A 54,173-nucleotide genomic window follows, 5' to 3' on the forward strand; every position below is an offset into this window, starting at 1 on the left:
GTGATACCTCCTTTAAATATATTATTTTATAATCCTAAATGGACAATTATTTTACTTAATTTTTCATCAAGTGTAGCTTGATACTCCATAATTGTTAAAGCATCATTTGCAGTTAATGAAGTTGTTGCTTTAATGGGTGATGTATCCTTTTTGATATCTTGTAATGTTAATTCTGCCTGCTGATCTAGTATAGATAAATGTTCATCAGTCCACTGTTTTGATTCTCTGTCATACTTTCTACCAATATACAAATTGTCATACTGTTCAATAAGAATCATATTTTCTTGTACAACTTCATTCGTTAATGAAGATATACCGATACAATAACCTTGTTCATTAATTTGTGCATAATTAAACATTTAACCTACTCCTTTCTAATAAAATTCTATAACTTGCCATGCCACTTGATAATTTGTACCACCAGCAAATGTTAGCGTTGTACTATTCGTTAAAACACATGTGTTTGTATAATTGGATGATGTACCATGCATTGCAGTCTCACTAATTACAAGAGACTTTGACATGTTAACTGCACCAATTGTTACAGTTCTCCTGCTACTTTCGGGTGTAAAAACTCCTCTTTGAATACTCTTGATAATCTTAGGATTTGCCATAGAATTAGACATATGACTTTTAATATCATCTCTAGCAACATTAATTACTGTAGATATAGTGTTTCTCGTCTGCCCTGACTCTTCAGCTATTCTACTATTCAAAAACACATTACTATTATTACTATTCGCAGTTACATGATTCTTAGTTGCTGTATGTTGGTTTGTTACATGTGTTGTCAAAGTGCTTATTGCATTTAAAATAGCTGTTTTAGCTGAAGTAATCCATTCATTAATCAGAGTACTAAGTGGTTTAGAAGTATCTGCATTAACTCTTTCGTTGACAACCCGTCTAACATCACCCGAAACATCTATACCCGTTATTGTCTGATCTATACTTTTAATTTTTTCTTCTGCACTTGTTCCATCCTCCATAAATACAACGTCTGCAGATGTATGAGGATGTAGCACATCTCCATTATCGGCCTGAAGTTCTCCTTTTAATTTAGCCATGTCATGCCTCCTATTCTATTACTTTAAAAAATAGTTTTCTTGGTACTGCATTGGATGTAGTTGTCCCAACTTTAATGCCATCACCTGGATCACCTTTAGGCCCCTGTGGTCCTGTGGCCCCCTTTGCACCTGCTGGCCCTTGCGGCCCCGTTGCTCCTGTTTCTCCCCTTGGACCTTGTGGCCCTGTGGCACCTGTTGCTCCTACTGGTCCCTGTGCTCCAGTTGTTCCTCTAAAGTTTCCTCTTTTAGTCCAAGTTGTAGATGCTGTTTTTTCAAATACATCTCCATTAGATGTGTTTAATGCCCAATCTCCTACTACACCTAATGATGTAGCTGGTGTCCCAGTAACATTGTGCATTTTAGATCCTGCAACTCCAGCTGGACCCTGTGGGCCTGTGACTCCTATAGGACCTTGTGGACCAACTGCTCCCGTTGCACCTTTGGGCCCTGTTAATTTACCTCTATCTAGCTTTTGTTGAAAGGTTTCTCCATCTGAAAATGTAACAGCATCTGCAGATGTTAATACATCCACTTCTTCGATAACTGCACTTGTATTTTCATCTAATAATTGTACTCTTACCTTTTTTAATGCTGACATATTGTTCACTCCTTATTCTTTTATTTCAATCCCCATATTAGGGCTTACTTTTATAATGCCATTACTACTTCCACCATTCTGCCTACTTGTAACTTTAAAATACATCTTCCCCTTTACTCTATCTTGAATAGGAATATCTGAACCTTCTGGTATAACATATGGACTAGATAAATTCTTGATTTGATTGATTAACTCAGGGTGTGCGACTGGATTAATATTATGATCCTCAATGTCTTCAATAGTTGCATATACTAAACTTTGATTAATTGTGGCACTCACATTTATGGCATTCCCTATAATCGCAATAATATCTATCTTCTTCTCAATCAGTTCACTTCCTTGTGCTGGTATGTAATCTGCTAATGCTCCAGCATTACCATACACATAAAGAATCTCTTTCGCACTATCATCAGGATCACGTGCAAAGAGACCAAGTTCTCTGTAATAAAATCCTGTCTCAAGATTACTATTATTAAAGGAACCACCTATTTTAGCCGTACCATCTTCACCAGTTACAAGTTTTGTTATATCTATTGATAACTTTTCACTTATAAGTACATTAAGTGTTTGTGGTGCCTGCCCTTGCAATTCTCCATCACCTATGGCTATGCGTGTGAAGTGCAATGGTGTACCAGTTTGAGCTTTAGCTTGTAAGATGCGTCCTTTATTTGTGAAAAATACACCTGAAATACTCATGCTTTTTATTCCTCCTGTCTTATAGTTATTGTGTCCCCTGTATGTAATGCAAAACCTACATAAATACTTAGCTCACTAGCTAGTAATACGATAACTTCATCAAGCCAACTACTTTTTCTTTTGACGTGTTCAGCTGCTTCTTTAAATCTATTAATGAAACTTTCATCAACACTTATGTTTGTTGTCGTGATTCTAAAGTGATGAGGCTCTCCACCATATTCATACCATTCTTCTACCGTACTTTCTCCGAAGATTGTGCTTACTACCTCTTCTACTGCAGCTACAGTCCCTTTTTTCTTATGCCAATTAATTGCATTTTTAACTAATCTTCTCTTAGTTCCTAATGGTAATGTTGCATCATAATAAGGTGCATCAAATTGCTGTGCCATTAAATCAACCATATCATCTTCTAAAGTATCAATACTTGGCAATATATAAAGCCTTTGTATAGCACTCTGAAGTTTCTTCATTTCTAAATCAATAGCCTCACATGATGCTAGTATTTGCTTATCATAGGAAATACTAGATGGTAATAACGCTTTAATGGATAAGTCTTTCATGTTATGCATCTTCTACTCCTCCAAAAATAACCGATTCACTGGTTAAGTAAGCTATACTTGTACTATCTAATACTGTATAACTTGGACTTATAACATTTACACGTTTAGCACCAGCTTGCATCACACGATAAATTAACTCAGATGGATTAATATCTCTTCCCAGCTTACCTTGCTGCCATAGTTTATACTCTGCTATTGCTTTTTCAACTTGCTTTTGAATAACTGTAGTCATTGCTGCATCTTTTTTATCTATCCAAAACTGAAGATCTAAGGCATAATTTTGCTTTGTTGGCTGTATAACACTAACAAGATCTGTTAATGGCTTTACATCTTTAGCGCTGCATCTATCTAGAATCTTATTTCTTAACTCTTCTGATAGTAGCTCTCCATTTACTCCAATAGGAATAATATTAATTTTACCAGGTGTGGGTGTAATAACTGCTACATCTCCAATTTCAGGAGATACAGTTTTTGCCCAAAAAGCATAAGCCCCATCACTTCCTGCACACGAGTAAGAGTTGGGCGCTTCATAGGCTCTTTGCCTTAATGCCTCATCATTTTCCTTATCGGTACCACCAGTAGTCGTTGTGAGACTTGTAACTTGATTAAAGTATGGGAATACATCTACAAGTTGATTAATCTGTCCCGCTACAAAACCATTTCCTACAACACCTGGTGTCATACACTCTACCACCACGTCAATAGTTAATTTTCCTGGTAAAATAATTGCATCCTCTATTGTTGCAAAATAAAGTTCGCCTGCTTTTACCCTTGTGCCTTTAGGTATGGTTATAACACTTGTTTGTGCATTTGATAATGAAAAACGAATTGTACATCTTGCTGAGGAAGCTTCTAATCTTTTTACACCTACTAATGCTACAACTTGATCTAGGTAGTCACCTTGTGCGTATGCTAATAAGTTTTGTTTTCCACTAAAATCAATAATGACACGCTGTTGGGTAATAATAGAGGCAATAGCTTCTAAAAACAATCTCACAGGATCACCTGGATAAAGTTTTTTATTTGCTATTGCCTCGTATGTATTAATAATATCTTTTTCTACATTTGATGTTGATGTATCACAAAACTCAATTTGTTTTAAATTTTTAAGGCTCATTTATTACCACCATCACTTTCGGTTTTAAACTACCTGTTAAATGGTCTTTTTCATAGGTTACTTTAGTTACTTTTACTCTAGGCTCATAATCTTGTATAGCTTCAATAATTTTAGCTGTACAAATATTTTGCGCCATTTCAATAGGTAAATCTAAAGCACTCATATCTATTCCAAAATTTCTATCCAGTGGAACTGACCCTTTTGCAGTTGTTAATATCATAGCTATATTTTGAAGGATTTCTTCTTCTCCTATCGCAAGCATATTAAGAGGTTTAAGTTCTGTTGTTACCTCGTACATACATTTCCCTCCTACTTAATATATTCCTTAAGTTTAACATCAGCTTTACCTTGTAAGACATTCCCATGATTATCTACCTTTGTATATTCTTGATCTACACTTTCTACAACCCAACGGTAGTAACCCATAGCATCTCCTCCAATAACAAGGAGTAATGACTCACCCGTTCTACTATATTGCATAAGCTTCTCCATATCATAGCGTGGGTTTCTCCCTAGTAGAACATCAAAATGCATTGTAAAACTAATTGAATCCAAGTCTGGCCCTAAGAACTCACCTTTTGGTTTTTGCATATGTACTTCATGGGTGGCCCATCTTCCTGAACTACTTCTTGAAAAATCTTGAAAAGTATTTACATTCTTTATAGATACTTTAAATAGAATATCTCCTAAAGCGCCTATCATATTTAATTCACCTTCCAACTTCCAAGTATAAAGCCATCTGAAGAGTCCTCTAGAAACAAACAAAGTACAGGTTGATTGATTTTAGGGAGCTCTTCAATGGTTAATGAAGTTCCATTTCTAGTAATAATAATTAAGTCTTTAGAGACCATATTATCCAACTGCTCAAAAAGTACTTTAGCAGTACATTTTTCTTGATTTACACTAGATATTTTTCCTGTTCTAACTTCCATCAATATCCCTCCAAACATTTCGTAAGTTCTAAGTCTGTTGTATAACCACCTGTTACTTTATGAGTAGCTTTTTGAATAATATATTTACCATCAAATTTGTGCCAACCTTTTAACTCTATTGTTACACCTGATGCAAGATTAACGTTACCTAAAACGCTTAAATTTGCTTGATATTCCTTCATGTTTTTTTCTCTAAGACGTTGACTTGATACACGTTTTGCTTCATCTACAGACTTAACTTGCTCATTGATTTCTAGTTGTGGACCCTCGCCTACTGTCGTCGTATATTCAATCACTTTATTTGTTGTTGGATTAGTGTAGCGTACTCTGCAGCTACCATATGATGTATCATTAGATGAGGTATTAAAACCATAACTTAATATATTTGACTTACCTTTTATATAAGTTTCAACGACTTCACTTTGTTCGTAGAGCTTCTGCTCGAAAAGAACCATTTGATTATCAGTTACTTTTAAGGATATGCCTTCTCGAGTACATAACTTTTGTAAAAAACTCATATCACTTTGTTTAACCTGATCTACACTCTCATACTTAGGGTCCTCACTACACTCAAACATTAATTTAAGTCCACATACTTTTGCGATATCTTTTGCAATCTGTGATAGATTTACATTCTTCCAAGACTTTGTTTTTTTAGTGTACTTTATAGAAGATACAATAGGTACAGATTGGCCCTTTAAAGAAACTATATCCGGTGGCCCATCCAAGTTTATTTCATCAATAGTAAATGTTCCACAAAGTAAAGCCTGCTCTCCCTCTTCCCAGTTCTTTACATTAAAAGAGGCATGGATAAGATCACCCTTTTCAGGCAACCAATCACCATGCCATAGACCTTCACTATCTTCAAGCATGATATCTAAGTCATCAGCCTCATTTGTTGCATTGTCTGTATATGAAAAGCTTAAAAGATATTTTGCAATATCTTTACTTATATCTACGCCTTGATACTTTACCTTAAGCTCTACTCTTCTACTCATTGTACACCTCTCTTCCAAGGTGGCAATTTACTTTCATTTATTAAGTTTGCTTCTGGAATATTAAGTTTAACATTAGCTGAAAATATAATTACTTCTTTATAATGTAGGTTAGCTTGAATAAGCTTATCTACATACTTCTCATTACCATATACTTTATAGCTAATCATATCCCAAGTATCGCCTTGTGACGTTATGTATCTATTATCCATAAGCTAACCTATCCCTTCCTTTCAACATTGCTTTTACTTCTGCCATAAACTTTCTTCTTTCAGCTTCAAGAATCTGTGCAAGCTTTGATTCAGATATACCATCACCCTTAACCATAACATTTGGGCTATAAACAAATTTTGGACTTTCATTATTACCTTTTGATAAAATCCCTTTAGTTTGTGCATTAGTAAAGACTCTTCTTCCTGGTGCACCCGAAATAAGTTCTGGACCTTTTTCACCTGCTATAAAAGAGCCTTTAGGTGTACTCATCGTTCCTTTAGCGAACATAGGAATTGTTGGAATATTAGGGATGTTAATTCCAAAACTCTGTCCAACGCCTATCAACTTATTAAGTGACTCTGGTATCTTATTTAAACCACCAATAATAAAGTTAACAAACCCTTTAAAAGTTGACTTCACACCTTCCCAAAGACCAGAAAACCATTGTCCTACACCACCAAATGCTGATTGAATACCTTCCCATAATTCAAATGCTTTTACTTTTATAGTATCCCAATTCTTCCATAGAAGAACACCTACACCAATTAATGCGCCTATCCCAAGTACTACCCATCCAATAGGTGATGCAATAAAGGCTGCATTAAGTGCCCACTGTGCAGCTGTAAGTGCCATTGTTACACCTTGTGAAGCTAATTGAATACCTTTTAAAGCAACCAATCCTACTTTTTGTGCAACTAATTGAGCGGTATTAATGGTCCATGCAAGTGTATTGCCTGCAATGGCTTTCCCTTGCATTAATAAAGACTTTAAGAAATCTCCTGCATAAAGTGCTTTTATATAAATTGTTTCAGCCTTATCTGCTACTTTGGCCAATGTTAACTTCTTCTGTGCAATAGTCGCTACTGTAATCGCTTTTGCTGTTTTATAAAACTCTACTACTAGAGAACCTATTTTCCATCCTACAAAAGCTGTACCTAATCCTACAACAATAGGTTTCAATGTACTCCAATTTGTACTGATAAAATCATATAATGCTATGGCTTGATCTAGTACAAATAATATGCCATCGGCTACTTTAGGCAGTGCTGTATCTTTTAACCAATCTAAAGTAGATGTACCGCCTTTTAAATCCTTAAACTTGACTTTTATATTATCTACAAACTGGGCGATTCTCTCTAATAAAGGGCCATGTTCAAGGACTTTTGCTTTCATTGCATTAAAGGTATCTAACGACCAATTTTTTAGGTACTTAAAGCTATTAATAGCTTTTGAAATACCACTATCAATTTGATCACCTATTTTTTCAAATGTCCCATCTTGCTGCCACTTAACAAATGCCTCTCCTAGCGTTTTAGCTTTATCCTTTAATAGCTCCATTAAGCTACCTTGTTTGATAGTTCCATCAGAAGTCACACCAACCATTGTTGCCATACCCGATTTCATAACTCCTGATATTGTAGACATGATCCCTTTTAATGTACTTGCTTGTTTTTCCATTCCGCCTTTGAACTTATCGTCCATAAGAGCAAGCATGGCTTCGTTAAATTTTGCTTGGTTGGTGATCTGACCCTTGTTGTTGACAACTTGTGTCTTATTCATCTTTTCATAAGCGTATGCTACGATGTCATCTTTCTTAATCCCAAACTCTTTAAGCCTCTCTAATTCTCCTGTTTGGGCATCAATAATAGCTTCAGTAGCTTGTATAAGGTCTTTATTGGTTGCACCTGCCATATCACCTATCATAGGTAAATACTTTTGTGCGGATAAACCCATGGCTTCAAGTCTAGCACTTGCTTCTACAACTGAACCTGTCTCAAATGGTGTTCGGTTCGCTAAGTCAATAGACCACTTCATGATTTCTCCAGCTTTTTGGGCTGACTTAGTCGCTGTTTCAAGTTGCATCTTAAAGCCTTCTAGATTCATCGCTTCAGTTAGTGCTACGCCTACGGTATTTTTTGCACCGATTGCACCTATAGTTGTGGCCATAGCTGCCTTTGCTGTTTTAGCTAAACTTTGTATACTTTTTGTAGCACTATTAAAGCTTTTATTAAAGCCAGAGGCTAGTTTACTATTTAAGGCAAAAGCAATTTGATATTGCTTGCTTGATGCCATACTTTCACCCCTTTTCCTCTTGCATAGCCTCTATCCATGCTTCAAGTTCATCTAAAGATTGATCTAACCAGTAGGTTATTGGAGTAAAGGATGCTTGGGCCATTTCAAATACTATTCTTCTAAAGTCTGTTCTTGAGGTAATTCCTCTCCTAATAAAAAATTTTGCACTTGTACCGTTACCGCACTAAAATCCTTAATACCTAGAAGTGGAATTAAATCTGTCGGTCTACCACATGCCTTTGCAGCAATAACCCCTAAATATTCCTTGTTAAACTCCTGAACAGGCACATCCATAGATTGAATTTCCTTTTGTGCATCAATCATGTCTTTACCTGTTAAGTTATCTAAATCCATCTCTAATACTTTAATTTCTTCACCTTCAAAGTTAATTGGTTTCTTTAATGTAATTTTCATATACTTCCTCCTTATTTATAAAAAGACCTAAGCTTTATAAGCCTAAGTCTCTTCTTACTTCTTTTAAATAATCTACTCCATTCACTATATAGATATAGTTAAATGGATCTATTTCTATAGCAACTTTCCCATCGAGCACCATTTTGTAGTAAAGTACACTGAATTCATTTACACTTTCTGTACTTGCTCCACCTTCCATTTTGCCTGGAGAAAACTTTTTAGGAATCACACGAACAATGTGTTTGACTGCAACTGTTTTAAGTTTTCCCTCTACATTATCAAATCTCTGTATTGAACCTCTAAAATCTAATGCATGTGTCACTGGTGCTGCTAGTTCAATTAAATCCCCACATACACTTCGCCAGTTAACGGTCATACTCATTGCCCCTATATGCCCAAGTGTCGGCAAATCTACCTCCCCTGAAATACCAGCTCCTTTAATCGTATCTGACATGGCTTCAATATCAGGTAGTTCTACATCTGCAATACCTAACATATCTTTCCCATCTTTAAAAGCCCTTAAGGCTATGAGCTTATCTGGAATTTTACTCATAAATTTCTACCCCTCTTTCTATGCAAATAGTGCTTTCAGATATTCAACATCATATTCAAGCACGAAGTCCATTTCTCTTGCTGGTGATGGTGGTGTTACATACAAGTGGAACTTAACCTTTCCATCCATAATAGCTGTTGAAGGATTCTCTTCTTCAAGAAACTCCACACGTCCACCTAATATATATCCACTAGCTGTTAAACCATTTAGCCAAATATTAACGCTATCGATTACCGTATCAACTAAACGTCTTGTAATAGGTCCATCTACTTTTTGCCAAAATGTTTGTATAATGGTCGTTCCTATCCAATAGAACATTCGCTTTACAGAAATAAATGCATCTTTAGGATCTGTGACGGATGGATAACATGATGTACGATTGCCCCAAGCTTTCCAACCACCACTAAAGTTAATGGCTGTTACTATCCCTTGTCCATTAAGATAATTTGCTTGGTCTATACCTAGGATAACCTCTTTACCTGATTTGCCTACTAAACCATTAATCTGTAAGTTGTGATTTGATGGTGACACATAAGGCACTCCATCATGTGAAGCATCTACTTTACACATCAGACCAGCTAATTGTGTACTCATATGATAGACTGCATCTCCTAGCCTCACTTTTGGCCAACATACAATTTGATTTTCATAGACATAGTTATTAGATGTTTTCCACTGTGCAACCTCTGAATAGTTACCTACTTGCTCTACTGGAATGTCTGTAAGTGCCATACACTTAAAATAACCATTAATATTACTTGCTTTACTTACCATAACTGCTGCTACAGTTGGTTCTGTACTAAATTTAGGGGATAATAATTGCCCTGGTACCAGCCCAAATCTAGGAAGTACCTCATTAACAAGTTCAAGCCCTGTTAATTTACCCTCACCACTAATGCCACCAATAATATCATCACTTATTACAGTGTTTGGTGTTAATTTTTTATAGGCAACTTTCACTTCTTGTAGACTACCTCTAATAATAGAAATGATAAGTTCTCCAGTTCCATTAAAAGCGATCTCATAGTCCTCTCCTAATGTAAGTGCTGTATCACCTTCTCCTTTTACAATAAGTGTAGATGTAATGACAGGATCACTGAGAATGACTTCTCCATCTATTACTTGTTTTGGTGCTTCTGGAACATCTTCTTTATGCTGTGTTGCATCAAGTACATTGATCAATACCACCGGTGCGACACTAAAGAGTGTAAAATGTGATTTCATAAACTCACATAATGTATAACTTTCAAAGTCATCACTGTATCCAAAAGCTTCAACTGCTTCTTTGTATGTATAACATAATACAGGTTCATTCACCTTTGGACTTTTGGCAAGATGAATAGGTGCTGTTCCCACTACAACGGGTAGTCCTGCTAATGCTTCTACAGGTGGTATTAAACTTGTTGGCACTTCCGATACATAAACACCATGTCTATATCCGCTCATCTTATCTACCTCCTAAATAGTTCATAATTTCCATATATTTTTGTTGCTCAAAGCTTCCTTTTACTGCAAGTTTTAAACGTGTATGATTAAGCTTATTAATGGGCACTATTAATTTGCTAATAGCTGGACATGACTCAATATGCATTTTTATAATATTGTTCTGTCCGTTTATAACTGCAAATTGATTAAGTCCCGGCAAGTTCGGCCCACAATAAATCCTTTTATCAGGTGTCTTGTCACTCGTTTCTTTCTTACTCTTTACACTGGCCATGGGGCTTCATCTCCTTCCATCTCTATTCGAGGTACCGTTAATTCTAATTCCATCATTCCAACATAGTATGGAAATGGTTGTTCTTCTGGAATCGTACACTTAATAGGGAACTCTACTGTATAGAAATCAAAACTCTGCTTCTTCAGTATCTCTCGCTTAATAACCTCCATACAATGAAGGATATCCATCCATCCTTCACTATCCTCACTATAAGCTCCAAACAGTATTTTAATATTTACTGTTGCCGATTCTTCGTTCACTTGATCCTTCAAGTAGCGTATTACAATGTATGGAAAATCTTCTTTTTCTTCTCCATACTCATTTTCTTCTAAGTATCCTAGCTTAACTTGTGGCATTTTACTTTGATTTGTTTTTGTAAGAAGTCGCTCATTACGAGCAACCTCTTCAATAAATGATTTAAAGTTATTCAGTGTATTATAAATGGTCATCTATACCCTCTTTTACTATGAATAATTCTTACCTAATGTTATTTTGTATGCATTCATTAATGATTCGCATTCCATGACGTAGTGAAGTTCATTATTCATTTTAATTTTCTGACCTTCTTGAGGTCTTGTTTTGAAGTATTGTTTTTGAGCTAGGAAGATAATTTCTCCTACATAGGTTCCTTCAGCTTCTTTAATCTTGCGCTCTTTTAGCTCATCTTTGCAGTTAATAATAGGTATGCTTTGTTCTCCAATAAGCACTTGCTCAGCAAATTCATTGCAATTAAAAAAAGCAGCCTCATCTTTTTGAAGTTGCTCTCTAAAATTTAATGCCATGTTATTCACCTAGACTTTCTTTCTCACCTATGTAATCAAGTATTGAATCTACTATTTCTGGGTTTTTCATTTCCTTTGATACTTCGATTCCTATTTTAAGGCCATACTGAATAAGCTCCTCTTTGTTCATCTTCTTCAGGGTCTTCTCATCAAGGTAATCAACTTCTTGTACCTTGTCATCATCTTCGAGCCTATCTACTATTTCTATAACTGCTTCTTTAACAAGACGTTCAGCTTCTTTTTCATCCAGTACAATGCTACTTCCCTTCTCATAAACTTTACGTATGCCTTCTTCTCTTGTCGTAATAGAGGCTAACACTTTACATTTCACCATCAATCATCCCTCCTAGTTTCCTGCTGTAACAGTTGCTACATACCAACTATCTACATCATTTGGTTTTGGAAGTGGTCTTGATGTTAAACGTACTGTCTTAATATTATTTCTTGGATCAGCAAGTACTTGTGGTACAATTTCAGCTTCATAGGTCATAAAGTCCTCTCCTTCAAGTTGTGTAACAGAACCATATTCAAATGAACCCACTTCCTCTGGAAGTAACATAAGCTTACCAGCTGGCAACATTGGTTGCTCTACACCATTATCATCTACGAACCATTCATCATAGCTATAAATATCTAAATCAAGTTCTACTAGTCGTCCAAGGAATGTAAGAGATGGATCTATAATACGTGGTTCAATCTTAATATTTGAAGCATTAATAAGTTGTCTTTCTTGATTTACTTTTGGATGTACCTTAAATGTTTGATAGACATCATTTGCCATAATACATACTGTAGGTGCTTTTCCAGTAGCTTTAATAATAGCTCTTCTCCATGTTGCTAAATCTTCAATAGGATTTGATGTAGCTGCAGTCCAAAGTGCTTCACCAGAAAGTGTTGTCTTATTAGTGAAATTGAAATCAATTTCTACGTCAACTCCATCTTCTTCATCTTGAACGTTAATAGCTCCTGTTAAAAGAATTTCACGTGCCATCCATTCTTTTCTACGTTGAATAGCTTCTTCAAGCTCCGTCATATCTCTTCCAAGTAACTCTACTGCACGTTCTTCTGGTGATTTATTTGAATAAATACTTTCACCAAAACCTTTTTTACTGATATCATCAATTGTCATTGGACGTTCTGGTGCAAGCTTAGGTGTTTGAAGAAGTTTAGTCGTTGAACCACTTCGTTTCATGACCTTTCCACCTACACGTGGGGCAACAAATGGTGCCATCGTACGCTTACCTTTTTTGATTTCTAATTGTAAAATTTCAGCTACATGTGTATTGCTTACTGGGAAAAAGCTTGTGAAGAAACTTCCAATAGGTTTTCTTAAATCTAATGCTTGAAGCATTTCAATCGTAGTAAATTTTTGTGACATATTAATTTCCTCCCTTAACAGTATCTAAGTACATACCTAATTTTTTCATTTCATATTCGTAATCCTTATATGATGTGCCTGAAATACAACTTAGAGCCTCTTGATTAAAATGTCCTGTGATATACACCGTTGCAATCGTATCAGCTTCAGCATTCACATCATCCGTCAAGATACCTACTAGCTTATGGTCTGTTTTTGTCTTGTCTGCTACTTCACCTTTCCCAGTACTTGCATCTGCAATAATAATTGCACCTCTTTTAGCATTGGTACCAGCTACTAAAGTAATCCCTTGTGTAAGCGCTGTGACACTACCACTTATAAATAAATGATCTGGTGTAAATGTATCTCCATCTTGAACTAACTTGGCCATCTTATTTCACTCTCCTTTTATCTTTGTTAAGTGCATTACTTAGTGCACTCACTTTTTCTTTAATTTGTTCTTCAGGGTCTAGCTCCTTACATTCTGCAGTAACATTATCTCCACCTGAATTTTTCGCATCTTCATTAAGATTTGTTAAGAACTGGGATGCATTTTGCTGTTGATTTTGTAGTGCTTGGAAGGCTAGTTCTTTTGCATCCATAGGCTCTTCAAACTTAGCTTTTGCCACAAGTTCCTTGCCAATAGTTGCCGAGATATTTTCAATCGCTTTGATACGTTCTCTTTCCTCTTGCTTTGCCTCATTTTTAATTTGTTCTACTAGCTGTGGGTGATTTGCTTTAATTTCTTCTAATGTCATTGTACTACTCCCTTCATTTTGATTTTCCTTAGTTAGATTTGCTGGTGCATTGCCAATTTGATTGTCTTGTGGTTCTTGTTTTATATTTACAGGTTCAAAAACTGGCATATTTTTAAACCCACTAAGGTCATGTGCTACATTGTTAACGAGTACCATGCGATTATTAAGAATGTTATTCGTTACCTTTGTATCCTCTAATAGCTCATCACAAAAGCCTTTCTCAACTGCTTCTCGACCTGTTAACCATGTTTCAGCATCCATCATATCGGCTAACTCTAATTTACTTAATGTGGTCTTAGTACAATAAGTCTCTATGATACAATTTTTCACACTATCAAGCATCTCTTTCAGTTGTTCAAGGTCTTTTGCTTCAAAGCTATCCCATACTGTAATACTGGGATTATGTATCATAAATGCTGAACCAGGGCTAATCTTAACAGTATCTCCAGCACATGTAATAATGGTCGCTGCACTTGCTGCAATACCTTCTATAATAATTTCTACTTTCGCTTTAAGTGTTTTTAAATGTGTAAAAATAGCTTGGGCTGCAAATACATCCCCACCTCTACTATTGATACGGACTGTCACCTTATTTTTGTTTCTTAAGGTTTTCATATCTTTTAAAAACTCTTCTGGTGTAATCATCTGCCCTTCAGACCACCAAGGTTTATTACTTCTGATTTCACCATATAAAATAAGTTCGCCCTCATCATTTGTAACGTTGTTGACATTCCAAAACTTCACTTTATGCACCTTCCTTTCCTTTGTTGAGTTGATTCATTTTTTCCTGCTCTAGAGTAAGTTGTTCTATGTTTCTATCAAAGTCACTTCCATTAATTTCAATAGCTTCCCTTTCTCTTGTTGAAACACCTATTTCTATTCTTTTTGCAGATGCAACCACCTCCTTTACAGGGTCTAATTGTCCTGGTGCTGGTCCATTCCATTCTGCTCCGGCATAAGCTTTTCTTATGAGTGGGTTTTCAAAATATCCTGGTGCATTTATGCGCCCTCTTGCAATGGCTTCACTGAGCCATACTTCATAAATAGGCTGACAAAAATCACTTGCAAACCAATTTCTTCGCATTCTAAAAGCCTTCCACGCTTCAAGTAATGCCGCACGACTTGCTGAATAACTTGCTGTGAAAGACTTTATTAAAAGCTCATAAGGTATTTCTAAGGCAGCACCAATATATTTACACATTGAAGAAACAAAGCCATCAAAGTTAACATTCGGTCTCTTTGGATCAGCTATCTCTATACTTTCACCTGCACCTAAAAGGTTAATCATCCCTGGTCCCAACTTGTAGTCTGGCATATCATTCATAGTTCCACCTTCTTGAGGTAAACCTGTAAAATCATCATCTACATCCTCTGGGGAATCTGATTTAATAAATACGGTGAAAAAGCCGTTTATAACTGCTGCCATAAGCTCTGCTTCTGTATAGCGTGTTAATTGTTTAATACTTTCAATAACTGGTGCTAAATATGGAACACCTCTATATTGCTCTGGTCTTTCTGCTTCCATCACATGAAGAATATTAGGTAGTCCTGTTTTATCTCCTATAAACTTAATACGCTGCCATTCTTTTTTACCATTTGTTTGAGGATGTCTATTACAAATATGATAGGCTTCAACCATGCCATACTTATTAACCTCTACACCATTCAGTAATTGATTGTCTTTATACTTAGCAGTTTGACTGACATTACCATTAGATGATGGATTACATACTCTATCTCCTTCAATAATATGTAGTTTTAAACCATATGGCATATACGGGGTAGGCTGTAGGTGGCGTATGATTGTAAAGCTATCTCCGTTCATTAACCAAGACATTAATGCAATTTGTTGTAACTCGTAAAAACTATTTAGTCCTAATGCATCACAAAACTTTGATTCTGCCCATAGATTAAACTCTTGCTCCACTTGCTTCTCCCATTGGTCTGCTTCTTCTTGTGTGATACCTAGAAGGTTGAAATCTATACGACTCTTTAATCTTAAGCCTGCTCCAATAACATTAGTTCTTGTTGTTTTAATGGCTGATATTGCTATCGGTGATGTCATACATAAACTTCTTGAACGCTGTGTTAACAGTTGGCGATTCATTTCAATATCTTCAAATGTACCTTTACTGTCTGCCCTCCAACCCATCATAGATTTTTTTGTACGTGATGCACCTGAACCATCATATCCACTATTTAAGGGATTGATTTGTCTTGCCATACTAAGTTTTAGCCTGGCAGCCTCTCTATCTAAGGCTTTCTGTGGATTTACAGCTTCATAGAACTTATCAATCACATTCATCATCTTCAACCTCCTAATCTAATGGAATCACTCGTCTTACACGCCTGCCTTTACCATCAGCTCTTCGTATGTCATTTTCTAACTGTTTAATCTGTTTTTGAACATGAGATAAATTGGCACGGTTAAGTGTCATCCCATCAACTGTATAAGACTGATTAAGTAGTATAGCCTGTTCTGCTTCATAGTACATTTCAAGTCTTTTTTTCTTCATTTCTAATAAGTTACTCATTAGATTTCAATGCCTCCCCCCACTCTTCCACGTGGTCTTATTGTTGTTTTCTTTTTTGTTTGTTTCATGTAGTTAATCCCATTATCTATTTTTTCTTGTAATGACTCCCAGTTGGGATTTAAAATCTGAACTGCTGCTGTTGCATAATTTCTAATATCTAATGGCTCATTCCTAACACCTGACTTTTTAATCCATTCAAGCTTCGACTCTCCTTTTTTGTTAACAGATATCACACGTTTTTCACTGGTTAAACCTTTCATATACTGCTCATCATAATTACGTTCTGGATTACTAGGAAAGTGACAATAACCTGGTCCCATTTCTTCTGTGTTCAATCTGGCCATAATGAGTTCTTTTCCTTGATCTACGCCTAAAATAAAAATACCAACACCATTTTTTGTGTTGGTACTCTTTTTATAGATAAGTGGATAGCCCGAACCACCAAGCCCTTTAATCCCATAAATGCGCTTGTGCTTCTTCTCCATTTTCTTTAGGAACTTATAACAGTTATCTGTAAAGTGTCCACCTGTATCAATACAAGTAGCTGCGATTAATAGACTATTGCCGTCACTAAAATAAAACTCTCTTTCTAGCCAATTTTCAAGTTCTGTCCATGACTCTTCTTTTTCTGGATCACAATAAATGGTATGATATTGGATTCCCCAACTCTCATAGCCATTTCTCCACCCAACAACTTCTATCTCAAAGCGATTATCTTGAACGTCTACTCCTGCAGTTAAAACAAGCACACCATTTGGTATATCTGCATCATACTTTTCTCTTCTATCAAGAATCGTATCATCTTCTACACCTTGCCCTTTTAGTTCCCATGGCAAACCACGAGAAGTATTTTGGAATACCTTAAGCTGCTCTACACTTCTTGTTTTCTTATAGTGTTCGTTTGCATCCTTGAAATCCTTTATAATTTCATCCCAGTGTTTCCATGGGGAAGCCATTTCATTAAGATGGAATCCTCTTTTTTTGATAGCTTCACCTTTAGCAATCCACTTTCCTGGCTGTGCTTTCCATTCCTGCTCACTAAATCTTTCTCTACAACCTACACACTCCATTGTTAAATCTTCAAAGTGTAACCTTTCCCATTCATAAGGCTGATAAGTGCCACATGCTGGACATTCTATAGACCATTCCTCCATAGAGCTATCATTATACTCTTGCTCTATACGAGACATTCCTTTGATAGTCGGTGTTGAAACATAGATTTTCTTTCTATTCCAAAAGGTATTGGTACGTTTTTCTGCAAGTTTAATAGGATCTCCTTCAGTTCCTGCACTGAGTGGATATCGGTCTACCTCATCACATAAGAGAATACGAATAGGTCTAGATGCAAGGCCTGCTGCTGATTGTGCACCTACAATGGTGATATGCCCTCCTGGAAATTTCTTATGCAAAATAGTATTTTCACTATCACGACTTTTAGCATCGGATATCTTTCCTTTCAATACAGGTGTATCACGAATCATAGGTGCTAACCTATCCTTACTAAATGCTTGTGCCATACCATCTGTTGGTTGCATAACTAAAATAGGAGAAGGATCATGGTCTACACAATACCCTATCATATTTAATACAAGCTCTGTCTTACCTACTTGCGAAGAGCTCATTACAACTACAGTATCAATAGATAAATCACTTATAGCATCCATGATTTCTCTTTGATAAGGTGCTCTATCTGTATTCCAACGACCTGGTTCTGCTGAAGCTTCTGCTGATAATCTTCTATTCTCATCCGCCCACTGGCTTACGGTTAACTTAGGAGGAGGAGACATGACTTTTGCGATTCTACTAAAAAGACATAAGGTCTTATAGTTGATTTTCTTCTTCGTTAAGGCCATATCCATCAATTTCTCCTTCATCATAATCTATGTATTCTTTTGAATAGAAGTCCTCAGCATTATAGTCTTTTAACTCATGCAGAACCTCAATAAGTTCATCATTAATAATTTCTTGAATAACTGCTTTATTATTCTTCTCTGCAAGAATAGGAGCCAATTTAGGTGGTATGTTCAGAAGTCTTGTCCTAAATGAAGTTAGCATATCAATCATTACTTGTTCAACATCTTCAGCTTTATGAATCTCACCTCTCATCAATGCTAATTTAATTTCAGCTTGATGTCTTTCAACTCTTACCTTAATCGCTCTTTCTTGCTCTAAATCTAATTCACCATTTGTATGGGAATTGATAATGTCTTTTTCCATCTTCAGCATATTCAAGTAGGTTTTAATACTATCTGGCAAGTTATAACGTCCTTTGGATACACGTGTAAAAATACCCTCACTTGCTAACTGTCTTACCCGTCTATCAGTTACACCTAATAAATCTGCTAACACTGCTGATGATACAGTTAATGAATCAATACTTTCTACCTTAGACATACCCTTTCTCCTTTCTTTTACTTTTTACTTAGCAAATAGTTCACTTCATGATCAAAACGTTCATTAAACTTCTGGTACATTGCTTTGGTAACTTTCCCTCTAATAGGTTTTGAACTTGCCATACCCGGAATAGATGGGCCTGTCAATTCTCTTATTCCTAATCGCTCCTTACCTTTTCTAATAAAGATGCCTTTATGTTGCCTACGTTGCTTACCATTATTTTTAGGCATTTTTGCAACGAAAACTTGTTCAGGTAATGCTTTTTTGCCTCTTCTTTTGATAGACACTGTATATTCTTTAGCAATACTTGTATCATTTTTAAAACCTGAAGCTCTAAGAACTGGTCCACTTGCAACCACTTTACCTGATAACTTGGATATTGTTGCATTTTCTTTCTCTAGTCCATGTTTCATTTCACTTACCTTTACGGTATAGGTATCTTTTAATTCAGTATGAACCATTTTGTTAGTAGCTGAAATGGTTCGATTAATTGCATTCTTTGTGGCTTTATTAATACCTTTTGGCATATGAGCCAGCTTACGGGTTGCCATCTTATAAGCTACCTTGTCAATCTCAATATTAACCATCAAATAACCTCCTTAACGGAAACGGTACTTTCGATTTTAAACCATTAGGAACTAGGGAACATTCGGGCGACATGGAACCGCAATCCATTTTTGACTTCTGGAAGTACCTACTAAATACTACCTATTTGTCACCCTTTTATTCCCAATTCTTTACAATATTATGCGTTATATCTATTATGTCTCTCGCATTCTTTTAATTTTATATTTCCTGTTGTCTTTCAAAGCTTTTAAACAATTTATTGTTTTACTAATAATAGACATAGTTCACAATGTCGCAAGTATTTCCCAAGCTTTTTTAACTTCCGATTAATCCCTTTAAAGGGTCTTTCATTTCAAGAGTGATTTTATCGTTAGTTTCTTGGTCTAAATCTAGATAAATGCTCGTTGTTAATGAAGATGTATGCCCTGCATAATGCTGAGCTTTTTCTATACTATTGCCATTATCTTCATATACAGCTAGAAAACACATCTTTCTAAAAGAATGAAAACCAAAATCTTTTAGATTAAATTCTTTTGTGACTTTGTCTAACCTTCTATCAAACTGAGAATAGGATAAAGGTCTATTTCTACCTCTTGGACTTGGGAATAATACAGACCACATCTCCATATCTTTCGTATATTCATCAAGTATTTTCTTTAATGTAGGATGGATTAAAATTTTCCTTGCCTTCTTCGGTGGCTTTGGAGTCGTCCCCTCTTTTTCAGCCTTATCTATATACTTCTGTTCCAGATACTTCGTCTTGTTCTCGACAATTTCTAAGTATTTTCCACTGATATCTCTTTTTCTTAGGCACCTTAAGTCATTTACTCTATAACCTGTATAACGAATTAGTAAGAGCATAATATAGAGCATCATATCGTACTTTTTACAATATTGATAAATTGATATCTCTAGCTCTTTATCTTTGATAGCTTTTGTTTTAATACCCATACGCCTCTCCTCAATAATTTGTAATAATTAGCTCTCCATATTCTTTTCTAGCCTTTTGTTCTTTGGCTATTGAATAGGATACCTGTACTTCTTCTATGTTAAAATCTTTGTACCATTCCCTTACTTTATGATGGTCGTTGATTGTAACCATAAATTTACCTTTTATCTGAGATAATGTATCCCTTAACAAAAGATGCTCTTGCTCTCCAAACTCATTCCCATAACCTGCAGTTTCAAAATAAGGTGGATCACAAAAGAAAAAGCTATGAGGTCTATCATATCTTTTGATAATATCCTCAAAGCTTTTATTCTCAACATATGTATTTCTAAGTCTTTCTTTTATATTACCTAGTACGCCTTGATAATATATCTGTGGCGCTGGCTTACTGGTTGTTCCATAACCAAAGGTTTCACCCTTACTTGCAAAGCTTTGTGATATGAGATAGAGAAAACGTACTGCTCTTTGAATCTCGGTAAGATATTCAACTGTACAGTGCTTATACTCTTCAAACATATCTCTACCAGAAAACTCATACTCTAATACTCTTTCTATTTCTGGTGCGTGATACTTGATCATACGGAACATATTTATAAGTTCTTTGTCAACATCATTAATCACTTCAACCTTACTCGGTTCTTTACCAAAGTATACCCATCCAGCTCCAAAGAATGGCTCTATGTAACAAGTATGCTCAGGTATTCTTTCTAAGATAGTCTTTCTTAATTTTGATTTTCCTCCCATACGAGGTATTGGTGGATTCATCATTTGTTATATTCTCCTTTACAAAACAGTTTTTTATTGGGTTATTACACACCGTTTTGAACAAGGATTAAAACTAAAAATACACCTAGATCATATCACCAGGTGCATTTAAAACGGATATTTGATAGGTTACCCTATCTTTTTAATATTCGGGGGAATTAGGATGAACTCAATATTTAGGATGATTTCTTTCGTTCACCCATTAACATATTAACACGGCTATCTGTTCAGTAGCTGTTCAACATCTGTTCTTTCCTGTTCAAAATCCACCACCATCTGTTCACTACCTGTTCAGCATCTGTTCATGCTTTTAAAAAAAATAAGAGGTAAGTCATCACGACTTACCTCAAATGGTATTTTTATAATACACACTATATTCTGTATTAGCCAATCAGTACCTCGTTCTCTTCTTCAATTGGTGGTATTTCTAAGTTGGAAATTAATAACTCTATTTCTTTTCTTGATGTTTTTATCGAGTAGTCTAAATAAATATTTATGTATATATTAGTAATATACATATTTTTAATTTCATCAACATTATCGTAACTTATTAACCACGGAAAGCTTTTTGATTTAATATACTTGGCCAACTCATAATGTTGTTGATGCGTATAATAATATCTATATAATCCCGGTCCTTCTTTGTAATATGGCGGATCTATATATACAAATATTTTTTTACTATGTTTATATCTAAGATGTTTTTTCATGAACTCTAAAGCATCTAAGTTATAGACTCTAATACGTTCTTTTAATAACGATAAACGCCTTATACACTGTATTATAGATTTTTTATTAAATCTACAATCTATTTTATAATTAGAAGTTTGTTGTTTTCCACCTAATGGATTTGCTTTTAAAATTCCTGAAAAATTAGTACGATTTAAAAATAATCCCGCATAACCAATTTCTACTATTGATTTATTTTCAATTACATTATCTTTCCTATATTCAGCATATTTATACCAATTTTCTATATTTATCTCCGTTTGTTCTATTAAACTTATTAATTCTTCTGTATAATTAAATACACAAATCCAAAAATAATATATTAATGGATCCTTTTCATTAATTATGGCTTCCTTAATTATATTACTTTCTAATAACATAATAGAAAGTGCTGCACTTCCAGCAAACGGTTCATAAAATGTGCATCCTATTTTATTTTGTGTTTCTAATAAGTTTTTTACATAAGAATATAGCTTTGTTTTTCCACCAGGGTATCTCAAAGGATTTTTCACTCTAATCCCTCCTTCCCTTTATTTTAACAAAATAACTGCTATTTGGCCAGAACTAATTAATTTTAGGAAGGTTTGTACGAGCAGCAACAATATTATATCGATTAAGAAACTGCTGTATAAATTCTTTATATTCATTAGGATAATCCTGTTTCCAGAATTCTAACACATCTATATCTTCTAACATCACCTTGTTATCTTTAAACCACTCTTTAAACCTCTCTCTTTCTATAGTATATTTACTATATTTATCACTTAATGGTCCATTTTCTTCAATCATTCTTATTGTAAGCCCTTTTATAAAATTACTTTCTAATATTTCATGTGTAGGATGTAAACCTATTAAATAGTTATATATTAATTTCTCAGGACTTGTATTACCGGGTAAAATAACAATATTACAATGCTTAGATGGCAAGTCCTTATATTTAGTTTTAGATATATCTTTATCTCCATCTAAAACAAATAAAACATTTCTAAAATACGAAGGATCATTTTGTAATAAGTTTAATAATGATTCTCCTCCTAGCTTTACCTCTATTATTTTTATTCTGGAAATATAATCTTTTAATAATCTTTTAATAAACCATCTTGCTTCATCATCTTCAGAATACAATGCTATCTGATTTACTTTTCTTTTTGAGTAATAATCACTAATAAGCATATCATTCTCCATTGCCTCATATGGCGGGTTATTTATTATTTGTAGTATACTATTAGCAGTAGTAAAATATGCTATATTTATATCATTCATTTTTTTATTTTTCTTATCTAGGTATTCCAATATTTGTAAAGAATGTGTCGTAAATACAACTTGTATGCATATTTCTTTACATATATTATATATTAAATCTATAAGTTTTATTTGCGCTGCTGGATGTAATGTGGCATCTATTTCATCTATTAATAATAAACCACCTGTCCATACTTCCTCCTTATCGCAAGATTCTATATATAATTTTCTAAAAGATAATAGTGCGTATAGTATTTGCATTAAATTATCTTGCCCTGAAGAGTTTCCTATATAATCATATAATTGTGTATTTACCCCACCAGAAATCTTTTTCCCCATACTGTAGTTTGATATACTCTCTATTTCACTATTAAGAGATAAAATATGAGTATAATTTTTATAAAGCCACTGAAGGTCTTCTTCTGTCAGTAATGATTTACTGATTTTATGTTCCTTAATATTACCTATATCTTCTTCCCCTAAAGGATTTAATCTGCTTAATCCTAAGTAAAAAGAAGGTATCATTAGTTTACTTTCAGTCTCTTTCTCTAAAAAAACATCATAATGTCGTTTGGGTATTATTCTAAATCTAGTAGCCTCTTCATCCTCAGGATTCCATTTTTGCCAAGTTACCCTAAATGAAAGTTCATTTATCCCTTCTATAGTAGGATATTCATAATATAAAGTACCTATTTCACCATTCTTTTTATCATATGTTTGAGACCCTTTCATTATTTCCGAGAACTCTGTTTGAAATCTTTTATTAGTTATTGTTTTGCCTCTGGCTGCTTTTATTTCACATGCATTTCCTAACACACCTAAAATCGTAGATTTGCCAGTCGCATTTTGTCCTGCTATTGCAGTAATAGTTGTTCCAAGGATCACCTCATGATTATTAAATATCCTAAAGTCATTTAATACTAATTTTTTTATCATATTTTCCCCCCTATAAAAAAATAACTTTTTTGTTTATATATTATAAAATATACTACTATACATATTTATAAGTCAAATTATTAAATAATATAAAATCCTCTTTACATCTATATATTTCCATAACCAATAAAATCAGTATTTGAGTACTAAAAAAAGCAGACTTATGCCTGCTCTACTTTATCAATATAAATATACTTAAATAAAGGTAAATCAATATAACTTTCTTCACCCTTTATTTTATCAGCAAATGCTTTAGCTCCATCTTTAGCATATCTTCTACATGTTGATTCACTTAACCCCGTTTTCCTAGATACATACTCCCAAGTATAGCCTTCTATATATTTTAATTCTAATACTTGTCGCCACTCCTCTTTTAAGTCCATCATAATTAAGTTAATTCGTGTTAAATAATACTGTAAGGAATCTATCTCTTCTTCTAAATCTAACTCCATTTGAATATTTTTAATTGCAATTAACTCTACTTTAGATGTAATTTTATTAGTTTTAACTGGTATTTCATCATATGTAATGCTTTTTATCCCCACTTCTCTATCTCGCTTTTCTCTATTTTCTTTTAACCTATTTAAAAAAGCTTTTTTGGCTTCAAGTTTCGTCTCGCACTCTTTATAGTTTCCTAAACACTCCATTGTCTCTTGTAAATAATCTTTCATCCTAATCCCTCCTAAATATCAAACTTTCATTTGATTGCTTAAATAAGCACCAAAACACTTGGACTAAATCATCAAAATTTAATCCAAGTGTACAGGTCCTTATTCAATTAATCCTCATCAAAAAAACTTGCTGCCTCAAGTAAATCTTTATCCTCGTGATTATCTTCACCTTTAACTTTAACTACCATTGGGTTAAACTCTTCAAGGCATTTCCTAACTATGTTCTCTATCCTAACATCTAAGTCTTTTTCATTTAGTGATGTTTTTCTTTCCTCCATCATTTCTTTTCTAATACAGTAACGTATAAACTCCGATTTATTTCCTTTACATTTTGACTTCACATAGTCATGCAGCTCAGGATCATTATCAAAACCAACTGGCACTATATCACGTGGTTTACTCACTTAAACTTCACCTTCCCTATTTCAAGAAATCCTGCCACATTAGTCCACTGTGTTTCCTCAACAGCCTGAGCATGTGGTACTACCTCTTGAAGTGCTTCTTTAACAAGTATGCTTGTCCCTCCAGTAACGACTATATCCATTAAGTCCAGTGGAAACTCTTTCTTTAAATCTGCAATGACTTCCTCAACATATACCTTATAGATTTTACTTAAAGCCTTTTTACTTTCAGGCTCAACTTTACCCTGGTACTTAATACCACCATTTAAAATAATATCTTCTAGATCTCTTGGTGCTAAGCCTCTTCTATATCTCGCTTCAAATTCTCGTTTAATCATGGTTTCTATATGCATAGAGCCTTGGTTGGTTGTCATCATAGAATTAGGTTGAGGCACGAGATTATCGTAAATACCAAAGTTCATGTTTCTTCCACCTAAATCAATAACACCTACTCGCTTACCTATAAAAAGTTCTTTATTTGTATAAACTACCCCTGACGATTCTGGCATAATCAATACTCTTTTAAAATCAATATTTTGCAGTTTCCCATCTACTACAAACTTCTTAGGCTTTTGCTTAATGTTATCTTGAAAGGCTTTTCTATTCTCTTTACTTAAATAGATATTCGTAGGACAGCCAATAACAGCTGCTATTTCTCCTTTGCATCCCAATCGATAGGCTGCTGTATATATGGCCATCTTATGTAGTAATGTATTTTTTTCAAGCCCGTAGTCTATCTGTTCGCCTTGTTCTCCAATAATATATGTATCATCTTCATAAATAACTTTATTACTGTTTCCTGTTGCTTCAATATCTAAGCTTGCTGTAAGTTGTGTACTCTTTGTTCTAAAAAGAACTTTATCCCCACTTGCTGACAATGCCTTTGTTGCATATTTACCTGCGTCTACTGCTATAATTTTCATCCTAATTCCTCCGTTTTGTATTACAATGTAATACATTTTCTTATTTTCGTGTATTACAATGTATTACATTTAGATTTTTGTAATACATTGTAATACAAATCCTATTCAATAACTTCTACACCCTCTAATACTACTGTCACTTGAACATCACATGTGATTCCACAATGTTCACACTTTTGATACTCAGTCGTTGCATTAGCCCATTCAGATGTATTGATTTTCTCACACCTTGGACACTCCCATTTAATTTCATCAGACATATTTTTCTCCTTTCAAAAGCAAATTTTATTTATCAATTCATTATTTGATATTGATTTTCATTTTCTTTTGTGATATTATTATTTTGACATGATTAATACATATTTTTTAACATTTTCCCTCCCGATTTCGGGAAGCACTAGCTCCAACTAGTGCTTATTTTTTTGCCCACTCAAAATCAATTTTTATTAACTAACTATCTTTTCTATTCTTGTTTTTATAAATTTCTATTTTTTATAACATATCCCACATATTTTCTTAAGATAATATATGCTATCTCAAAACTTGGCATTTACTCTATATATTTATAAACTTATATATAAAAATATTTGTATAATTTTTTAGCATAGTTTATAATAGCTCTTAAATAGGAATTATTCCTTTCACAATTACTAATATGAGGAGGATATAATCATGAAAAATTCATTAAAACTATGGGAGACTATATTTATAATTTGTGTTATTTCTAGCCTAATTGTATTTGATTTATTTCATCTTACTTTTTTACCTTTATTAGCAATAGGTATCATTCCATCCATTTTAGCTCTTAAAGAAGGAAAACATATTATTATTACAATTAATATATTAACTCCTATTTTACTATTAATCGCATACTTTATTCTTTGGTAATAATTTTATTTAGGCTGTAGCAATAATTTGTTAGAGCCTTTTACTATTTTGCTCTGCTCTTATATGTGCTTCATATTTATACCTTCAAAAACTAATTTTATTTAATGTATATATCTAAATAATTTTACACACCATATTAATGGATCTTAATTAGTCAATTGTCTTGACGCCCTTATAATTTATTTATCTAGAGTGACCTAGCCTGGTATCCTCCTTAGGTCACTCTATACATAAAAAAACTATTTTATTGATTCTACATACTCATAGTCATCATGGTAAAACCGCAGACATACGTCTTCCCATTCAAGATCTGTAAGTTCTCCATCCTCTAACGTAAAGTCACACCCATAATTTTCAACTGTCATTTCAAATCTTTTTTCTTTGAAAATCCCTATCCAGCGTGTATCATTGACTTGTTTTAACTGTAATTCTTCCATGCGCCCTCCTCAAAGAACTATTTTATTAAATTTGCATTTATCCCTTTTTTATGATTAAATCTAAATAAACATAAAAAGGAGGCATATTTATGAAAAAAACATTATCTTATAATTATGATCTATATTTTGAGCCTAATAAGCCCATTACTACACCTCGTGAATTTACTAATGAAATTATCGATTATTGCAATCAAGAAAAAAAAGAACTCGTAATTATTCACGAAGGAATGGAACCTATAGTTGAAATTAATACTGTAAGATATGTATGTAGATTAGGTGAGCCCTTCCGTATATGTAAATTCTTCAAATTTCCTATAAATACTAATTCTTACAAATACCTAGGCTATAAATGGGTTTATCTTTATAAATTATAGTTACTTTAGACTTTCTTAATTCTGCTCTAGAAACTCATCTCCAAAGATAGTGAGTTTCTATTTTTTATTCTTTTTTATTTACATCTGATCAAAAAAATATGTTATTACTTGAATTTATTTTTTAACGTTTGTTATACTTTAATTAATTATAAGATTTCTACTTTATAGAGATTTATTATTTGTATAATTGTAAGGTGGTGAGTCTGTTGAACCCAACAATATATATTGCTATATTTTTACCATTACTTATTGTTTTATTTATACAAAATCAAAACAATAAATTTTTAATTAAACATATTACCAAACAAAAAACCAAAAAGGAGGAATTTCTAATGTTAGAATTAGCAAAAAAATTCATTGACAAAGAATGTCTAATATATACTTTTAATTCACAATTAACAGGAGTGATAAAAGAAGTGAACAAGGGTGCTATCTTAGTAGAAAATAAAAATACTATTGAAATAGTTAACTTAGATTTTGTTGTACGTATTAGAGAATACCCACTAGGAAAGAACGGAAAGAAAAAATCATTTATTCTTAACTAAATAATATTTTTATATAAAACCTCATTGATTGAAACAATGAGGTTTTTAATTATCTTTTCCCTCATCCTATAAAACTTAGATTTTAGATATGGTAAGAACACGAACGTCCCTACCAATCCCTTGTAGATCTCATTTCGAACTCTTCATACATTTCACATTCACACTTTTCGCAATAGTAATCATAGTAATATTCTTCTTCTACTGTTAGCCTTTTACCGCATCTGTCACACCTGCAAACCTCTCTGCCTATAACCTTGTCAATCAATTTCAAGAGCTTGTATTTCATCTTCATACAAATCATCCCACCCTTGCATTTGTGCATATGCTCTAATAAGTGATTCAAAGTAGAATGTAACCTCTTTTCCACTCATGTTGCACATGGACATGCTTACATGGATCTCCTCTTCATCTTGTTCTGTAGAAACTACCATGCCTTTATCAAGTACCTTTTCTGTGCCATCTTTGTACTTAATAATTACTTGCTCTATATCACTTGATCCCATTGAGTCCTCATCCTTTCAAAAATTATTTTTACTTACTTAAATTACTGTAGCCTTCACAGTCATTGCACCAGCAACTGTACCCATGGTTACACTCCTTACATTTAGGATCCGTACTGATATTGAATATATTTTTTTCAATCTCTAGTTCTTCATAAGCTGCTATTAATCGCAAGGCTGCCTTTAACTCATCTTCATTATTTTCATTATTTAGTATTGATACAACTAGAGTTGCTGTTTCTTCTTTTGAGCAATGTAACACTGGTTTTTCACCTTCATAAATTACATAATGCATGTTCTCATAACTAACTCTGTATCTCATTTAATTTATCCTCTCAAAATTTACTTTTATTAAATCGTGTAGCACCACTTACAGAACGCTTTAAGTATTGGCTGTACGTTCTTGTCACTGAGTTCTCCACCAAACCCTATGAATCCGTCACGATTGAATGTTACAGCTTCTCTCCTGCTAAAATACGCCCCATTTACTTGTACACGTGCAACTATGAGTTTCCCATCTTCAAATAGCACGTCATTTTTTCTTATGCTTGCTATTGTCATGTTCATCTGTCCAGATTCCATTGATCCTTCTTCTAAGTAATTAATAAGTTCTTCTTCGATTATGTTCTGTAACTTTCTAAGACTTAATCTAGTCACTTTTGAGTAGTCTAAGCCTAATGCTTTAAAATGTTCCCTCGCTTCGTCTCTTGTCATCCTAACCCCTCATTCCTTAAAAAATTGATTTTATTTATTTGAATTTTTTCTTATACACCCATATAATTTATTTATCAGCTCTGCCAAGCTGAAATATATAGAAAGGTGGTCCCAATATGGAAGACTCTAAAAAATTTCATAGCATTACCCTTCAATATTTATCTCAGTTTGATTACTCAGATAAAACACCAGAAGAGTATGCCAACATTTATCTAGAGACGATTTCTAAAATTTCTAATACAATTAAAGAACATGATGCTAAAATTCAAAATGAAGTTTTAAAAGCATACTCTGACCTGCTCTAGATTTTTGTTATACATATAGCTTTTAAGCAAAACTTTAATATTTTAGTAGCTTTAAGTATTGTTAACCCTTTCAATTGTTCCAATATATTTAAAGCTACTATTTTTTCTTCTGTACTAAAACTATATTCTGAACCTTCACTTGCATTTATATATCTGATAATGGCATCTGCTTTCTTAATATCTTGTTTCATTTTTCCCCTCCAAAAGTTAATTTGTCTTAGTCCCATTCGCCATAATTTGGACAACTTGGACATTCAGATTTATTCTTAGTACACTCTTCACAATCTAGTTCTTCACGTTCATGAAAATACCCAGTGTTACCACAATTACGGCATGTAGCTTTATCTGCTATTTTTCTAAACCCTATTGTTACGTCTTCCTCTAACTCAATATCTTTAGAATTACATTTGGTACATTGTATAAATCTAACCATCTTCGTACCTCCTAATGATTTAAATTCTTACTGGCATCCTTTCAAGATCACATCCTGATGCAATGACTTTTCCTGCTTCATTACGACTTTCTAGCCAACATCTACCACTTTCATTTCTGAACCTTGCCTCAGTCCATTCAACATCGATATTAACTTCTACTTTGTCCATGTCACGTAGTCCTTGTAGTACCCATAAGTCCATTTCCAGTATCCCATATGTATATAATTTTCCATTACGTCCTAGATACATGCCATCCCTCCTATCCTTTTGTTTCACTCGATTTTCATTTGTCCTGGCATAATTGCCATGAGCTTTTTAATATCTGTAACAGGCTTATAAAATTTATTAGCCCCTTCTATATAATCTATTTCTATCAATCCATGACTTTTAAGATTTCTAATATATCTATCTGTGTTATTTTTCATGCATCCAAGTTCTTTAACTAACTGTGAAGATGTACAAGGTTTTACTAGGAGCATGAGGATGATTCTGTATTCTGTTGCCTTTAATTTGCATTTACCTAAATAGTTATAATACTGCTTATCCATACTTTCTCCTTAGTTAGTCTTTTTTGACTAATCAATTAGTCTGTTTAGACTAATCTTGCTTATCATCCCAACATGTATTTAAATCTCATTCCAAGACTTGGTACAAATCCATTCCTTGTTCTAATAGCTATACCGATTGTCTTTTCTGTTACATAATGTTCTATAGCTGCTTGTTCTGCACTGTTGTATACTTTTACAACTTCACCTGCATCATTTAATTTTCCAACTTGGTATCTTTGAAGTGGTTTATTTACACCATCACCATATCTAAACCATAGTTTTTTATCTGGGAACTTTCCATCGTGCCCCATAAATGCTATTCTCATTTTTGCCCTATCTATTCCGTGCTCTTCTAATGCCTCTTTGACAGTTCTATATCTCTTAATTACTTCACCTGTCTCATAATCTAGTTGTTCAAACTCTCTGATTTTACCCATTAGCTGATACCTCCCAGCATCAATTGCCCACTCTCTTTTCTTGTAAGTTCATGTTTAAACTTAGGTTTTACTCGTTCTCTCTTTGCCACTTGCTGTACATCTGCACAATATTTAGCAGCATAAACATGCAATGCTACATCCTCAATGGAATCTTTTTTATTCCATAACTTGATCGTTCCCATAAGCTTATTAAGGACTTCTTCGTTCCCATGCTCTTTGATATGCTTTCTCACAATGCTTGTCCATTCTTCTTTGGTTAGCTTTGTGCCATCCATGAGGTAATAAAACCACGCTTTGTTTACTTCTTCTCTGCAACCTAATTTCATGTTCATTAGTTCACCAACTTTCCTGTGACATAACCTTTTATCTGGTTAGGATCTTGAAACTGTGTTCGTCCTTCATGAATTAACATCAGGATATATGTAATGGATTTATTATGCTTCTCAGCCATTTCACTTGCCCACTTAGCTGCTTCAAAATGATTTGTCATAACTATGCTCCTATGTTCTCTAATACATCTTTAACTTTCGCCATACCACGTTGAGCAACCTCTATAGGTTGTTTCTCATAGTGTTCTTCGTATGTAATATATGCAACTGCTTGTTCTTTTGGTTTTTGTAATAATGACATTTGCTCATGAATACCAATACTAAGTACTTGCTCTGCTTGTCTGCGTTTATTAATGCTCTTCATAGTTCTATAAAAATGTGCTCTATCTGCTTCAAGATTTTCACTCGCACATAACTCTGCCCATCCTCCCATTGCTTTTATAGCTTGTACAACCTCTTCTGGTAATGATGCTAAGGCTTCGTTTACTCTTGCATATCCATAATTATGAATTGCTCCCTGCACCATGCCCCAAGCATCTGTCTCATCAATTTCTGGACCATTAATAACTTCTGCACATGCTTTTCTTATTTTTGCTATGTTTGGATAAAATTCCTCTTGTGCTATAAGTTTATGGATACCAATCTTAAGAACATTCATAGGAATATCACTTAGGCTTTCGTACCAAAATCTCAACATATTCTTATCATTTAAATTAAAGTCCCAATTAGGATAGTTGCTTTTAAGTCCTGCCATAAGCGAGGAAAACTCAACTCTTAATTGTTTGTCATCTGTAGCATCAAATTGACTCATTTAAAAATCACCATCCCCATTTATAAATTCTTGCATCCCCTTAGACATTAACTGGCTTGTCACCGTTCCAACAGATGCTTTTAAACTATTGTCATACTGTCCTTCTAAAATTGCTATAGCTTGATTTTCTCGCATGATCCAGTCAAAGTTTGCTTTCCACTCCTTCTTACGACCTGCTAAGAAATCACTGGATTCTGTTTTGTAAAACAAGGTTCTTAGTATATCAATATCACCATTTGCATATTTCCACATTGTCCGCATAGCCTTTTTACGTTTATCACTGACCTGTTGTACTTGAGGGAGTGATATGCAAATCTTGTTATATTCAAAAATGATATCCTCATACGGTACTTGTGTACGTCGTGTGCGCTCTGGCTCGTTAGAGCCACTATTGTGTGTACTCTCCTGTGTAGTCTTTTGTTTAGTCTCCTGGTAATCTACTGAGTAATCTACTGATAATGGAAATGCCCTTTCGGCACTTACGTAAGTTCCCTTTGGTTCTGTGCGTAAGTTACCATTGGTACCCTCCGTAAGTTCCCTTTGTTCATCTCCGTAAGTGCCCTTTGGCAACTTACGTAAAACACCTTTGGGCACTTCCGTAGAATCGCTTTTTGTTGCCCAATTTGTTAAAACTTGATCTAGAAGTTCATTATTTCTTTGATAGAAAGTTAACCCTTTAACTCTATCTCGGTAAGACAAGTAGTACATGCCTTCAAACTTATCACTGGCTTGGTCATACTCCTTTTTACTTACATAGGTAATCCCTATTTTAGAAAATGCATTTTTAAATTCCTTTTTGCTAAACCCTATTTCTTCTAGCCATCCATCACCTGGTACATAACTTGGATGTTCGCATCCTTCAAGGAACTTATAGAAGTTTCTTCCGTTTGTTTTTGAGAACCAATACTCAAGCTGAACCATAAGCAAACTTGCTGTAACTGATTTGGTAAGGGTATTAAGTTCTGGATAATAAGGTATTGCTCTTGATACATTTGCTAATATCAAGCTTTTCATTTCAGCCATTATCTGTCCCCCTGTTTATGTATTCTTTGTGTTTGATAACTTGCCCTAACTTACAAGCAAAATATCCTATTGTAACACCTATTGCTAGTAATAACGTGCCTACTAATCCTTCCACTTTGTAAGCCTCCTAGTCATTTATGTATTAAATGCAGCACCAAAGACTCACCATAAAGCTTGTCCCAAGTACAACAATTATCGCCAACTCAAACAACCCTTTCATAGCTTGGTCAAACCATCTGTTAAGGTTATTTTTCAGTGCTCTTTTTTCTCTAACTGTCATTATTCAATTCTCTCCCTTTACTTAAGTAATCCAACATGATATACTTAAGTTACACATATATTTTTAAACGTAGGCTCTTTCAAGACGGCAATCTTGAAGAGCTTTTTTCTTTTGTATCTCTTCTTTTAGTATTAAAGGTATCAATATTGACACAAACTCTTTTGATTCTTTAATGAATTTTTCATAATCACCTTTTTCATGGGCTGATATTACCCCATCTCTAAGTATTCTCATAATCTTTGGTATTTGTTCTGTAACATCATTGTACTCATTTTGAATGTCTAGTGCTGTTATCCGTAAGTCAGTAGTTTGATGTATATCTTTAACTATTACTGGTACAAGATCATCGGCTCCATGTTCATCACTTACAAATAGGCTATAGACCATTGGCTCTTCGTAAATACGAGTAAGTTGTATCACTGTAGAAAAACTAGGCTCAACTTTCCCATTTTCCCAATCACTTACGCAAGATTGAGCTGTATTTAATATTAAAGCTACATCTTCTTGTGATAATCCTTTTTCTTTTCTTGCTTTCATTAGCATTCTTCTAAATTCATTTACTTTCATTTTTTCTCCTCTTTTCTATCTGTTGTGAACTATATTTGATTTATATGTAAAGGTTTAAAGCTATTTATTTATAGAATGTAGGTCATTATAATCAAATATAGAAATCATCCTAATTCCACTAATGGTTGCTACCCATAAATTAGCTATAAGTTTTGACATAACTTTCAATATAATTTGCTTAGTCTATATATACTCTTTCATAGAAGTATTTCTTAGAAAGTCTACCTGAGTATGTTGCTTTACCTTGTTCTTCTAACTCTTTATTAAGTTTCTGCATAAGTTTATATGCTGAAGATCTTGAAACATCCATAAGTTCCATAATGTCTGTTACCCGAAAAAACTTCTTTTCAGTCATATTCAATACCTCCATTAATTTTTTACGCTTATCGCGTATCTCTAATCAAAAAATCACTCACTTCTTCAACTGTTACGTTAAAATACTTACATAATATTACTATTTCCATCGGCTGAAATTTACGTCTACCTTTCTTTTTATCACAATAAGTAGAAGGAGATACTTTTAATAACTCTGATATTTTAAGATTTGTTTCATTTTTCTCCTTCTGAAGTTGTTCTATAGATTTCAAACTGTCACCTCTTATTTAAAATTTGCGTATTGCGTATTTATATTTTTATATTACTACGCATTTTGCGTATTGTCAAGTTTGTTTTATATAAAAATATGCTTTTTGCGTATTTTGTTGTTTGTACGCATTATGCGTATTATTATTTAATATATGGAGGTGTATATATGCTTGGAGATAAAATTAAAGAAATACTAAATAATAAGGGAATTAGGCAAAAAGATTTAGCTGAAAAGTTAAGCATTTCACCATCTACCCTTAATGGATATATAACAGGCTATAGAACACCTGATATCCATACTTTAAATAAGATTGCAAATGCGTTAGGATATCCGACTTCTCATTTTATTGATTCTGAAGAACATTCAACTAATAATCTCAATAAAAAAGATAAGAAAGATATTGCAAAAGATGTACAGGAAATTATGAACAAAATTGATTCTGGTGAAGATGGTCCTCTTTATTATAATGGTCAAGAGATGTCAGATGAGGATAAAGAATTATTTAGAGATGCATTAGAGTTTGCTTTAAAACGAATAAAAGTAGAAAATAAACAAACATATACTCCAAAAAAATATCGCAAATAAGAAAACTAGTTTGGGGGAATATATACAAATGAAAAAATATATTAAACAAGAGGTTATTAGGCTTCTAAAAAAATATAATACAAATGATCCAGAAGAGCTTGCAAATAGAATGGGAATTATGATAATCAATATGCCCTTAGGGTCCAATGCAGGCTCTTATAGATTTATAAAAAAGAAACGAGTTATATTTGTTAACTCAGATTTAGAATATCATCAACGTAAGGTTGTAATAGCACATGAACTTGGACATGCTGTATTACATCCTAAGACAAACTGTTGCTTCATAAAGAATAAAACGCTTCTTCTCAGTTCTAAAGTTGAAAAAGAAGCTAACATTTTTGCTTGTGAACTCCTAGTTCATGATAACTTATTAAGAGATTACATAAACTATTCATTAAATGAAATAGCCAATGCTGAATATTTACCTTTAGAATTACTTGAATTAAAATTTAATTGATTAAGCTTAGGCTTATTTATTTTTAGAACATAATCGAACATATATTCGCATTTAGGAGGATTAATAGAATGATTAATGATACAAGTTTACTTACTGATGAAACAAGAAAAAGATTAGAAAATGCTGGCTTTATACATATCAATATAGACGACCCACTTACTGAAGAAATCGCAATTGATTTACTAGAAAGATTTGCTGAAATTGAAAAACGCCTAGAACAGGAATAGTTTTCATTACACTATCTCCTGATGATTATCTAAATTTATACACTAAATGGAGGGATTTTATATGCCTGCTTATAAGGATGCTGATAGAGGGACCTGGTATGCAGCCTTCTATTACACAGATTGGACTGGTGAAAAAAAGAAAAAGAAAAAAAGAGGATTTAAGAAAAGATCAGAAGCTCTAGAATATGAGCGCGAATTTTTAAATAAACAATCTATGAGCTGTGATATGTCATTTAAAAGCTTAGTTGAGCTCTATTACGAAGATAAAAGTACAAGAGCAAGGAAAACAACAATGAATAGTAAAAAGACTGTTATAGATAAGCAAATTGTACCCTATTTTCAAGACTTAGCTATAAATCAAATCAAAGCGACTACAGTTAGAAAATGGCAAAATCAACTCTTAGAATCAAATTATTCACCAACATACATTAACTATATTCATACACAACTATCTGCTATTTTTAACTTTGCAGTGCAGTTTTATGATCTAAAAGAAAATCCTGCACGCAAAGCTGGCTCTATTGGTAAAAAGGCTGCTGATGATATGCAATTTTGGACTCTAGAAGAGTTTAATCAATTCATAGGTAGTATAACTGACCTTGCACTTAAAACGGCTTACACGCTGTTGTTTTATAGTGGTATGAGATGTGGAGAATTATTAGCTCTTACTCCTAATGATTTTAACCTTAGAGATTCTACTGTCTCAATTACTAAATCATTTTCTAGGCTTGGCAAAGAAGATATTATTAATGAACCAAAGACACCTAAAAGTAAGCGCACTATTACATTGCCAAAGTTTGTGAATGAACTAATAATTGAATACCTCCAAACATTATATGACTGGGATGATACAGATCGTATTTTCCCTCATACTAAATATTACCTTCAAAATAATATAGCTAAATATGCAGTACTCGCAAGGGTAAAAAAAATACGTGTACATGACCTACGTCATTCACACGCTTCACTCTTAATTGATATGGGAATTAATATTATACTCATTTCAGAACGCTTAGGACATGAAAAAATCCAAACTACATTGGATACCTATAGCCACTTGTATCCTAATAAGCATGAAGAAGTGGCTGAGCAGCTAGATCACCTAAAGAAATAAGATGCTTAATTCCCCTCTTCTTTTCTATAGTAATCCTTACTAATTTTATTAATATTTATTATTTTATAATCCTAGTAATTATTTACTCCCATAATTAAAAGGAAAGGTAGCTTAATTCTTATTATGCTCCCTTTCCTTCTATAGCATGTTACTTCTTAGTCTATCTACTGATTTTATATTTATCCTCTTCTGTTATTACAGTGTCTGTAACACCAATTCCAGCAATCCCAATGACAATCCCAATTATCCTCTCCTGAATTAATACCTCTTACACATCCTTGGTCTTCTAACTCATCGAATTTACGATCCAACTCTGCAGTATCTTCTCTGATATCCCTGATAAGTCGGTTTATGTCATTAACTAATGGTCTACAGTTACGGCTTACACCTCTTACTTCATTTTCTCTCCTTTCATCATTATGCCAACAGTTACATCTTCCACAGTTATTACATGCCATGACAACATCCATCTCCTTTTTTAAATTGTTTTACAATAATAATTTATGTATTGAAGGACAAGAATGTTCCTAAAATAATATATTTAGACAAAAAAATTAAGCTAGAGCTTATGCCCTAGCTTAATTTCTTATTTAATTATTAATTAGCATTGACAATGTGCTTGTGGTGCAAAAGTCTGTTTAGCTTGATCAACTTTTTGTTGTTCTGCTGGTGGCGTTGGGTAAAAACCACGATTATGCATAGATGTAAAAACGCCATATTGCAAATTGTGTTCGTCATTTAATAAATTTACCATAGTGTCTTTAAGTTCCTTTTTTGCACATTCATTAGCAATAAGGTTATAAAGAGCTGTAGCAGATTTTTGTGCTTCTAGAGCATCTGCTAATATTTCTTTTTCTGTGAATACAGGAATATTACTCATATAGTTACCTCCTATTGAAGTTGTTCATATATAGTGTCAAAATGTTGTTGATGATGGTTAGCAATATCTGTAAACTGTGCTTTAAGTTCTACATCAGTTGTAGCTTCTGCTAACATCTTAAACTTTTTAATAAGTAGTTCTTCACCACTTAGCAAATCTTGAAAACTTGAAAGTTCTTTTGCTGTTAATTGTGACATTATTTTAACCTCCTATGTTAGTATCAAGATTAGTATTTCCAGAATAAAGAAATCAACGCAAGGTAAATAAAGGAATTATTAATTAATCTTATTTCTCAAAACTTAATAAATCTATTTATATTAATATTAGCATCTATAGAATCCTTATTTTATTCTTCCTACATTGGTATTATCACAAGATCTATCTCTAAGGTCATATACAGGATTCTCTTTATCTTCAAAACGATAATCTTGTCCCTTTTGACATATATAATCATGAATTACTCGATGACTTGGCACCTGTTCAACATCATGATTTAAAATATTTTGGAACTTATAAAGCTCTGACTCAGTTGATAGATCTGATACATTAGGATAATCATCTTTAACTGAAGTCAGTTGTACTGTAGAACATAAAATATTACGTACATATTCTTTATTTTCACCTAAGGTTAATAGTTGTGGGAAGCATCCATCTGGAATAACTTGTTGCCATTCTTTCTTTTCATATTTCTTGAGTAATTCTTCTGCTTGATGCAAATGATTAACTTCTTCAATAAAATGTTGCTCCCATATCTTCTTAATATATGGATCTGTTTCATCTTGATAGCAAGAATAGTATAAATAACATTCTGTATATTCATGTTGTAGAAGCCCTTCAAGCCAAGTCATTTTAGTATCAAGTAAACTACCATATTGGCTAACATGTTGTTCTTCTATAAGTGCAATTTCTTGATATAAGCTTCTTCCTCTATCTGAATCATAAAAACCTGCTACATTCATATAATAATTCATTGTCTGCTGCTCTGCTGCTGTAATAATAGCAACATTTAGTTTGGTGATAGGATCTGCTTTACAAAAATCTACATACATTCTAATATTATCATTTGGAAAACGATGTTCCGCAATAGTAGGTCTTCCTGGCATAATTTCTGTATAATGCCCTACTAATTGCTCTGCTCTAATGCCTCTTTCCATTTCTAATAAGTCTGAATAACGATAAAGATGGTCAAAGTCTTCTAATAGTGCGAAATCTAATGCCATTTTTACATGTTGATTAGGCTCCCTTTGAGCTAATCTAGCTGTAAGGTCTACTGCAAGTTGTTCATAGCTTATAGTTGTCTCTAAAATAGATTCATCTGCTGGCTTAAGAACACTAATAACTTTTTGTTGTTGTTGTTCACTTCTTCTTGTTATTGCAATTTCTCTACGCAAATCATTATTTGTACAATGTCTTGAAAAATTATGTGAGAACCATACTGCTTCGTATTCTGTACCATTCATTAGGATAATACGAGTTTTAGTATAAGGATCCACTTCATCTTTATTATACGGTTTTGGATAAATACTATTCCAATCTTTAAATAAAGCATCAGTTTTCATAGGTTTCTCTAGAAAAGGATTCATCTTAATATCATCTCCATTATTAAGTTTTTAAACAAGTAGTGATTACCAATCGCTCTAATTTATAATAATATTATTTGTAAAACTTCCGCTTAAAATACCTACTTTTGTTAAAAACTTTCTATAAAATACTCTATCTATATTTAAAATCACAACTCTATTATTCCTTAATAAAAACAAACCGTGTGTATGACATATGCCATTCACACGGTTCACTCTTAATCGATGTGGGAATTAATATTATACTTATTTCAGAACGTCTAGGACATGAGAAGATCCAAACTATATTGGATACCTATAGTCACTTGTATCCTAACAAGCACGAAGAAGTAGCTACTCAATTAGATCAACTAAAAAAAGGAGATGCTTAATGCATCTCCTTTTTTAACTCTAGTACACAAAATGATATTTTATTTAAAAAACTTATTTGTCCATTTCTCCTTATTCCACACATTAAACACCATATTTCCCCATATCATTGTTCCTATTCCTACTATTATAAGTATATTCCACCGTAACATAACTAAAATTGTTGATATACTAAAAGGCACAATGTAATACGTCAAAATTGCCCATATTCCAACCCTTTCAAATAATTTCCAGAATGCTTTCTTACTAACCCAATATATAGAATATATTGATAATATTATTAGCATATTGATAATTGCTGGCTCAATAATTTGTTCTGTTAATATATCTTGCCCAAGTAAAATTACAGGTGCAATACTTGTTATAACAGATTCAGTTGCTCTAAATAATTCGTCCTTTATTAATTCTTTCCCATCTTGTTTATTCATGATACAAAGTAATATTGCACTCATACTACTTAAATACATAGCCATCACATATATGTAAAAATTTTTTTCCATATCCGCAAATGCTACTGAGGATATAATAATTCCTCCAATAAATACAAGATTTAAAAATCTCTTCACTGAATATTTCCTCCTTGTAAACTATTATTCTTTTTACATAATTATATACCTAATTGAGTATGCCCTGTAGAATTTTTTATTTCTAGTACTTCTACTACTGAAAATTTCTCATTTATAATTTCATTTAATTCATTAATATGAGTAACAATATGTACCTTAGCTAGAATAGATGTTTTAGCATTTATATTTACTTCTCCATTTTTTACTAGATTTAAGAAAGCCTTATCCTCAATAGTAGCTCCTATAGTTTTACTAGATTTATGTGTACTATATACAAAATCCCATTTAGAATTTCCTATAAAATCTGGTTTTTTAATATGTAACCATAAATTAGGGATATTTTCTATCTCTCTATAATCTTCAAATGGCTCCAGATCTATTTCTTCTTTCATATATATAATTTCATTACTTTTTACACATAGTTTAGGTTCACTATCATATGTAATAACAAATTCTCCCTTATTATAATTAGGAAACATCTGAGCTATCATTTTATCACCTGCTTCTGCATAAAGATTATATTCATTTTTTGTAACATTTATCGTGCAGTTTTCCATATTCTGTATAGATATCATTTCATCACTACTTTCCACTTTCTTAGGCTTGTCCCCTTTTAGATGCTTTTTTATATTAAAAAATGTCACTATCATATCTAATATAGTTTTCATGTATTGCATATTCTGCATGTTAAATAAATTAGGGTCAAAACTTACTTGTGACATTAACTCAATTATAAAGCTACCTTTTTGAGTGTCTTTTACTACTATATTGAAATCACTACTATCCCCTTGATCCTTTGCTATCAATAAACTTAAATCTAATACTCCGTTTAATATATCAGCAAATAGTCTAGCATCAACCTCATCTTGTCCGCCCATTTTTATTGAAAACCCTAATTCTTCTCTGTTCATATATTCACCTCTTACAAATTATTATAATATTAAACTTAAGTATATATTATCTTACTTATTTTTACTATTAAATCAGTATTTAAACAAAAATAGGAGCAACATTCTAATCCTTACACTATTTAGTTCGAAACCATTCTGATATAAAAAATTCCTCTATATTGACTGCCTATATCCACTTGTATCCTAGTAAACATGAAGAAGTTGCTGCTCAATTGGATACATAAAAAAAAGAGACTTAATAGCCTCTTTTAATTGTTTTCTACTAACTTATGAATATTAATTGGTGGAATTATAATGGGCTCAACATTAGCATTACAACTATATGTTGTTACCATTGCTCTTAAATATGGGAATAGTATTGAAATAGCATTCTTTTCAGCTAAGATTCTTGCTTCATAATCTGATGTCCCATTTTCAATCTCAAAGAATCCTGTAATTTCTAACTTCATACTAAAAGGATAGTTTTGTTTAGATGCATTAGGGAAAATATCTGCCTTTAATGTTACTAAAGTAGTATTCTCAGCATCTTCTAAAAATGCTATTTCTTTATCTACTTTAAAGTCTAATGTGGCACAATCCCCTTCGAACTCAGGATTCATATAAAATTCAACTTTATTTACTACATAATTAATAAATCTAAGCTTACTTATTATGTTTGATGACTGATTCATTAAGCTACCTCATTTTGATATGTAAGTGAATAAACATTTAAATCATTGTCTCCTAAACTTGCATATCTTTCTTTATGATTAAAGTATAGTTCCTGCTCTGTTACCATTCGCATGCCTGACTCCATAGTTGGTTTTATCCTAGCTATACCAGCTTCTATGAGATTATTTTCAAACTCTTCAATACTTAAGTTTTTAAAATGTTCCTCTATCGCTCGCATTCTTTTTTCTAAATCCATACTATCTCCTCCTCGCTACTCTATACATCTATTGAATTATTGCCTTATAGCAATTTATTTAATCACTACATACCCCTTTTTAGGAATATGTGTTCCTCTGCGTTTTGGCCTCTTAACTTTATTAAAAGATTGCTCTGCCCCATTGTAATAAAGATTACTCAATTGCTGTTGAAAACTTGGAATACTATCTATATAGTTAACTTCCTCAATTACATCAATAACATTTAAATTTTTAATACAAAATTGTTTTTGTGGCATATAACCTAAGCGTGTACCAACAGCGCTATAATTTCTAGAATTCTGTATAAATAATGCTGATACTACATCAAAATCTTCATCAAATCCTAAGTTATTAAACATATAGTTTATCACTATACCATCTGCTATTGCTACTTTATCAAAGGTATTGCTATACTCTTGATGCTTATGCATTAACGTATATACCTGATCAAACATCATTTTATACTCTGCTTTACTTAAATCTAGTAATCTCTTTTTTTCAACTTTTATGTGGGCATCTAAAATAGAGTAGTTTTCTATTAAATTTTTATTCTGTGGTTGTTGACGAAATTTATTTTTATACATATCAGAAATCCATTTATATGCATAAAGCTGCTCATCAAAGAAATAACTTCCATCTCCTAGCCAATGATGTTCTCCTACTGATACTTCCATCATTTGATTTGAAAGCATTCTATCACCACGTTCTCGTCCAGTTCCATGATATAGATGCTCGTTAAACATATGTACTCCTGTTAGTTTTATGAAGTGCTATATCCATAGTATACCATAGTAGATATTTATGGCAAGAATTTAATTACTATTCTACCTATTAGTTTATATTATATAGATTGTATAAGTGTCATTGTAATACTTGAAAGAACTTTATTCACAATCAGTATTAATTAGTGCCATTTCAGTACCACACTACAAAAACAAAAGCCACAAACCTTGATATTTCAAAGGCTTGTGGCTTTTCTATAATTATTGACGTTGAATTGATGTACCAACTTCTGATACAGATTCTTGAATGAATGTATCCATATCTGCAATGTTACCTGTTACGTAAGCTTCAAATTTTTCTTGAATTGTGTTACGTGCAGATTGAGCATTGTTGATAGCTGGTGTGTAATAAGCATATTCTAATGCTAATTGTGCTACTGGATAAACTTTTGCATAGTTTGCTGCTGGATCAGCTAAGATATCTTTGATAATTTGTGTATCAGCTGCTGATTTACGAACTGGAAGATAACCTGTTGCTGTTGCAAATTCTGCTGTATTTTCTGTGCTTGTAGCGAATTTAATAAATTCGTATGCTGCATATTGTTCTTGTAATGATACGTCATTTGTGATGAATAATGAACCACCTTGTTGGATAACAGCTTTATCTTTTCCATCGAAGTATGCTGGTTCTACAGCTACCATTTCGAATTGACCGTTTGTATCAATGAATGATGCACCAGCTGATGATCCTTGGTACATTAATACTTGTTGGTTAGAGAATGGACCTGATAAGAATCCATCTTCACCTGGTACACGGAAGTAACCATTTTGAACTTGTTCTTTGTAGAAGTCCATGAATGTTCTTACCCATTCATTATCAACATTAATTGTTCCATCAAGTTGTACGAAATCTACACCTTCTTCTTTAAGTGTTGAGATAAAACCATTTGATCCACTATCGAAACCAAATCCTGCAATACCAAGTTGTTCTTTAGCTGCTTTTGATACTTCAGCTAATTTTTCCATTGTCATACCTTGAATATCTTCTACAGTATAGCCGATTTTTTCAAGTAAAGTTTTATTTACGTATATAACTTCTGTTGATTTTGTCATTGGCATACCATAAAGTTTGCCTTCTTCCCATTGAGCAACTTCACTTACGAAAGCTTCTACAAAGTCATTTTGAAGGTCTGGTAAAATACCTACTTCTGGATGAGTTGCAAAAGCAGCCATATCATAGATATTGCCATTTGCAATAAGACCTGTTGCTAAGTCTGGATATACGTTAATAATTGCTGGTAAAGTATTTGATTGTTCTGCAGCAATAACTTTTTTGTTCATATCACCAATTTTACCTTGTGGTACTGCTGTTACTGTGATATTCATATCGTTTGTTGCATTGAATTCATCAATAATTGCTTGAAGTGCTTCTTGTTGTTTACCTGTCATATAATGCCACATTTCAATTGAAACTGGCTCTGTCATTTCTGGTAATTCTACAACAACTTTGTCTGGAGCTGGTGTGCCAGCATCATTTGTGTTTCCATTTGAACAACCTGTTAAAGCTGAAACTGCCATAAGTGCTGCCATAGCAGATGCGAATACTTTTGTTTTCATTTGTTTCACCTCATAATAATATTATGTTTATCCATTTATATAAATTTATATAAATCTTATCCTTTAACCCCACCTACAGTAATACCATTCATAATTTTCTTATGAAGGAATATATACGCAATCATAACTGGTAGAGTGATAATAGTTGATGCCGCCATTAATAACTCATAACGATTACCTGCATCTGATTGGAAAGCTGTAAGACCATTTGAAAGCAGACGCATGCTCTCTTTATTTGTTACAAGAAGTGGCCATAAGAATGAGTTCCATGAGTTAATCCCTACAAGAATACAAATTGTAATGATTGAACCTTTAGCCATTGGCACCATAATTCTCCATAAGAATTTCCAATCGTTAGCCCCATCTACTTTAGCTGCAAAGTAAAGCTGTTTTGGAATCTTTAAGAAGAACTCTCTTAACATATAGATATAAAGTACGTTTGCCATGTATGGTACAACTAATGCTTGATACGTATCCATCCATTTTAACGCAGAGATTGTTTTAAAGTTAGTAATAATTAATACTTCACCCGGAATCATCATTGATGCTAAGAAAAGAGAGAATATAAGATCTCTTCCTTTGAACTCAAGATGTGAAAAGGCAAAAGCTGATAAAATTGCAATAATTACAGAACTCACAATGCTTAATGCTGTTACAATCAATGTATTGATAAAATATCTCCCAAATGGAGCCATTGTTAAAGCAACACTATAGTTTTCCCACATAAATTGTTCTGGAACAATAGTAGGTGGTGTTTGAATAACTTCAAACCCTGATTTTAGTGAGGACGCTATCATCCAATAGAATGGAAATAACGTTACAATAGCAAAGATTGTAAGTAGAAAATATTTTAATGCTACTTTGATGTTCATTTTCTTTTCCATAGCGTTCTCCTTTTAGTAATGGACTTTATTTTTTGCAATTGTTCTTTGGACAAATGTAACTGTTAAAATAATAAGCAGTAACACTACCGCTGCAGCAAATGCAAGAGGGAAGTCTTGATCCCCATAGAATCTATCAATAATATACATTACAACTGTAGATACACGACCGTTTAATGTACGTCCATTAAAGAGAACATACACTTCTGTATATACTTTAAAACCAGCAATTAAGCTAATAATATAAGTATAAAGAATAATTGGAGATACTAATGGTATAGTGATTTTTCTAAAGATTGTACTATTTGTAGCTTGGTCAATTTTAGCTGCTTGATAATACTGTGGATTAATAGATGCAATACCTGTTGTTAAAATAAGAGTATTGAATGCTAAGCTTTTCCATACAGCGAAAATAACTAAAGCTGGCATTGCCCAGTTTGGATCTGTTAACCAATTAATAGGATCGATACCAATAAATCCTAATAAGTAGTTAATAATACCATATTGACTATTAAAGAGCCATGACCATACAACCCCTATGGCTACAAGGCTTGTTACATATGGTAAAAAGTAAATACTTTGGAACATACCTTTTACTTTTTCATTCTTTAAATTTGCTAAAGCGTTAGCAAGAAGTAAAGATAATCCAACTGATAAAAGTGGTACGATTGCTGCATATATTACCGTATTAATAAGAGATTGAATAAATCTTTTATCTTTAAATAAATATCCATAACTACCAAACCCAAATACATAACCAGATGCTTTTGTTTCATCAAAGCTAAAAACGATTGCATTGATAATAGGATAAAATACAAATACACCTAAAATCACAAGGGCTGGTAATAAATAGAGATAGCCTTTATAACTTTTAGTTCCTTTATTTTTTAGCATTTTGTAATGAACTCCTCTGTTTCAGTATCAAATACATAAGCTTTTCCAACTTTAGGTCTTATTTTAAGCGTGCTACCTTCTTCAATCATAAACTCTTTATCAACAAGCATTTTAAAAGTATCACCTTTATGATTTAAAGTAAGAAGTCTTTCACGACCTAAAACTTCTACTGTTTCTACAATTGTATCAAATCCTTGTACGCTAACTTCCATATCTTCTGCTCTAAAGCCTAAGTCAACTGTTTTCTTATTTGTTGGAAGTCCGTTAAATATACAATCTTCAACTTGTGCTGAACCATCTTTAACATTAAGTCTAATAAAGTTCATAGCTGGGCTACCAATGAATGATGCAACAAATTTATTACATGGATTCATATAGATTTCTGTTGGTGTTGATACTTGTTGAATCTTACCATCTTTCATTAAGATGATTTGATCTGAAATACTCATTGCTTCTTCTTGATCATGAGTTACGAAAATTGCTGTTACGCCTGTTTCTTGTTGAATACGACGAATTTCTTGACGTGTTTCAACACGAAGTTTTGTATCTAAATTTGAAAGTGGTTCATCAAGCAAAAGATTTTCTGGTTTTTTTGCAAGCGCACGTGCAATCGCTACACGTTGTTGCTGACCACCTGAAAGTTGACCTGGTTTACGATCTAAAAGACCATCAATCTTTACAATTTTTGCTACTTCAACTACACGTTTTTCCGCTTCTGCTTTATCCCATTTTAAGTTTTTAAGAGGGAATAAGATATTCTCTCTAATTGTCATATGTGGGTAAAGCGCATAGTTTTGGAATACAAGGCCAATACCTAATTTTTCTGGTTCAAGACCTGTTACTTCACGTTCACCAAAATAAATCTTTCCACCTGCTGGTTTATGAATACCACAAATTGTGAAAAGTGTTGTAGACTTTCCACACCCTGATGGTCCAAGTAGTGAAATCAATTTACCTTTTGGAATCTGGATAGTTAAGTCGTTAATAGCAGTAAAATCTCCGAACTTTACTACTAGATTTTCTAATCTAATTCCCATTTATTCGCACCTCATTTGTTGTAATGTTGTAAAATTTATATTCAATCTACATTTGTCGACATAATTCATCTGTTAACACACGTATTTTATATTAATAGATGGTTTTCATAAAGTCAATGATTTAATGAATAATACACCAATTTATACTTCACTTTAATCTTCTTTTGACTTAGTTAAAAACTTATATGCCTTTTTTGTGACTTCCTTAATTTTAGTATTCTTACTTTTTGATATTTTCATGTTATAAAATTTAAATTTTTTATTCCAATTAAGTTTTATCTTTATATCATTTCAAATATCATTTCAAAAATAAAAACGTGCAACGCTATATATTTTGCACGTTTTTGTATTGCTTATTCATTTGAGACTATTCTTATTCCTCTACATTATTTTCTGTAAAGTCTTGTTCTTCAAAATCATCATCTGCAAATCTAAAATCAACTGTTCTTGTTAAACGATTTGTACTTAAAACTTCAACTTTTACACTATCACCAAGACGATAAACTTTCTTAGTATGTTCACCAATCCATCTATGACCTGGTTCATCATAAATATAGTAATCATCATCCATCTCACTTACATGTACAAGTCCCTCTACTGTATTAGGAAGTTCAACATAAATACCCCAAGAAGTTGTTCCTGTAATAACACCTTCAAATACTTCTCCAATAAAGCGTTCCATATATTCAGATTTTTTAAGTTTAATGGTTTCACGTTCTGCTTCTTCTGCTCTTCTTTCACGTAATGAAGCTTGTTTAGAAACTGCATCTACATGATCAAACATTCTCTTCTCTTTTTCACCTTGCATTTTACCATGTAAGTTGTACTTAATAATACGGTGAATTTGAAGGTCAGGATAACGTCTAATTGGAGATGTAAAATGACAGTAGTACTTAGCTGCTAAACCAAAGTGACCTGTACATTCTCCACTATAACGTGCTTGCTTCATAGAGCGAAGTAATAATCTACTGATGATATTTTCTTCTGGTGTCCCATCAATCATATCCAAAACTTTTTGCATATCTTTTGGATGGGTTTTATTCTGCCCCTTCATGGTGTAGCCAAAGTTATTTAAGAATTCATTAAGTGCTTCTATTTTCTCTGGATCTGGGTCATCATGAGTACGATATACAAATGGCTTTTCTTGCCAGAAGTAGTCTTCTGCAATAGTTTCGTTACAAAGTAACATGAACTCTTCGATAATACGTGTTGCTACGTTTCTATCATAAGGTTTAATATCTATTGGATGACCTTCTCTGTCTAGAATGACTTTAGTTTCTTCAAAGTCAAAGTCTACTGCACCACGTTTCATACGCTTATCACGAAGTATTGCCGCTAATTCTTCCATTGTTTCAAACATAGGTACAAAGTCTTTATATCTTGTAACTAGCTCTTCATCATGATCCATTAAGATTTTCTTTACTTGGGTATAGCTCATGCGCTCGTCAATCTTAATAACAGTTTCAGCAATTTCATGACTTTGAACATGACCATTTGCATCTACTTCCATTAAGCAACTTAAGGCTAAACGGTCTACCCCTGCATTAAGAGAACAAATACCATTACTTAATTTATGTGGAAGCATTGGTATTACACGATCTACAAGGTAAATACTTGTTCCTCTTTCTAATGCCTCTTTGTCTAATGGGGATTTTTCTTGTACATAGTGTGTAACGTCTGCAATGTGTACACCAAGTTCAAATCTACCATTGTCTAATTTACGAATTGAGATAGCATCATCTAAGTCTTTTGCATCTTCACCGTCTATTGTAACCATCGGTACATGACGAAGGTCTTTTCGTCCTTTTTTATCTCTGTCTGTAACTTCAGCTGGGATATCTTCAATTTCTTTCATGACTTCATCTGGGAACTCTGTTGGTAGATCAAATTGATAAATAACAGATAAAATATCTACTCCAGGATCATTCATATGTCCTAAGATCGACACTATTTTCCCTTCTGGATTACGTTTTTCTTCTGCCCAGTCAATGATTTCTACTAATACTTTATGACCTGTTACTGCCCCTTTAGAGTACTTTCTTGGTATAAAAATATCTCTAGCATATTTGCTTTCATCTGCAATAACAAAACCAAAGTTTTGACTTTCTTCATATCTTCCTACGATACATTGTGGCCCACGCTCAATGATCTTGATGATTTCACCCTCAACACGTTTATCACCTACTGCTGGCTTTGTAATACGGCACATAACTGTATCTTTGTGTAAGGCACCATTTACACAGCTTGCAGGAATAAAGATATCTTTTTCTTCTCCTTCAACAGTAACGAATCCGAAGCCTTTAGCATGACCCGTAAAAACACCTGTCATTAAATTTAATGTTTTTGGAACGACAAACTTACCACGTTTATTACGAATTAACTTACCTTCCTTGATAAGTTCATCTAAGATTCTTTCTAGTATTGCTCTATCCTCTTGTGATACATGAAAGAACATCATGAATTCTTTGATCTTAAGGGGTTGATATTGTGGTAACCCTATAAATTCTATTATTTTTTGTTTACGCGTTTCATAAACCGTATCATAATCTTTCTTTGCCATTATTTCACCTCTTCCATTTACTTTTAAAGCTTATTATATATTATTTTTAACATCTATACTAATTTTTATTACACTCCATTATACAATTTATTTTATTTATTATACCTTTTATTGTACAAAAAAATAAAGGGAGTGCTTTACACTCCCTATTTTGTGCCTTCTCTATTCAACTCTATTCACCAAATTTCATTTGAATATAAGTCTGAATTAATTTAACAGTATGATCAATTCCTAATTCTCCTGTATCAATGGTTAAATCATATTGGGTCGCATCATGCCATTTAAAGCCAGTATAGTTACTATAGTAATTTGAACGCTCTTTATCTACACGTTTCATTTCTTTTTCTATATTGTCAGCTTTAGTAAAATGATATACATCACGAATCATAGCCTTTTTAAATTCTTTATCTGCATGTAAAAATATAGATAGTTTTTGAGGATGATCTTCTAATACAACATTAGCACACCTTCCTATGAATACACATGAAGATTCTTTAGCCATTTTTTCTATTAAATTCACTTGAGTCACATATAAGTCATTATTGGTTAAACTGTAGAAATAACATGGCACAGCCATTCCATGATAACTTCCCATATTAATACTTGAAGTTTGCCAAATAGATGGTGCCTTTTCATCAAATCCTTTAAGATGTTCTTCCGTAACACCCATAAGTTTAGCTGCCTCTGTTAAAATTAAGCGGTCAACAAATTTCATCCCTAAAGCTTCTGCTAATTTTTCTCCTACTAGTCTACCACCACTACCAAATTCTCTATTTATTGTAATTGCAATTGGTTGTTTCATACTAAACCCCTCCACTCTATATGATTTCTCTATCATCTTTTATATTGCACAAACTTTCCCCTTTAATCTATTATATACTAAATCTACAATTTTCGCATCTTTATTAACTTATATAAAAAATTTCTTCTAATTATTTTAAACTAATAAGATCTCAAATCATATTTATTTGTCTATAGTATCCTACACCCTTGTAAAATCAGTAGAAATACTCACCACATCTATTTCAAATAAATAATAAAATATTTTTATTTCCTATAACATAAATTTGAGTAATATATTTAGCTATAAAAAAAGAGCCCCACAAGGGAGCCCTTTTATATACAACGTATTGAATATATTAGATGAGTGTTAAAGCAATTGCTAATACAACAAAGATACCTGCAGTAACCTTTGTCCAAGTCTCAAATTTGCCTTCTAAAGTATGCTTTTTATTCTTGTTCCAGTAACTCTCTTGGTTTGTTGCGAATGCTGAACCAAGACCTGCTGATTTACCTTCTTGAAGTAATACAACAACAATAATAGCAAGTGCAGCTAGCACATAAATACCTGTAAGAACCATTCTTAGAATATCCATGGTTTTGCCTCCTTCTTACCTTCATACGTTTTACGCTACTCCTATCATAGCATAGGCTTGTTTAAATTGCAATAAATGATATATCACGCTTTTCTTACAATTTACTGTCATCAATTGCCATTAAATAGCTTTCAATGTCCCCAATAACACTCTTTACACAGCCATCAGCAAATGGTGAAATTAAGCCACCTAATTCCACAATTTGTAAGAATGACATTGTTCCTCCAACCTTACAAATTTTAAGATAATCCTCCCAACCTTTTGTGCGGTCTTCATTCATCTTCTTCCAGAATTGGAGCGCACAAATTTGAGCAAGCGTATAGTCAATATAGTAAAATGGTGATGCAAAAATATGCCCTTGTTTAAACCACCAAGTACCGCGGTCTAAAATATCACATCCTGTATAATCTTTATGTGGTAAATATTGCTTTTCTAATTTGCGCCATACTGCTTTACGTTCATCTGGTGTCATTTCTGGATTCTCATAAATGATATGTTGGAATTCATCTACTACTACACCATATGGTATAAATTTCACAGCACTACTTAAATGTTCATATTTGTATTTATCTACATCTTTACCAAAGAAGTTTTCCATCCATGGCCATGTGATAAATTCCATACTCATTGAGTGAATTTCACAGCTCTCATAAGTTGGGAAGAATAGCCCTGGCACATCAATCCAACGAGAGTTATATACTTGGAATGCATGCCCAGCTTCATGGGTAAGTACATCTACATCTCCTGATGTTCCATTGAAGTTAGAGAAGATAAATGGCGCTTTATAAGAAGAAATAAGTGTACAGTATCCACCTGCTTGTTTTCCTGGTTTTGTTTCTAAATCAAGAAGTTCATTTGTTGTCATGAATTCAAAGAATTCTTTTGTTTCAGGAGAAAGCTCACTATACATTTTCTTACCATTTTCTAAAATGAAATGTGCATCTCCTTGTGGTGTTGCATTTCCTGTTTCAAATACGAAGTCTATGTCGTAATAGCTAAGCTTAGCTAGTCCTAGCCTTTTTGCTTGTTTTTCGTATAATTTATTGGCTACAGGTACAATCTCCTCTAAAACTTGCTTTCTGAAGGTTTTAACCATATCTTGATTATAGTCTGTACGGTTCATCATATGATAACCATATTCTACGTAGTTTTTAAAGCCAAGTTTTTTAGCTTTTTGGTCGCGTACTTTAACAAGCTTATCAAAAAGTGTATCAAAACGTTCTTCATTTTCTTCAAAGAATTTATAACAAGCTTCACTTGCATGTCTACGAGTCTCTCTATCTTTTGCAATCATAAATGGACGCATACCTGATAAGTTGTATGTTCCACCTTCAAATTCAATAGCTGCTGATGCAATAAGTTTATTATACTCTGTCACTAATTTATTCTCTTCCTGCATTTCTTGTAATATAGCATTAGAGAATGTTTTTTCACTATTTTCCATTATATCAAAGTATTGTTTACTGAATGCTTCTTCTAATTCTTTTCTATAAGGAGAATGTAAAAGTACTTTTTCTAGTTCTTGTAATTGTTCAATGTAGAGAGGCATATATTCATCCCAATATTCACTCTCTCCTTCATAAAATTCATCTTTTGTATTTATAGAATGACGAATCGTTGCTAAATCACTACTTGTATACATTTCATTAATATAGCGATGAGCATTTTTAATTTTAATAATCTGCTCTTCGCTACTTGTAGCATTTTTTACCTCTTCAATCATTACTTTTAATTGTGCTTTAAAAGCCTCGAAATCTGGTCTTTCATATTTAAACTCTGAAAACTTCATGATTGCACTCCTCTTTTGTGTTTAATTGTTTATAATTTTATTATAGTTGAATTTATAACCCACCACAACCATCAAAAAAAATAAGCCTAAAAGTATTGTTACTTTTAGGCTTACTTACTATTCGTCGCATTTTAAATCATAAACTTATAAAACTAAGTCTTCGTCTTAAGAGTGTCAGTGTTATCTAGTGAGATTAAAGAAAGAACGAAGACCTCTATATTCTGCTACTTCATCTAGTTCTTCTTCAATACGAAGAAGTTGATTGTATTTTGCAGTACGGTCAGAACGTGCTGGCGCACCAGTCTTAATTTGACCTGCATTTACAGCTACTACGATATCTGCAATTGTAGAATCCTCTGATTCTCCAGAACGATGTGATACAACTGCTGTATAGCCTGCACGGTTTGCCATTTCAATAGCATTAAAGGTTTCGGTAAGTGTACCGATTTGATTAACTTTAATAAGAATAGAGTTGCCCACTTTCTTTTGAATACCTTTTTCAAGGATTTTAGTGTTGGTTACGAATAAGTCGTCCCCTACAAGCTGTATACGGTTTCCTAGACGTTCACTAAGAAGTGCCCAGCCATCCCAGTCTTTTTCACCTAACCCATCTTCAATAGAGATAATAGGGAATTGGTTTACAAGGTTTTCATAGTAATCTACCATTTCTTCAGATGTACGAACAATTTCTGTTCCTTTCATCTTGCTTTCGCCTTTGAAATAGTATTTACCGTCTGCATCATTATAAAGTTCAGATGCAGCACCATCCATAGCAATACGTACTTCTTCACCTGGTTTATAACCAGCTTCTGAAATTGCTTCTACAATAAGAGTGAGGACTTCTTCTGAAGTTGCAAGGTCAGGTGCGAAACCACCTTCATCACCTACACCTGTAGCTAAACCTTTATCATTAAGTACTTTTTTAAGTGTGTGATATATCTCAGCACACATACGAAGTGCTTCTTTAAAGGAAGTTGCCCCT

Annotated in this window: 80 protein-coding genes (1 of these 80 running past the window's edge); 8 read left to right on the top strand and 72 right to left on the bottom strand. The window is 33.1% G+C overall.

The window, feature by feature from the left end; all coding sequences use genetic code 11:
- Positions 1-26: 26 nt before the first annotated feature.
- From PBV87_RS15155 to PBV87_RS15325, 35 genes are all read right to left on the bottom strand, one after another.
- The gene (locus PBV87_RS15155) at positions 27-359 is read right to left on the bottom strand and encodes a hypothetical protein (RefSeq protein WP_271012794.1); all 333 of its coding nucleotides are present in this window, start codon (positions 357-359) and stop codon (positions 27-29) included.
- A 15-nt stretch (positions 360-374) separates the two neighbouring features.
- Positions 375-1,064, bottom strand: a complete 690-nt coding sequence (locus PBV87_RS15160) for a hypothetical protein (protein WP_271012795.1) — start codon at positions 1,062-1,064, stop codon at positions 375-377.
- Between the two features lie 10 nt (positions 1,065-1,074).
- A complete protein-coding gene (locus tag PBV87_RS15165) occupies positions 1,075-1,662 on the bottom strand; it encodes a collagen-like domain-containing protein (RefSeq protein ID WP_271012796.1) in 588 nt (195 codons plus the stop codon).
- A 12-nt stretch (positions 1,663-1,674) separates the two neighbouring features.
- The gene (locus PBV87_RS15170; protein ID WP_271012797.1) at positions 1,675-2,358 is read right to left on the bottom strand and encodes a hypothetical protein; all 684 of its coding nucleotides are present in this window, start codon (positions 2,356-2,358) and stop codon (positions 1,675-1,677) included.
- A gap of 5 nt (positions 2,359-2,363) precedes the next feature.
- A complete protein-coding gene (locus PBV87_RS15175) occupies positions 2,364-2,927 on the bottom strand; it encodes a phage tail protein I (protein ID WP_271012798.1) in 564 nt (187 codons plus the stop codon).
- The gene (locus tag PBV87_RS15180; RefSeq protein WP_271012799.1) at positions 2,920-4,035 is read right to left on the bottom strand and encodes a baseplate assembly protein; all 1,116 of its coding nucleotides are present in this window, start codon (positions 4,033-4,035) and stop codon (positions 2,920-2,922) included. The genes PBV87_RS15175 and PBV87_RS15180 overlap by 8 nt, the downstream gene beginning before the upstream one ends.
- A complete protein-coding gene (locus PBV87_RS15185; RefSeq protein WP_271012800.1) occupies positions 4,025-4,333 on the bottom strand; it encodes a GPW/gp25 family protein in 309 nt (102 codons plus the stop codon). Before PBV87_RS15185 ends, PBV87_RS15180 begins: the two co-directional genes overlap by 11 nt.
- Positions 4,334-4,344: 11 nt before the next feature.
- Positions 4,345-4,737, bottom strand: a complete 393-nt coding sequence (locus PBV87_RS15190) for a phage tail protein (protein WP_271012801.1) — start codon at positions 4,735-4,737, stop codon at positions 4,345-4,347.
- 2 nt (positions 4,738-4,739) lie between these two features.
- The gene (locus tag PBV87_RS15195) at positions 4,740-4,967 is read right to left on the bottom strand and encodes a hypothetical protein (protein WP_271012802.1); all 228 of its coding nucleotides are present in this window, start codon (positions 4,965-4,967) and stop codon (positions 4,740-4,742) included.
- On the bottom strand, positions 4,967-5,965 hold the full coding sequence (locus PBV87_RS15200; protein WP_271012803.1) for a phage late control D family protein: 999 nt from the start codon (positions 5,963-5,965) through the stop codon (positions 4,967-4,969). Before PBV87_RS15200 ends, PBV87_RS15195 begins: the two co-directional genes overlap by 1 nt.
- Entirely contained in the window at positions 5,962-6,174 is a 213-nt protein-coding gene (locus tag PBV87_RS15205) for a tail protein X (protein ID WP_271012804.1), read from the bottom strand. Before PBV87_RS15205 ends, PBV87_RS15200 begins: the two co-directional genes overlap by 4 nt.
- Positions 6,167-8,248 carry a hypothetical protein gene (locus PBV87_RS15210; RefSeq protein WP_271012805.1) on the bottom strand — a complete coding sequence of 694 codons (2,082 nt, stop codon included), beginning with the start codon at positions 8,246-8,248 and terminating at the stop codon, positions 6,167-6,169. The genes PBV87_RS15205 and PBV87_RS15210 overlap by 8 nt, the downstream gene beginning before the upstream one ends.
- 111 nt (positions 8,249-8,359) lie before the next feature.
- On the bottom strand, positions 8,360-8,662 hold the full coding sequence (locus PBV87_RS15215; RefSeq protein WP_271012806.1) for a phage tail assembly protein: 303 nt from the start codon (positions 8,660-8,662) through the stop codon (positions 8,360-8,362).
- A gap of 34 nt (positions 8,663-8,696) precedes the next feature.
- Positions 8,697-9,215, bottom strand: a complete 519-nt coding sequence (locus tag PBV87_RS15220; RefSeq protein WP_271012807.1) for a phage major tail tube protein — start codon at positions 9,213-9,215, stop codon at positions 8,697-8,699.
- 18 nt (positions 9,216-9,233) lie between these two features.
- A complete protein-coding gene (locus PBV87_RS15225; protein WP_271012808.1) occupies positions 9,234-10,661 on the bottom strand; it encodes a phage tail sheath family protein in 1,428 nt (475 codons plus the stop codon).
- A gap of 1 nt (position 10,662) precedes the next feature.
- Entirely contained in the window at positions 10,663-10,932 is a 270-nt protein-coding gene (locus tag PBV87_RS15230) for a hypothetical protein (protein ID WP_271012809.1), read from the bottom strand.
- Positions 10,920-11,381, bottom strand: a complete 462-nt coding sequence (locus PBV87_RS15235; RefSeq protein WP_271012810.1) for a hypothetical protein — start codon at positions 11,379-11,381, stop codon at positions 10,920-10,922. Before PBV87_RS15235 ends, PBV87_RS15230 begins: the two co-directional genes overlap by 13 nt.
- A gap of 15 nt (positions 11,382-11,396) precedes the next feature.
- A complete protein-coding gene (locus tag PBV87_RS15240; RefSeq protein ID WP_271012811.1) occupies positions 11,397-11,714 on the bottom strand; it encodes a hypothetical protein in 318 nt (105 codons plus the stop codon).
- A 1-nt stretch (position 11,715) separates the two neighbouring features.
- Positions 11,716-12,048 carry a hypothetical protein gene (locus PBV87_RS15245; RefSeq protein ID WP_271012812.1) on the bottom strand — a complete coding sequence of 111 codons (333 nt, stop codon included), beginning with the start codon at positions 12,046-12,048 and terminating at the stop codon, positions 11,716-11,718.
- 12 nt (positions 12,049-12,060) lie between these two features.
- The gene (locus PBV87_RS15250; protein ID WP_271012813.1) at positions 12,061-13,092 is read right to left on the bottom strand and encodes a major capsid protein; all 1,032 of its coding nucleotides are present in this window, start codon (positions 13,090-13,092) and stop codon (positions 12,061-12,063) included.
- Position 13,093: 1 nt separating this feature from the next.
- Positions 13,094-13,462 carry a head decoration protein gene (locus tag PBV87_RS15255; RefSeq protein WP_271012814.1) on the bottom strand — a complete coding sequence of 123 codons (369 nt, stop codon included), beginning with the start codon at positions 13,460-13,462 and terminating at the stop codon, positions 13,094-13,096.
- Between the two features lies 1 nt (position 13,463).
- The gene (locus PBV87_RS15260) at positions 13,464-14,573 is read right to left on the bottom strand and encodes a head maturation protease, ClpP-related (RefSeq protein ID WP_271012815.1); all 1,110 of its coding nucleotides are present in this window, start codon (positions 14,571-14,573) and stop codon (positions 13,464-13,466) included.
- A 1-nt stretch (position 14,574) separates the two neighbouring features.
- Positions 14,575-16,137, bottom strand: a complete 1,563-nt coding sequence (locus tag PBV87_RS15265) for a phage portal protein (protein ID WP_271012816.1) — start codon at positions 16,135-16,137, stop codon at positions 14,575-14,577.
- A 10-nt stretch (positions 16,138-16,147) separates the two neighbouring features.
- Positions 16,148-16,363, bottom strand: a complete 216-nt coding sequence (locus PBV87_RS15270) for a DUF6148 family protein (protein ID WP_271012817.1) — start codon at positions 16,361-16,363, stop codon at positions 16,148-16,150.
- On the bottom strand, positions 16,363-18,222 hold the full coding sequence (locus tag PBV87_RS15275) for a phage terminase large subunit family protein (protein WP_271012818.1): 1,860 nt from the start codon (positions 18,220-18,222) through the stop codon (positions 16,363-16,365). Before PBV87_RS15275 ends, PBV87_RS15270 begins: the two co-directional genes overlap by 1 nt.
- Complete coding sequence (locus PBV87_RS15280; RefSeq protein ID WP_271012819.1) at positions 18,185-18,757, bottom strand: hypothetical protein; 573 nt, start codon at positions 18,755-18,757, stop codon at positions 18,185-18,187. The genes PBV87_RS15275 and PBV87_RS15280 overlap by 38 nt, the downstream gene beginning before the upstream one ends.
- A 17-nt stretch (positions 18,758-18,774) precedes the next feature.
- Complete coding sequence (locus PBV87_RS15285; protein ID WP_271012820.1) at positions 18,775-19,344, bottom strand: hypothetical protein; 570 nt, start codon at positions 19,342-19,344, stop codon at positions 18,775-18,777.
- A 295-nt stretch (positions 19,345-19,639) separates the two neighbouring features.
- Positions 19,640-20,275 (bottom strand): tyrosine-type recombinase/integrase, encoded by a 636-nt coding sequence (locus PBV87_RS15290; protein ID WP_271012821.1) that lies wholly within the window; start codon positions 20,273-20,275, stop codon positions 19,640-19,642.
- A 10-nt stretch (positions 20,276-20,285) separates the two neighbouring features.
- Positions 20,286-21,041 (bottom strand): DNA adenine methylase, encoded by a 756-nt coding sequence (locus tag PBV87_RS15295; protein ID WP_271012822.1) that lies wholly within the window; start codon positions 21,039-21,041, stop codon positions 20,286-20,288.
- 380 nt (positions 21,042-21,421) lie between these two features.
- The gene (locus PBV87_RS15300) at positions 21,422-22,279 is read right to left on the bottom strand and encodes a DNA adenine methylase (RefSeq protein ID WP_271012823.1); all 858 of its coding nucleotides are present in this window, start codon (positions 22,277-22,279) and stop codon (positions 21,422-21,424) included.
- 52 nt (positions 22,280-22,331) lie between these two features.
- Entirely contained in the window at positions 22,332-23,945 is a 1,614-nt protein-coding gene (locus PBV87_RS15305; protein ID WP_271012824.1) for an AAA family ATPase, read from the bottom strand.
- A 161-nt stretch (positions 23,946-24,106) separates the two neighbouring features.
- Positions 24,107-24,616, bottom strand: coding sequence for an RNA polymerase sigma factor (locus PBV87_RS15310; RefSeq protein ID WP_271012825.1), 510 nt, complete (start codon positions 24,614-24,616; stop codon positions 24,107-24,109).
- A gap of 107 nt (positions 24,617-24,723) precedes the next feature.
- Positions 24,724-25,020 (bottom strand): hypothetical protein, encoded by a 297-nt coding sequence (locus tag PBV87_RS15315; protein ID WP_271012826.1) that lies wholly within the window; start codon positions 25,018-25,020, stop codon positions 24,724-24,726.
- Complete coding sequence (locus PBV87_RS15320) at positions 25,017-25,940, bottom strand: ParM/StbA family protein (protein ID WP_271012827.1); 924 nt, start codon at positions 25,938-25,940, stop codon at positions 25,017-25,019. Before PBV87_RS15320 ends, PBV87_RS15315 begins: the two co-directional genes overlap by 4 nt.
- Before the next feature lie 101 nt (positions 25,941-26,041).
- Entirely contained in the window at positions 26,042-26,200 is a 159-nt protein-coding gene (locus PBV87_RS15325) for a hypothetical protein (protein ID WP_271012828.1), read from the bottom strand.
- Positions 26,201-26,612: 412 nt separating this feature from the next.
- Between PBV87_RS15325 and PBV87_RS15330 the strand changes: the two genes are divergently transcribed.
- The gene (locus PBV87_RS15330; protein ID WP_271012829.1) at positions 26,613-26,828 is read left to right on the top strand and encodes a hypothetical protein; all 216 of its coding nucleotides are present in this window, start codon (positions 26,613-26,615) and stop codon (positions 26,826-26,828) included.
- Between the two features lie 239 nt (positions 26,829-27,067).
- Here the strand turns inward: PBV87_RS15330 and PBV87_RS15335 are convergent, their stop codons facing one another.
- Positions 27,068-27,265, bottom strand: a complete 198-nt coding sequence (locus PBV87_RS15335; RefSeq protein WP_271012830.1) for a hypothetical protein — start codon at positions 27,263-27,265, stop codon at positions 27,068-27,070.
- Positions 27,266-27,354: 89 nt separating this feature from the next.
- Here PBV87_RS15335 and PBV87_RS15340 point away from each other — a divergent pair, with 89 nt between their 5' ends.
- Together PBV87_RS15340 and PBV87_RS15345 are read left to right on the top strand one after the other, a co-directional pair.
- Positions 27,355-27,639 (top strand): hypothetical protein, encoded by a 285-nt coding sequence (locus PBV87_RS15340; RefSeq protein WP_271012831.1) that lies wholly within the window; start codon positions 27,355-27,357, stop codon positions 27,637-27,639.
- A gap of 332 nt (positions 27,640-27,971) precedes the next feature.
- Entirely contained in the window at positions 27,972-28,184 is a 213-nt protein-coding gene (locus PBV87_RS15345; RefSeq protein WP_271012832.1) for a DUF6897 domain-containing protein, read from the top strand.
- A 109-nt stretch (positions 28,185-28,293) separates the two neighbouring features.
- Here the strand turns inward: PBV87_RS15345 and PBV87_RS15350 are convergent, their stop codons facing one another.
- From PBV87_RS15350 to PBV87_RS15365, 4 genes are read right to left on the bottom strand one after another with little or no spacing between them, the layout of a single operon-like run.
- Positions 28,294-28,470: a hypothetical protein gene (locus tag PBV87_RS15350; protein WP_271012833.1), complete on the bottom strand. Its 177-nt coding sequence runs from the start codon at positions 28,468-28,470 to the stop codon at positions 28,294-28,296.
- Positions 28,442-28,687, bottom strand: a complete 246-nt coding sequence (locus PBV87_RS15355; protein WP_271012834.1) for a hypothetical protein — start codon at positions 28,685-28,687, stop codon at positions 28,442-28,444. Before PBV87_RS15355 ends, PBV87_RS15350 begins: the two co-directional genes overlap by 29 nt.
- 28 nt (positions 28,688-28,715) lie before the next feature.
- Positions 28,716-29,006, bottom strand: coding sequence for a hypothetical protein (locus tag PBV87_RS15360; RefSeq protein ID WP_271012835.1), 291 nt, complete (start codon positions 29,004-29,006; stop codon positions 28,716-28,718).
- Positions 29,007-29,035: 29 nt separating this feature from the next.
- Positions 29,036-29,398: a hypothetical protein gene (locus PBV87_RS15365; protein ID WP_271012836.1), complete on the bottom strand. Its 363-nt coding sequence runs from the start codon at positions 29,396-29,398 to the stop codon at positions 29,036-29,038.
- Between the two features lie 116 nt (positions 29,399-29,514).
- Here PBV87_RS15365 and PBV87_RS15370 point away from each other — a divergent pair, with 116 nt between their 5' ends.
- The gene (locus PBV87_RS15370) at positions 29,515-29,703 is read left to right on the top strand and encodes a hypothetical protein (protein ID WP_271012837.1); all 189 of its coding nucleotides are present in this window, start codon (positions 29,515-29,517) and stop codon (positions 29,701-29,703) included.
- On the opposite strand, the gene PBV87_RS15375 is transcribed toward PBV87_RS15370, so the two are convergent.
- The 14 genes from PBV87_RS15375 to PBV87_RS15440 form a co-directional block, all read right to left on the bottom strand.
- Positions 29,700-29,894 (bottom strand): hypothetical protein, encoded by a 195-nt coding sequence (locus PBV87_RS15375; protein WP_271012838.1) that lies wholly within the window; start codon positions 29,892-29,894, stop codon positions 29,700-29,702. The two genes, PBV87_RS15370 and PBV87_RS15375, sit on opposite strands and share 4 nt — an antisense overlap.
- A gap of 26 nt (positions 29,895-29,920) precedes the next feature.
- A complete protein-coding gene (locus PBV87_RS15380; RefSeq protein ID WP_271012839.1) occupies positions 29,921-30,136 on the bottom strand; it encodes a hypothetical protein in 216 nt (71 codons plus the stop codon).
- A gap of 19 nt (positions 30,137-30,155) precedes the next feature.
- Positions 30,156-30,386: a hypothetical protein gene (locus tag PBV87_RS15385; RefSeq protein WP_271012840.1), complete on the bottom strand. Its 231-nt coding sequence runs from the start codon at positions 30,384-30,386 to the stop codon at positions 30,156-30,158.
- A gap of 23 nt (positions 30,387-30,409) precedes the next feature.
- On the bottom strand, positions 30,410-30,685 hold the full coding sequence (locus PBV87_RS15390) for a helix-turn-helix domain-containing protein (RefSeq protein ID WP_271012841.1): 276 nt from the start codon (positions 30,683-30,685) through the stop codon (positions 30,410-30,412).
- A gap of 62 nt (positions 30,686-30,747) precedes the next feature.
- The gene (locus PBV87_RS15395; protein ID WP_271012842.1) at positions 30,748-31,122 is read right to left on the bottom strand and encodes a hypothetical protein; all 375 of its coding nucleotides are present in this window, start codon (positions 31,120-31,122) and stop codon (positions 30,748-30,750) included.
- Positions 31,122-31,454 carry a hypothetical protein gene (locus PBV87_RS15400; protein ID WP_271012843.1) on the bottom strand — a complete coding sequence of 111 codons (333 nt, stop codon included), beginning with the start codon at positions 31,452-31,454 and terminating at the stop codon, positions 31,122-31,124. The genes PBV87_RS15395 and PBV87_RS15400 overlap by 1 nt, the downstream gene beginning before the upstream one ends.
- Complete coding sequence (locus tag PBV87_RS15405) at positions 31,454-31,612, bottom strand: hypothetical protein (RefSeq protein ID WP_271012844.1); 159 nt, start codon at positions 31,610-31,612, stop codon at positions 31,454-31,456. The genes PBV87_RS15400 and PBV87_RS15405 overlap by 1 nt, the downstream gene beginning before the upstream one ends.
- A gap of 2 nt (positions 31,613-31,614) precedes the next feature.
- Positions 31,615-32,262: a replicative helicase loader/inhibitor gene (locus tag PBV87_RS15410; RefSeq protein ID WP_271012845.1), complete on the bottom strand. Its 648-nt coding sequence runs from the start codon at positions 32,260-32,262 to the stop codon at positions 31,615-31,617.
- On the bottom strand, positions 32,263-33,285 hold the full coding sequence (locus PBV87_RS15415; RefSeq protein ID WP_271012846.1) for a hypothetical protein: 1,023 nt from the start codon (positions 33,283-33,285) through the stop codon (positions 32,263-32,265).
- A complete protein-coding gene (locus PBV87_RS15420) occupies positions 33,278-33,400 on the bottom strand; it encodes a hypothetical protein (protein WP_271012847.1) in 123 nt (40 codons plus the stop codon). Before PBV87_RS15420 ends, PBV87_RS15415 begins: the two co-directional genes overlap by 8 nt.
- Before the next feature lie 27 nt (positions 33,401-33,427).
- Positions 33,428-33,565, bottom strand: coding sequence for a hypothetical protein (locus PBV87_RS15425; RefSeq protein WP_271012848.1), 138 nt, complete (start codon positions 33,563-33,565; stop codon positions 33,428-33,430).
- A gap of 63 nt (positions 33,566-33,628) precedes the next feature.
- A complete protein-coding gene (locus tag PBV87_RS15430; RefSeq protein WP_271012849.1) occupies positions 33,629-34,132 on the bottom strand; it encodes a helix-turn-helix domain-containing protein in 504 nt (167 codons plus the stop codon).
- Between the two features lie 178 nt (positions 34,133-34,310).
- Positions 34,311-34,487 (bottom strand): hypothetical protein, encoded by a 177-nt coding sequence (locus PBV87_RS15435; RefSeq protein WP_271012850.1) that lies wholly within the window; start codon positions 34,485-34,487, stop codon positions 34,311-34,313.
- 28 nt (positions 34,488-34,515) lie between these two features.
- On the bottom strand, positions 34,516-34,719 hold the full coding sequence (locus tag PBV87_RS15440) for a helix-turn-helix domain-containing protein (RefSeq protein WP_271012851.1): 204 nt from the start codon (positions 34,717-34,719) through the stop codon (positions 34,516-34,518).
- A gap of 164 nt (positions 34,720-34,883) precedes the next feature.
- Here PBV87_RS15440 and PBV87_RS15445 point away from each other — a divergent pair, with 164 nt between their 5' ends.
- The 4 genes from PBV87_RS15445 (at position 34,884) to PBV87_RS15460 (ending at position 37,101) form a co-directional block, all read left to right on the top strand.
- Positions 34,884-35,303, top strand: a complete 420-nt coding sequence (locus PBV87_RS15445) for a helix-turn-helix domain-containing protein (protein WP_271012852.1) — start codon at positions 34,884-34,886, stop codon at positions 35,301-35,303.
- Between the two features lie 28 nt (positions 35,304-35,331).
- A complete protein-coding gene (locus PBV87_RS15450) occupies positions 35,332-35,760 on the top strand; it encodes an ImmA/IrrE family metallo-endopeptidase (RefSeq protein ID WP_271012853.1) in 429 nt (142 codons plus the stop codon).
- A gap of 68 nt (positions 35,761-35,828) precedes the next feature.
- Positions 35,829-35,987, top strand: coding sequence for a hypothetical protein (locus tag PBV87_RS15455; RefSeq protein WP_271012854.1), 159 nt, complete (start codon positions 35,829-35,831; stop codon positions 35,985-35,987).
- 61 nt (positions 35,988-36,048) lie between these two features.
- The gene (locus PBV87_RS15460) at positions 36,049-37,101 is read left to right on the top strand and encodes a tyrosine-type recombinase/integrase (protein WP_271012855.1); all 1,053 of its coding nucleotides are present in this window, start codon (positions 36,049-36,051) and stop codon (positions 37,099-37,101) included.
- A gap of 179 nt (positions 37,102-37,280) precedes the next feature.
- On the opposite strand, the gene PBV87_RS15465 is transcribed toward PBV87_RS15460, so the two are convergent.
- The 18 genes from PBV87_RS15465 to eno all read right to left on the bottom strand — a co-directional run.
- The gene (locus PBV87_RS15465) at positions 37,281-37,559 is read right to left on the bottom strand and encodes a hypothetical protein (protein WP_271012856.1); all 279 of its coding nucleotides are present in this window, start codon (positions 37,557-37,559) and stop codon (positions 37,281-37,283) included.
- A 143-nt stretch (positions 37,560-37,702) separates the two neighbouring features.
- Positions 37,703-37,981: a spore coat protein gene (locus PBV87_RS15470; protein WP_271012857.1), complete on the bottom strand. Its 279-nt coding sequence runs from the start codon at positions 37,979-37,981 to the stop codon at positions 37,703-37,705.
- 11 nt (positions 37,982-37,992) lie between these two features.
- The gene (locus PBV87_RS15475; RefSeq protein WP_271012858.1) at positions 37,993-38,178 is read right to left on the bottom strand and encodes a hypothetical protein; all 186 of its coding nucleotides are present in this window, start codon (positions 38,176-38,178) and stop codon (positions 37,993-37,995) included.
- A 144-nt stretch (positions 38,179-38,322) separates the two neighbouring features.
- Positions 38,323-39,540: a hypothetical protein gene (locus PBV87_RS15480; protein ID WP_330680451.1), complete on the bottom strand. Its 1,218-nt coding sequence runs from the start codon at positions 39,538-39,540 to the stop codon at positions 38,323-38,325.
- 431 nt (positions 39,541-39,971) lie between these two features.
- The gene (locus tag PBV87_RS15490) at positions 39,972-40,496 is read right to left on the bottom strand and encodes a hypothetical protein (protein WP_271012860.1); all 525 of its coding nucleotides are present in this window, start codon (positions 40,494-40,496) and stop codon (positions 39,972-39,974) included.
- 41 nt (positions 40,497-40,537) lie between these two features.
- Positions 40,538-41,407, bottom strand: a complete 870-nt coding sequence (locus tag PBV87_RS15495; protein ID WP_271012861.1) for an LAPAL motif-containing putative phage structural protein — start codon at positions 41,405-41,407, stop codon at positions 40,538-40,540.
- Positions 41,408-41,655: 248 nt separating this feature from the next.
- Positions 41,656-42,078 (bottom strand): protein-export chaperone SecB, encoded by a 423-nt coding sequence (locus PBV87_RS15500; protein WP_271012862.1) that lies wholly within the window; start codon positions 42,076-42,078, stop codon positions 41,656-41,658.
- Positions 42,078-42,314, bottom strand: a complete 237-nt coding sequence (locus tag PBV87_RS15505) for a hypothetical protein (protein ID WP_271012863.1) — start codon at positions 42,312-42,314, stop codon at positions 42,078-42,080. Before PBV87_RS15505 ends, PBV87_RS15500 begins: the two co-directional genes overlap by 1 nt.
- 54 nt (positions 42,315-42,368) lie before the next feature.
- On the bottom strand, positions 42,369-43,058 hold the full coding sequence (locus PBV87_RS15510; protein ID WP_271012864.1) for a hypothetical protein: 690 nt from the start codon (positions 43,056-43,058) through the stop codon (positions 42,369-42,371).
- A 240-nt stretch (positions 43,059-43,298) separates the two neighbouring features.
- Positions 43,299-44,654 carry an extracellular solute-binding protein gene (locus tag PBV87_RS15515; protein ID WP_053984652.1) on the bottom strand — a complete coding sequence of 452 codons (1,356 nt, stop codon included), beginning with the start codon at positions 44,652-44,654 and terminating at the stop codon, positions 43,299-43,301.
- A gap of 56 nt (positions 44,655-44,710) precedes the next feature.
- Positions 44,711-45,538, bottom strand: coding sequence for a carbohydrate ABC transporter permease (locus PBV87_RS15520; protein ID WP_053984653.1), 828 nt, complete (start codon positions 45,536-45,538; stop codon positions 44,711-44,713).
- Between the two features lie 12 nt (positions 45,539-45,550).
- Positions 45,551-46,429 carry a carbohydrate ABC transporter permease gene (locus PBV87_RS15525; RefSeq protein ID WP_053984654.1) on the bottom strand — a complete coding sequence of 293 codons (879 nt, stop codon included), beginning with the start codon at positions 46,427-46,429 and terminating at the stop codon, positions 45,551-45,553.
- Positions 46,423-47,466 carry an ABC transporter ATP-binding protein gene (locus PBV87_RS15530; RefSeq protein WP_271012865.1) on the bottom strand — a complete coding sequence of 348 codons (1,044 nt, stop codon included), beginning with the start codon at positions 47,464-47,466 and terminating at the stop codon, positions 46,423-46,425. The genes PBV87_RS15525 and PBV87_RS15530 overlap by 7 nt, the downstream gene beginning before the upstream one ends.
- A 373-nt stretch (positions 47,467-47,839) precedes the next feature.
- Entirely contained in the window at positions 47,840-50,026 is a 2,187-nt protein-coding gene (gene rnr, locus PBV87_RS15535) for a ribonuclease R (RefSeq protein ID WP_271012866.1), read from the bottom strand.
- Positions 50,027-50,198: 172 nt separating this feature from the next.
- A complete protein-coding gene (locus PBV87_RS15540; protein WP_053984657.1) occupies positions 50,199-50,828 on the bottom strand; it encodes a cytidylate kinase-like family protein in 630 nt (209 codons plus the stop codon).
- Between the two features lie 337 nt (positions 50,829-51,165).
- Positions 51,166-51,402, bottom strand: a complete 237-nt coding sequence (gene secG / locus PBV87_RS15545; RefSeq protein WP_053984658.1) for a preprotein translocase subunit SecG — start codon at positions 51,400-51,402, stop codon at positions 51,166-51,168.
- Between the two features lie 94 nt (positions 51,403-51,496).
- Entirely contained in the window at positions 51,497-53,191 is a 1,695-nt protein-coding gene (locus tag PBV87_RS15550) for a M3 family oligoendopeptidase (protein ID WP_271012867.1), read from the bottom strand.
- A 180-nt stretch (positions 53,192-53,371) separates the two neighbouring features.
- Positions 53,372-54,173 carry the 3' portion of a phosphopyruvate hydratase gene (gene eno, locus PBV87_RS15555; RefSeq protein ID WP_271012868.1) on the bottom strand. 518 nt of this gene lie beyond the right edge of the window, so only the last 802 of its 1,320 coding nucleotides appear in the window; its start codon lies beyond the right edge, outside the window; the stop codon is at positions 53,372-53,374.

The sequence above is a fragment of the Holtiella tumoricola genome, assembly GCF_027857615.1.
In the GTDB taxonomy this organism is placed as follows: Bacteria; Bacillota; Clostridia; order Lachnospirales; family Cellulosilyticaceae; genus Holtiella; species Holtiella tumoricola.

What these genes read in the sequence shown, in the direction of transcription:
- PBV87_RS15155 (WP_271012794.1), bottom strand. Translation starts at nt 359, where the DNA reads ATGTTTAATTATGCACAAATTAATGAACAAGGTTATTGTATCGGTATA.
- PBV87_RS15160 (WP_271012795.1), bottom strand. Translation starts at nt 1,064, where the DNA reads ATGGCTAAATTAAAAGGAGAACTTCAGGCCGATAATGGAGATGTGCTA.
- PBV87_RS15165 (WP_271012796.1), bottom strand. Translation starts at nt 1,662, where the DNA reads ATGTCAGCATTAAAAAAGGTAAGAGTACAATTATTAGATGAAAATACA.
- PBV87_RS15170 (WP_271012797.1), bottom strand. Translation starts at nt 2,358, where the DNA reads ATGAGTATTTCAGGTGTATTTTTCACAAATAAAGGACGCATCTTACAA.
- PBV87_RS15175 (WP_271012798.1), bottom strand. Translation starts at nt 2,927, where the DNA reads ATGCATAACATGAAAGACTTATCCATTAAAGCGTTATTACCATCTAGT.
- PBV87_RS15180 (WP_271012799.1), bottom strand. Translation starts at nt 4,035, where the DNA reads ATGAGCCTTAAAAATTTAAAACAAATTGAGTTTTGTGATACATCAACA.
- PBV87_RS15185 (WP_271012800.1), bottom strand. Translation starts at nt 4,333, where the DNA reads ATGTACGAGGTAACAACAGAACTTAAACCTCTTAATATGCTTGCGATA.
- PBV87_RS15190 (WP_271012801.1), bottom strand. Translation starts at nt 4,737, where the DNA reads ATGATAGGCGCTTTAGGAGATATTCTATTTAAAGTATCTATAAAGAAT.
- PBV87_RS15195 (WP_271012802.1), bottom strand. Translation starts at nt 4,967, where the DNA reads ATGGAAGTTAGAACAGGAAAAATATCTAGTGTAAATCAAGAAAAATGT.
- PBV87_RS15200 (WP_271012803.1), bottom strand. Translation starts at nt 5,965, where the DNA reads ATGAGTAGAAGAGTAGAGCTTAAGGTAAAGTATCAAGGCGTAGATATA.
- PBV87_RS15205 (WP_271012804.1), bottom strand. Translation starts at nt 6,174, where the DNA reads ATGGATAATAGATACATAACGTCACAAGGCGATACTTGGGATATGATT.
- PBV87_RS15210 (WP_271012805.1), bottom strand. Translation starts at nt 8,248, where the DNA reads ATGGCATCAAGCAAGCAATATCAAATTGCTTTTGCCTTAAATAGTAAA.
- PBV87_RS15215 (WP_271012806.1), bottom strand. Translation starts at nt 8,662, where the DNA reads ATGAAAATTACATTAAAGAAACCAATTAACTTTGAAGGTGAAGAAATT.
- PBV87_RS15220 (WP_271012807.1), bottom strand. Translation starts at nt 9,215, where the DNA reads ATGAGTAAAATTCCAGATAAGCTCATAGCCTTAAGGGCTTTTAAAGAT.
- PBV87_RS15225 (WP_271012808.1), bottom strand. Translation starts at nt 10,661, where the DNA reads ATGAGCGGATATAGACATGGTGTTTATGTATCGGAAGTGCCAACAAGT.
- PBV87_RS15230 (WP_271012809.1), bottom strand. Translation starts at nt 10,932, where the DNA reads ATGGCCAGTGTAAAGAGTAAGAAAGAAACGAGTGACAAGACACCTGAT.
- PBV87_RS15235 (WP_271012810.1), bottom strand. Translation starts at nt 11,381, where the DNA reads ATGACCATTTATAATACACTGAATAACTTTAAATCATTTATTGAAGAG.
- PBV87_RS15240 (WP_271012811.1), bottom strand. Translation starts at nt 11,714, where the DNA reads ATGGCATTAAATTTTAGAGAGCAACTTCAAAAAGATGAGGCTGCTTTT.
- PBV87_RS15245 (WP_271012812.1), bottom strand. Translation starts at nt 12,048, where the DNA reads ATGGTGAAATGTAAAGTGTTAGCCTCTATTACGACAAGAGAAGAAGGC.
- PBV87_RS15250 (WP_271012813.1), bottom strand. Translation starts at nt 13,092, where the DNA reads ATGTCACAAAAATTTACTACGATTGAAATGCTTCAAGCATTAGATTTA.
- PBV87_RS15255 (WP_271012814.1), bottom strand. Translation starts at nt 13,462, where the DNA reads ATGGCCAAGTTAGTTCAAGATGGAGATACATTTACACCAGATCATTTA.
- PBV87_RS15265 (WP_271012816.1), bottom strand. Translation starts at nt 16,137, where the DNA reads ATGATGAATGTGATTGATAAGTTCTATGAAGCTGTAAATCCACAGAAA.
- PBV87_RS15270 (WP_271012817.1), bottom strand. Translation starts at nt 16,363, where the DNA reads ATGAGTAACTTATTAGAAATGAAGAAAAAAAGACTTGAAATGTACTAT.
- PBV87_RS15275 (WP_271012818.1), bottom strand. Translation starts at nt 18,222, where the DNA reads ATGGATATGGCCTTAACGAAGAAGAAAATCAACTATAAGACCTTATGT.
- PBV87_RS15280 (WP_271012819.1), bottom strand. Translation starts at nt 18,757, where the DNA reads ATGTCTAAGGTAGAAAGTATTGATTCATTAACTGTATCATCAGCAGTG.
- PBV87_RS15285 (WP_271012820.1), bottom strand. Translation starts at nt 19,344, where the DNA reads ATGGTTAATATTGAGATTGACAAGGTAGCTTATAAGATGGCAACCCGT.
- PBV87_RS15290 (WP_271012821.1), bottom strand. Translation starts at nt 20,275, where the DNA reads ATGGGTATTAAAACAAAAGCTATCAAAGATAAAGAGCTAGAGATATCA.
- PBV87_RS15295 (WP_271012822.1), bottom strand. Translation starts at nt 21,041, where the DNA reads ATGATGAATCCACCAATACCTCGTATGGGAGGAAAATCAAAATTAAGA.
- PBV87_RS15305 (WP_271012824.1), bottom strand. Translation starts at nt 23,945, where the DNA reads ATGATAAAAAAATTAGTATTAAATGACTTTAGGATATTTAATAATCAT.
- PBV87_RS15310 (WP_271012825.1), bottom strand. Translation starts at nt 24,616, where the DNA reads ATGAAAGATTATTTACAAGAGACAATGGAGTGTTTAGGAAACTATAAA.
- PBV87_RS15320 (WP_271012827.1), bottom strand. Translation starts at nt 25,940, where the DNA reads ATGAAAATTATAGCAGTAGACGCAGGTAAATATGCAACAAAGGCATTG.
- PBV87_RS15325 (WP_271012828.1), bottom strand. Translation starts at nt 26,200, where the DNA reads ATGTCTGATGAAATTAAATGGGAGTGTCCAAGGTGTGAGAAAATCAAT.
- PBV87_RS15330 (WP_271012829.1), top strand. Translation starts at nt 26,613, where the DNA reads ATGAAAAATTCATTAAAACTATGGGAGACTATATTTATAATTTGTGTT.
- PBV87_RS15335 (WP_271012830.1), bottom strand. Translation starts at nt 27,265, where the DNA reads ATGGAAGAATTACAGTTAAAACAAGTCAATGATACACGCTGGATAGGG.
- PBV87_RS15340 (WP_271012831.1), top strand. Translation starts at nt 27,355, where the DNA reads ATGAAAAAAACATTATCTTATAATTATGATCTATATTTTGAGCCTAAT.
- PBV87_RS15345 (WP_271012832.1), top strand. Translation starts at nt 27,972, where the DNA reads ATGTTAGAATTAGCAAAAAAATTCATTGACAAAGAATGTCTAATATAT.
- PBV87_RS15350 (WP_271012833.1), bottom strand. Translation starts at nt 28,470, where the DNA reads ATGAAATACAAGCTCTTGAAATTGATTGACAAGGTTATAGGCAGAGAG.
- PBV87_RS15355 (WP_271012834.1), bottom strand. Translation starts at nt 28,687, where the DNA reads ATGGGATCAAGTGATATAGAGCAAGTAATTATTAAGTACAAAGATGGC.
- PBV87_RS15360 (WP_271012835.1), bottom strand. Translation starts at nt 29,006, where the DNA reads ATGAGATACAGAGTTAGTTATGAGAACATGCATTATGTAATTTATGAA.
- PBV87_RS15365 (WP_271012836.1), bottom strand. Translation starts at nt 29,398, where the DNA reads ATGACAAGAGACGAAGCGAGGGAACATTTTAAAGCATTAGGCTTAGAC.
- PBV87_RS15370 (WP_271012837.1), top strand. Translation starts at nt 29,515, where the DNA reads ATGGAAGACTCTAAAAAATTTCATAGCATTACCCTTCAATATTTATCT.
- PBV87_RS15375 (WP_271012838.1), bottom strand. Translation starts at nt 29,894, where the DNA reads ATGAAACAAGATATTAAGAAAGCAGATGCCATTATCAGATATATAAAT.
- PBV87_RS15380 (WP_271012839.1), bottom strand. Translation starts at nt 30,136, where the DNA reads ATGGTTAGATTTATACAATGTACCAAATGTAATTCTAAAGATATTGAG.
- PBV87_RS15385 (WP_271012840.1), bottom strand. Translation starts at nt 30,386, where the DNA reads ATGTATCTAGGACGTAATGGAAAATTATATACATATGGGATACTGGAA.
- PBV87_RS15390 (WP_271012841.1), bottom strand. Translation starts at nt 30,685, where the DNA reads ATGGATAAGCAGTATTATAACTATTTAGGTAAATGCAAATTAAAGGCA.
- PBV87_RS15395 (WP_271012842.1), bottom strand. Translation starts at nt 31,122, where the DNA reads ATGGGTAAAATCAGAGAGTTTGAACAACTAGATTATGAGACAGGTGAA.
- PBV87_RS15400 (WP_271012843.1), bottom strand. Translation starts at nt 31,454, where the DNA reads ATGAACATGAAATTAGGTTGCAGAGAAGAAGTAAACAAAGCGTGGTTT.
- PBV87_RS15405 (WP_271012844.1), bottom strand. Translation starts at nt 31,612, where the DNA reads ATGACAAATCATTTTGAAGCAGCTAAGTGGGCAAGTGAAATGGCTGAG.
- PBV87_RS15410 (WP_271012845.1), bottom strand. Translation starts at nt 32,262, where the DNA reads ATGAGTCAATTTGATGCTACAGATGACAAACAATTAAGAGTTGAGTTT.
- PBV87_RS15415 (WP_271012846.1), bottom strand. Translation starts at nt 33,285, where the DNA reads ATGGCTGAAATGAAAAGCTTGATATTAGCAAATGTATCAAGAGCAATA.
- PBV87_RS15425 (WP_271012848.1), bottom strand. Translation starts at nt 33,565, where the DNA reads ATGACAGTTAGAGAAAAAAGAGCACTGAAAAATAACCTTAACAGATGG.
- PBV87_RS15430 (WP_271012849.1), bottom strand. Translation starts at nt 34,132, where the DNA reads ATGAAAGTAAATGAATTTAGAAGAATGCTAATGAAAGCAAGAAAAGAA.
- PBV87_RS15435 (WP_271012850.1), bottom strand. Translation starts at nt 34,487, where the DNA reads ATGACTGAAAAGAAGTTTTTTCGGGTAACAGACATTATGGAACTTATG.
- PBV87_RS15445 (WP_271012852.1), top strand. Translation starts at nt 34,884, where the DNA reads ATGCTTGGAGATAAAATTAAAGAAATACTAAATAATAAGGGAATTAGG.
- PBV87_RS15450 (WP_271012853.1), top strand. Translation starts at nt 35,332, where the DNA reads ATGAAAAAATATATTAAACAAGAGGTTATTAGGCTTCTAAAAAAATAT.
- PBV87_RS15455 (WP_271012854.1), top strand. Translation starts at nt 35,829, where the DNA reads ATGATTAATGATACAAGTTTACTTACTGATGAAACAAGAAAAAGATTA.
- PBV87_RS15460 (WP_271012855.1), top strand. Translation starts at nt 36,049, where the DNA reads ATGCCTGCTTATAAGGATGCTGATAGAGGGACCTGGTATGCAGCCTTC.
- PBV87_RS15465 (WP_271012856.1), bottom strand. Translation starts at nt 37,559, where the DNA reads ATGGCATGTAATAACTGTGGAAGATGTAACTGTTGGCATAATGATGAA.
- PBV87_RS15470 (WP_271012857.1), bottom strand. Translation starts at nt 37,981, where the DNA reads ATGAGTAATATTCCTGTATTCACAGAAAAAGAAATATTAGCAGATGCT.
- PBV87_RS15475 (WP_271012858.1), bottom strand. Translation starts at nt 38,178, where the DNA reads ATGTCACAATTAACAGCAAAAGAACTTTCAAGTTTTCAAGATTTGCTA.
- PBV87_RS15480 (WP_330680451.1), bottom strand. Translation starts at nt 39,540, where the DNA reads ATGAAAACTGATGCTTTATTTAAAGATTGGAATAGTATTTATCCAAAA.
- PBV87_RS15495 (WP_271012861.1), bottom strand. Translation starts at nt 41,407, where the DNA reads ATGAACAGAGAAGAATTAGGGTTTTCAATAAAAATGGGCGGACAAGAT.
- PBV87_RS15500 (WP_271012862.1), bottom strand. Translation starts at nt 42,078, where the DNA reads ATGAATCAGTCATCAAACATAATAAGTAAGCTTAGATTTATTAATTAT.
- PBV87_RS15505 (WP_271012863.1), bottom strand. Translation starts at nt 42,314, where the DNA reads ATGGATTTAGAAAAAAGAATGCGAGCGATAGAGGAACATTTTAAAAAC.
- PBV87_RS15510 (WP_271012864.1), bottom strand. Translation starts at nt 43,058, where the DNA reads ATGTTTAACGAGCATCTATATCATGGAACTGGACGAGAACGTGGTGAT.
- PBV87_RS15515 (WP_053984652.1), bottom strand. Translation starts at nt 44,654, where the DNA reads ATGAAAACAAAAGTATTCGCATCTGCTATGGCAGCACTTATGGCAGTT.
- PBV87_RS15520 (WP_053984653.1), bottom strand. Translation starts at nt 45,538, where the DNA reads ATGGAAAAGAAAATGAACATCAAAGTAGCATTAAAATATTTTCTACTT.
- PBV87_RS15525 (WP_053984654.1), bottom strand. Translation starts at nt 46,429, where the DNA reads ATGCTAAAAAATAAAGGAACTAAAAGTTATAAAGGCTATCTCTATTTA.
- PBV87_RS15530 (WP_271012865.1), bottom strand. Translation starts at nt 47,466, where the DNA reads ATGGGAATTAGATTAGAAAATCTAGTAGTAAAGTTCGGAGATTTTACT.
- rnr (WP_271012866.1), bottom strand. Translation starts at nt 50,026, where the DNA reads ATGGCAAAGAAAGATTATGATACGGTTTATGAAACGCGTAAACAAAAA.
- PBV87_RS15540 (WP_053984657.1), bottom strand. Translation starts at nt 50,828, where the DNA reads ATGAAACAACCAATTGCAATTACAATAAATAGAGAATTTGGTAGTGGT.
- secG (WP_053984658.1), bottom strand. Translation starts at nt 51,402, where the DNA reads ATGGATATTCTAAGAATGGTTCTTACAGGTATTTATGTGCTAGCTGCA.
- PBV87_RS15550 (WP_271012867.1), bottom strand. Translation starts at nt 53,191, where the DNA reads ATGAAGTTTTCAGAGTTTAAATATGAAAGACCAGATTTCGAGGCTTTT.